46 protein-coding genes and 1 riboswitch (1 of these 47 cut by a window edge) are annotated in these 57,671 nt (G+C 70.4%); of the genes, 18 read left to right on the top strand and 28 right to left on the bottom strand.

Annotation, left to right across the window (positions count from 1 at the left end):
* Positions 1 to 108 precede the first annotated feature (108 nt).
* From AC068D_RS24850 to AC068D_RS24840, 3 genes are all read right to left on the bottom strand, one after another.
* Positions 109 to 1,272 carry a cysteine desulfurase family protein gene (locus tag AC068D_RS24850; protein ID WP_478825245.1) on the bottom strand — a complete coding sequence of 388 codons (1,164 nt, stop codon included), beginning with the start codon at positions 1,270 to 1,272 and terminating at the stop codon, positions 109 to 111.
* Positions 1,273 to 1,427: 155 nt separating this feature from the next.
* On the bottom strand, positions 1,428 to 1,700 hold the full coding sequence (locus AC068D_RS24845) for a DUF4190 domain-containing protein (RefSeq protein WP_478825244.1): 273 nt from the start codon (positions 1,698 to 1,700) through the stop codon (positions 1,428 to 1,430).
* Positions 1,701 to 1,720: 20 nt separating this feature from the next.
* Positions 1,721 to 1,882: a hypothetical protein gene (locus AC068D_RS24840; RefSeq protein WP_478825325.1), complete on the bottom strand. Its 162-nt coding sequence runs from the start codon at positions 1,880 to 1,882 to the stop codon at positions 1,721 to 1,723.
* A 92-nt stretch (positions 1,883 to 1,974) separates the two neighbouring features.
* Between AC068D_RS24840 and AC068D_RS24835 the strand changes: the two genes are divergently transcribed.
* Entirely contained in the window at positions 1,975 to 2,703 is a 729-nt protein-coding gene (locus tag AC068D_RS24835) for a TetR family transcriptional regulator (protein ID WP_478825243.1), read from the top strand.
* Between the two features lie 135 nt (positions 2,704 to 2,838).
* Positions 2,839 to 4,458 carry a serine/threonine-protein kinase gene (locus AC068D_RS24830; RefSeq protein WP_478825242.1) on the top strand — a complete coding sequence of 540 codons (1,620 nt, stop codon included), beginning with the start codon at positions 2,839 to 2,841 and terminating at the stop codon, positions 4,456 to 4,458.
* A 406-nt stretch (positions 4,459 to 4,864) separates the two neighbouring features.
* Here the strand turns inward: AC068D_RS24830 and AC068D_RS24825 are convergent, their stop codons facing one another.
* The 14 genes from AC068D_RS24825 to AC068D_RS24760 all read right to left on the bottom strand — a co-directional run bounded on the left by AC068D_RS24825 (position 4,865) and on the right by AC068D_RS24760 (position 18,671).
* Positions 4,865 to 5,359: a hypothetical protein gene (locus tag AC068D_RS24825; protein WP_478825241.1), complete on the bottom strand. Its 495-nt coding sequence runs from the start codon at positions 5,357 to 5,359 to the stop codon at positions 4,865 to 4,867.
* A gap of 234 nt (positions 5,360 to 5,593) precedes the next feature.
* Positions 5,594 to 5,881, bottom strand: a complete 288-nt coding sequence (locus AC068D_RS24820; protein ID WP_478825240.1) for a hypothetical protein — start codon at positions 5,879 to 5,881, stop codon at positions 5,594 to 5,596.
* A 226-nt stretch (positions 5,882 to 6,107) separates the two neighbouring features.
* The gene (locus AC068D_RS24815) at positions 6,108 to 7,304 is read right to left on the bottom strand and encodes a globin domain-containing protein (RefSeq protein WP_478825239.1); all 1,197 of its coding nucleotides are present in this window, start codon (positions 7,302 to 7,304) and stop codon (positions 6,108 to 6,110) included.
* A 72-nt stretch (positions 7,305 to 7,376) separates the two neighbouring features.
* Complete coding sequence (locus tag AC068D_RS24810; protein WP_478825238.1) at positions 7,377 to 7,820, bottom strand: RrF2 family transcriptional regulator; 444 nt, start codon at positions 7,818 to 7,820, stop codon at positions 7,377 to 7,379.
* A gap of 188 nt (positions 7,821 to 8,008) precedes the next feature.
* Positions 8,009 to 8,863, bottom strand: coding sequence for a thioesterase family protein (locus AC068D_RS24805; protein WP_478825237.1), 855 nt, complete (start codon positions 8,861 to 8,863; stop codon positions 8,009 to 8,011).
* 25 nt (positions 8,864 to 8,888) lie between these two features.
* Positions 8,889 to 9,575 (bottom strand): trimeric intracellular cation channel family protein, encoded by a 687-nt coding sequence (locus AC068D_RS24800; RefSeq protein WP_478825236.1) that lies wholly within the window; start codon positions 9,573 to 9,575, stop codon positions 8,889 to 8,891.
* Positions 9,576 to 9,962: 387 nt separating this feature from the next.
* On the bottom strand, positions 9,963 to 11,276 hold the full coding sequence (locus AC068D_RS24795; RefSeq protein WP_478825235.1) for an ABC transporter ATP-binding protein: 1,314 nt from the start codon (positions 11,274 to 11,276) through the stop codon (positions 9,963 to 9,965).
* The gene (locus AC068D_RS24790) at positions 11,273 to 12,265 is read right to left on the bottom strand and encodes an ABC transporter ATP-binding protein (protein WP_478825234.1); all 993 of its coding nucleotides are present in this window, start codon (positions 12,263 to 12,265) and stop codon (positions 11,273 to 11,275) included. Before AC068D_RS24790 ends, AC068D_RS24795 begins: the two co-directional genes overlap by 4 nt.
* A gap of 4 nt (positions 12,266 to 12,269) precedes the next feature.
* Positions 12,270 to 13,232, bottom strand: coding sequence for an ABC transporter permease (locus AC068D_RS24785; protein ID WP_478825233.1), 963 nt, complete (start codon positions 13,230 to 13,232; stop codon positions 12,270 to 12,272).
* A complete protein-coding gene (locus AC068D_RS24780; protein WP_478825232.1) occupies positions 13,232 to 14,236 on the bottom strand; it encodes an ABC transporter permease in 1,005 nt (334 codons plus the stop codon). Before AC068D_RS24780 ends, AC068D_RS24785 begins: the two co-directional genes overlap by 1 nt.
* Before the next feature lie 104 nt (positions 14,237 to 14,340).
* Positions 14,341 to 16,008, bottom strand: a complete 1,668-nt coding sequence (locus AC068D_RS24775; RefSeq protein ID WP_478825231.1) for an ABC transporter substrate-binding protein — start codon at positions 16,006 to 16,008, stop codon at positions 14,341 to 14,343.
* 210 nt (positions 16,009 to 16,218) lie between these two features.
* A complete protein-coding gene (locus AC068D_RS24770) occupies positions 16,219 to 17,034 on the bottom strand; it encodes an enhanced serine sensitivity protein SseB C-terminal domain-containing protein (RefSeq protein ID WP_478825230.1) in 816 nt (271 codons plus the stop codon).
* 109 nt (positions 17,035 to 17,143) lie between these two features.
* Positions 17,144 to 17,896: an enhanced serine sensitivity protein SseB gene (locus AC068D_RS24765; RefSeq protein ID WP_478825229.1), complete on the bottom strand. Its 753-nt coding sequence runs from the start codon at positions 17,894 to 17,896 to the stop codon at positions 17,144 to 17,146.
* Between the two features lie 88 nt (positions 17,897 to 17,984).
* Complete coding sequence (locus AC068D_RS24760; RefSeq protein WP_478825228.1) at positions 17,985 to 18,671, bottom strand: AAA family ATPase; 687 nt, start codon at positions 18,669 to 18,671, stop codon at positions 17,985 to 17,987.
* Positions 18,672 to 18,800: 129 nt separating this feature from the next.
* A riboswitch (glycine riboswitch) is annotated at positions 18,801 to 18,898 on the top strand.
* 159 nt (positions 18,899 to 19,057) lie between these two features.
* Between AC068D_RS24760 and gcvT the strand changes: the two genes are divergently transcribed.
* The 4 genes from gcvT to AC068D_RS24740 all read left to right on the top strand — a co-directional run bounded on the left by gcvT (position 19,058) and on the right by AC068D_RS24740 (position 23,451).
* Positions 19,058 to 20,173: a glycine cleavage system aminomethyltransferase GcvT gene (gene gcvT, locus AC068D_RS24755; RefSeq protein WP_478825227.1), complete on the top strand. Its 1,116-nt coding sequence runs from the start codon at positions 19,058 to 19,060 to the stop codon at positions 20,171 to 20,173.
* 53 nt (positions 20,174 to 20,226) lie between these two features.
* Positions 20,227 to 20,601 carry a glycine cleavage system protein GcvH gene (gene gcvH, locus AC068D_RS24750; RefSeq protein WP_478825226.1) on the top strand — a complete coding sequence of 125 codons (375 nt, stop codon included), beginning with the start codon at positions 20,227 to 20,229 and terminating at the stop codon, positions 20,599 to 20,601.
* A gap of 31 nt (positions 20,602 to 20,632) precedes the next feature.
* The gene (glyA, locus tag AC068D_RS24745) at positions 20,633 to 21,892 is read left to right on the top strand and encodes a serine hydroxymethyltransferase (protein ID WP_478825225.1); all 1,260 of its coding nucleotides are present in this window, start codon (positions 20,633 to 20,635) and stop codon (positions 21,890 to 21,892) included.
* A gap of 191 nt (positions 21,893 to 22,083) precedes the next feature.
* Positions 22,084 to 23,451, top strand: coding sequence for an L-serine ammonia-lyase (locus AC068D_RS24740; protein WP_478825224.1), 1,368 nt, complete (start codon positions 22,084 to 22,086; stop codon positions 23,449 to 23,451).
* Positions 23,452 to 23,536: 85 nt separating this feature from the next.
* On the opposite strand, the gene AC068D_RS24735 is transcribed toward AC068D_RS24740, so the two are convergent.
* Positions 23,537 to 23,752, bottom strand: coding sequence for an EF-hand domain-containing protein (locus tag AC068D_RS24735; protein WP_478825223.1), 216 nt, complete (start codon positions 23,750 to 23,752; stop codon positions 23,537 to 23,539).
* A gap of 119 nt (positions 23,753 to 23,871) precedes the next feature.
* Between AC068D_RS24735 and AC068D_RS24730 the strand changes: the two genes are divergently transcribed.
* Positions 23,872 to 24,522: a GNAT family N-acetyltransferase gene (locus AC068D_RS24730; RefSeq protein ID WP_478825222.1), complete on the top strand. Its 651-nt coding sequence runs from the start codon at positions 23,872 to 23,874 to the stop codon at positions 24,520 to 24,522.
* 472 nt (positions 24,523 to 24,994) lie between these two features.
* Here AC068D_RS24730 and AC068D_RS24725 read toward each other — a convergent pair whose 3' ends face one another.
* From AC068D_RS24725 to AC068D_RS24710, 4 genes are all read right to left on the bottom strand, one after another.
* Positions 24,995 to 25,498, bottom strand: a complete 504-nt coding sequence (locus tag AC068D_RS24725) for an ATP-binding protein (protein WP_478825221.1) — start codon at positions 25,496 to 25,498, stop codon at positions 24,995 to 24,997.
* 282 nt (positions 25,499 to 25,780) lie between these two features.
* Positions 25,781 to 26,548: an enoyl-CoA hydratase/isomerase family protein gene (locus AC068D_RS24720; RefSeq protein WP_478825220.1), complete on the bottom strand. Its 768-nt coding sequence runs from the start codon at positions 26,546 to 26,548 to the stop codon at positions 25,781 to 25,783.
* Between the two features lie 86 nt (positions 26,549 to 26,634).
* Positions 26,635 to 27,885 carry a L,D-transpeptidase gene (locus tag AC068D_RS24715; RefSeq protein WP_478825219.1) on the bottom strand — a complete coding sequence of 417 codons (1,251 nt, stop codon included), beginning with the start codon at positions 27,883 to 27,885 and terminating at the stop codon, positions 26,635 to 26,637.
* 202 nt (positions 27,886 to 28,087) lie between these two features.
* Positions 28,088 to 29,314, bottom strand: a complete 1,227-nt coding sequence (locus AC068D_RS24710) for a L,D-transpeptidase (protein WP_478825218.1) — start codon at positions 29,312 to 29,314, stop codon at positions 28,088 to 28,090.
* Between the two features lie 239 nt (positions 29,315 to 29,553).
* Here AC068D_RS24710 and glgX point away from each other — a divergent pair, with 239 nt between their 5' ends.
* The 5 genes from glgX (at position 29,554) to AC068D_RS24685 (ending at position 40,270) form a co-directional block, all read left to right on the top strand.
* On the top strand, positions 29,554 to 31,872 hold the full coding sequence (gene glgX, locus AC068D_RS24705) for a glycogen debranching protein GlgX (RefSeq protein ID WP_478825217.1): 2,319 nt from the start codon (positions 29,554 to 29,556) through the stop codon (positions 31,870 to 31,872).
* A gap of 180 nt (positions 31,873 to 32,052) precedes the next feature.
* On the top strand, positions 32,053 to 34,455 hold the full coding sequence (locus tag AC068D_RS24700; RefSeq protein WP_478825216.1) for an ABC transporter transmembrane domain-containing protein: 2,403 nt from the start codon (positions 32,053 to 32,055) through the stop codon (positions 34,453 to 34,455).
* Positions 34,452 to 36,254 carry an ABC transporter ATP-binding protein gene (locus AC068D_RS24695; RefSeq protein ID WP_478825215.1) on the top strand — a complete coding sequence of 601 codons (1,803 nt, stop codon included), beginning with the start codon at positions 34,452 to 34,454 and terminating at the stop codon, positions 36,252 to 36,254. The genes AC068D_RS24700 and AC068D_RS24695 overlap by 4 nt, the downstream gene beginning before the upstream one ends.
* An 810-nt stretch (positions 36,255 to 37,064) precedes the next feature.
* On the top strand, positions 37,065 to 37,781 hold the full coding sequence (locus tag AC068D_RS24690) for a hypothetical protein (protein WP_478825214.1): 717 nt from the start codon (positions 37,065 to 37,067) through the stop codon (positions 37,779 to 37,781).
* Positions 37,782 to 38,239: 458 nt separating this feature from the next.
* Entirely contained in the window at positions 38,240 to 40,270 is a 2,031-nt protein-coding gene (locus AC068D_RS24685; RefSeq protein WP_478825213.1) for a M4 family metallopeptidase, read from the top strand.
* Between the two features lie 147 nt (positions 40,271 to 40,417).
* On the opposite strand, the gene glgP is transcribed toward AC068D_RS24685, so the two are convergent.
* Both glgP and AC068D_RS24675 read right to left on the bottom strand, forming a co-directional pair.
* Positions 40,418 to 43,000 carry an alpha-glucan family phosphorylase gene (glgP, locus tag AC068D_RS24680; protein ID WP_478825212.1) on the bottom strand — a complete coding sequence of 861 codons (2,583 nt, stop codon included), beginning with the start codon at positions 42,998 to 43,000 and terminating at the stop codon, positions 40,418 to 40,420.
* A gap of 234 nt (positions 43,001 to 43,234) precedes the next feature.
* Positions 43,235 to 43,516, bottom strand: a complete 282-nt coding sequence (locus tag AC068D_RS24675; protein ID WP_478825211.1) for a hypothetical protein — start codon at positions 43,514 to 43,516, stop codon at positions 43,235 to 43,237.
* Between the two features lie 167 nt (positions 43,517 to 43,683).
* Here AC068D_RS24675 and AC068D_RS24670 point away from each other — a divergent pair, with 167 nt between their 5' ends.
* The 5 genes from AC068D_RS24670 (at position 43,684) to glgB (ending at position 53,169) form a co-directional block, all read left to right on the top strand.
* The gene (locus AC068D_RS24670) at positions 43,684 to 44,892 is read left to right on the top strand and encodes a S8 family peptidase (protein ID WP_478825210.1); all 1,209 of its coding nucleotides are present in this window, start codon (positions 43,684 to 43,686) and stop codon (positions 44,890 to 44,892) included.
* A gap of 457 nt (positions 44,893 to 45,349) precedes the next feature.
* Positions 45,350 to 47,335 (top strand): alpha-1,4-glucan--maltose-1-phosphate maltosyltransferase, encoded by a 1,986-nt coding sequence (locus AC068D_RS24665; protein ID WP_478825320.1) that lies wholly within the window; start codon positions 45,350 to 45,352, stop codon positions 47,333 to 47,335.
* Complete coding sequence (treS, locus tag AC068D_RS24660; RefSeq protein ID WP_478825209.1) at positions 47,332 to 49,179, top strand: maltose alpha-D-glucosyltransferase; 1,848 nt, start codon at positions 47,332 to 47,334, stop codon at positions 49,177 to 49,179. The genes AC068D_RS24665 and treS overlap by 4 nt, the downstream gene beginning before the upstream one ends.
* A gap of 213 nt (positions 49,180 to 49,392) precedes the next feature.
* Positions 49,393 to 50,772, top strand: coding sequence for a maltokinase N-terminal cap-like domain-containing protein (locus tag AC068D_RS24655; protein WP_478825208.1), 1,380 nt, complete (start codon positions 49,393 to 49,395; stop codon positions 50,770 to 50,772).
* A 183-nt stretch (positions 50,773 to 50,955) separates the two neighbouring features.
* Entirely contained in the window at positions 50,956 to 53,169 is a 2,214-nt protein-coding gene (gene glgB, locus AC068D_RS24650; protein ID WP_478825319.1) for a 1,4-alpha-glucan branching enzyme, read from the top strand.
* Here glgB and AC068D_RS24645 read toward each other — a convergent pair.
* On the bottom strand, positions 53,156 to 55,342 hold the full coding sequence (locus AC068D_RS24645) for a HelD family protein (protein ID WP_478825207.1): 2,187 nt from the start codon (positions 55,340 to 55,342) through the stop codon (positions 53,156 to 53,158). The genes glgB and AC068D_RS24645 overlap by 14 nt on opposite strands.
* A 139-nt stretch (positions 55,343 to 55,481) precedes the next feature.
* Positions 55,482 to 55,895: a DUF4259 domain-containing protein gene (locus tag AC068D_RS24640; RefSeq protein WP_478825206.1), complete on the bottom strand. Its 414-nt coding sequence runs from the start codon at positions 55,893 to 55,895 to the stop codon at positions 55,482 to 55,484.
* Positions 55,896 to 55,971: 76 nt separating this feature from the next.
* Here AC068D_RS24640 and AC068D_RS24635 point away from each other — a divergent pair, with 76 nt between their 5' ends.
* On the top strand, positions 55,972 to 57,018 hold the full coding sequence (locus tag AC068D_RS24635) for a DUF6817 domain-containing protein (protein WP_478825205.1): 1,047 nt from the start codon (positions 55,972 to 55,974) through the stop codon (positions 57,016 to 57,018).
* Here the strand turns inward: AC068D_RS24635 and trxA are convergent.
* Together trxA and AC068D_RS24625 are read right to left on the bottom strand one after the other, a co-directional pair.
* Complete coding sequence (trxA, locus tag AC068D_RS24630) at positions 56,999 to 57,352, bottom strand: thioredoxin (protein ID WP_478825204.1); 354 nt, start codon at positions 57,350 to 57,352, stop codon at positions 56,999 to 57,001. The genes AC068D_RS24635 and trxA overlap by 20 nt on opposite strands.
* Positions 57,353 to 57,355: 3 nt before the next feature.
* Positions 57,356 to 57,671, bottom strand: partial view of a MerR family transcriptional regulator gene (locus tag AC068D_RS24625; RefSeq protein ID WP_478825203.1) — the 3' portion only. The gene runs 77 nt beyond the window's last position; the window shows 316 of its 393 coding nt (coding positions 78–393); its start codon lies off the right edge, out of view; its stop codon occupies positions 57,356 to 57,358.

Here is a 57,671-nt window from a genome sequence, read left to right as displayed (position 1 = left end):
GACGTACCCGGGCGACTCCGACAACGCAGCTTGGCGGCACCTCCCAGCGCTAGCCCGTGGAGCACCGCAGCCGTCGTCGCGGGCCCGAGAAGACCGCCCGGACAGGCCCTAGCTGAGTCCCGCCGTGCGGGCCCGCTCGACCACCGGGCCGATGGCCTTGGCGACGGCCTCCACGTCCTCCTCGGTCGAGGTGTGGCCGAGGCTGAAGCGCAGTGTGCCGCGGGCCAGATCCGGGTCGGTACCGGTGGCGAGCAGGACATGGCTGGGCTGGGCGATGCCCGCGGTGCACGCGGAGCCGGTGGAGCATTCGATGCCCTGGGCGTCGAGGAGCAGCAGCAGGGAGTCGCCCTCGCAGCCGGGGAAGGTGAAGTGGGCGTTGGCCGGGAGCCGGTTCTCCGGATCACCGCCGAGGATCGCGTCGGGAACGGCCGACCGTACCGCCTCGATCAGCTTGTCGCGCAGGGCGCCGACCTCACGGGCGAAGCCGTGGCGCCGCTCGGCGGCGAGCCGCCCGGCCACGGCGAACGCGGCGACCGAGGGAACGTCGAGGGTGCCGGAGCGCACATGGCGTTCCTGGCCGCCGCCGTGCAGGACAGGCACCGGGGTGTGCTCCCGGCCGAGGAGCAGCGCGCCGATTCCGTACGGGCCGCCGATCTTGTGGCCGCTGACGGTCATCGCGGCCAGTTCGGAGGCGCCGAAGTCAAGATCGAGCTGTCCGAAGGCCTGAACGGCATCGGAATGCACGGGAACCCCGAACTCCGCTGCGGTTTCGACGAGTTCACGGATCGGCATGACGGTGCCGATCTCGTTGTTGGCCCACATGACGGTGGCGAGCGCCACGTCGTCGGGGTCGCGCTCGATCGCCTCGCGCAGCGTCCCGGGATGCACACGCCCGTGCCGGTCGACCGGTAGGTACTCGACGTTCGCGCCCTCGTGCTCGCCCAGCCAGTGCACGGCGTCGAGGACGGCGTGGTGCTCCACGGGAGTGGTCAGCACGCGGGTCCGGCGGGGCTCGGCGTCCCGTCTGGACCAGTAGAGGCCCTTCACGGCGAGGTTGTCGGCCTCGGTGCCGCCGGAGGTGAGCACGACCTCACTGGGCCGCGCCCCGAGCGCCTCGGCGAGGATCTCCCGGGCCTCCTCGACGGTACGGCGGGCCCGGCGGCCCGCGGCGTGCAACGACGAGGCATTGCCGGTGACGGCGAGCTGGGCGGTCATCGCCTCGATCGCTTCCGGCAGCATCGGAGTGGTCGCGGCGTGGTCGAGGTAAGCCATGGTGACCACGATTCTACGAGCGCCGGGTGCCCCGGTTGCGCCGCCGGGTGACCGTTCGGGCCTCCGTGGGCGTACACCCGCACCCCGAGGGGCGGACCGCGCGCTTCCGCCGACCGGTCGACGGCGGGGGAAGCGCGCGGTGGTCACGCAGGACGTCAGCCGCCCAGGGTCCAGGTGAACGTGCCGTTGACGGTGACGAGCACGGCGAGGACGACGAGGTCGGCCACGCCGAGGGCCAGACCCAGCAGGGCTCGGCCACGCCGGGCCGTGCCGCGCCAGAGGGCCAGGGTGGCCAGCACGACGGCGCTCGGGCCGAGGACGACATTCATGACGAGCAGCCCGAGCAGTCCGGACACGAACGAGGCGACGGCCATGCCGTCGGCGTCACGCGTACCGGTGAACCTGCGGGCGGGGGAGGTGAGTTCCATGGTCCGACACTCCTCGGGGGTCAGCGGGGCCTGCGGTGCGCGAGCCGCTCGCGCATCACGAACACGAGCAGCCAGGCACCGATGAGCGAGGCGGCGACGGCGGACACGGGGAGGGGGATCTGAGCCACGGCGCCCAGAAGGACTCCCAGAAGCAGGAGTGCGGCGACGAGGGCGATCATCATCAGCCTTTCTGCGATCGGAATTGAGTACGACTGTTCACTGACTACCCAGTCTAGTCTTCCCAGAACCGGAGAACGGTTGTTTACTGAATGGCATGAGTCACACCGTCGGCATCCGCCAGGCCCAGAAGCTGAAAACCCGTCAGGCGCTCCTGGACGCAGCCCTGCGACTGCTGGAGGACCAGAGCCTGAGCAGCCTCGGACTGCGCGAGGTGACCCGGGCCGTTGGGATTGCTCCGGCCGCCTTCTACCGGCACTTCTCCGATCTCGCGGAGCTCGGCGTCGCGCTGGTCGAGGAGGCGCTGGGCAGTCTGCACGGGCTCATCGGCGAGATCCTCGCGGAGACGGGCGATGCCGAGGTGCGGATCGAGCGCAGCGTGGACCTCATCGCTCGTCATGTCCGTGAGCAGCCCGCCCATTTCCGCTTCATTGCCCGCGAGCGGCACGGCGGTGTGGGTCCGGTCCGTTCGGCCATCGCGGCTCAACTGAACCTCTTCACCCGGGAAGTGGCTGCCGCACTCGCCGGGGAGCGGGCGTCCGAGGGCTGGAGCACGACCGACCTGCAGATGCTGGCGGGCATGTACGTCGACCACATGGTGATCACCTCGTCCGCCTTCCTCGAGGCCCGCGAGGCCCTGGACTCCGGTGGCACCGGGGGTCCGGACGAGGCGGAGGTCGCCCGCTCAGCCCGTGACCGGATGCGCCTGGTCTCGCTGGGCCGCCTCCACTGGCTGCAGGACCGCGGGCAGGCGGACGGCGCGACGACGTCCCGCCACGGGCCCCAGGGCCCCGGCCGGGACACGCCGGGCGCCGAACGGTGCTAGGGGGTTCCGGTCCCGCCGGATCCGGTGGGACGCCATGGACCCGGAAGCTTGCACCCCGGCTCCGACCAGCGGTCACGCGGCAACGTCTAGGCTGCTGCCGATGATCAGCTCATCGGAGCGGGGGGACGAAAACCGATGACCAGCGCGACCGAGGTGTTCCAGCCACTGCAGACGGACGATCCGCCCCTGGTGGCTGGTTACCGCCTCGCCGCCCGACTGGGCGAGGGCGGCATGGGCCGGGTCTACCTGTCGCACACGCAGGGCGGCCGGCCGGTGGCGATCAAGGTGGTACGCCCGGAGCTGGCCGGCGATCCGGCCTTCCGGCAGCGGTTCCGCCGGGAGATAGCGGCGGCCCGGCGGGTCCGGGGCGCGTACACCGCCGAGCTGATCGACGCCGACGCGGACGGCGTACCGCCCTGGCTGGCCACGCTGTACGTGCCCGGGCCCTCCCTGGCAGAGGCCGTCGCCCGGCGCGGACCGCTGCCGGTGCCGGCGGTGCTGTGGCTGATGGCGGGGGTGGCCGAGGCGCTGCAGGCCGTCCATGGTGCGGGAATCGTGCACCGGGACCTGAAGCCGTCGAACGTGCTCCTGGCCGCCGACGGGCCGCGTGTGATCGACTTCGGTATCTCGCTGGCCTCCGGCGTCACCTCGCACACAGCCACGGGCGCCGCCGTCGGCACGCCCCAGTACATGGCTCCCGAGCAGGCGACCGCGGGTGAAGTCACAGCGGCGACCGATGTCTTCGCGCTCGGCCAGACAGCGGCGTTCGCGGCACTGGGCGAGCCGCTGTACGGAGACGGCCCCTCGGTCAGCGTGCTGTACCGGATCGTGCACTCGGAACCCGACCTGTCCCTTCTGCCCGCGCAGCTCCGTCCGCTGATCGCCCGGTGCCTGGCCGCCGATCCGGAGGAGCGGGCCACGCCGGCGGAAGTCGTCGAGTGGTGCCGGAAGCGGCTGGGCCGGGACGCCGACGCAGGCGCGGGGCCGGCCGTCTGGCGGGAGGTCACGGGGCCGGAGGTGATCGTTCCGTCTCCGGTCCCCGACCCCACCCCGGTGCACACGCTGCCGTTGCCCGTGCGGCCGGGGCCGGCGGGACCTGACGAGCGGCGCGTCCGCCGGCGACGGGCCGCGCTGATCACGGCCGCCGCGGTGACCGCGGCCGCGCTGCTGCTGACGGGCTTGACGTGGACGGTCATGGACGCAGCGGCCCGGCTCCGCCAAGGGGACTCGGCCGCATCCTCGGCACCCGGCCCGGCAGCGTCCGCACGGTCGTCAACGTCCTCGTCGGCCCCCGCGGCGACCTCAGGGGCTGGGGGCCGGGCACCCGGGCGGTCGAGCCCCTCCTCGACCACGCCCGAGCCGCCGCGAGCCGTGGCGCATCCCCTCCAGTGGCTGGACGAGAAGAACTCACTGGGCATCAAGGACCCGGTCGCGCGCAAGGACCGCAAGGGGGACATCCGCTTCACCTGCAGCAGGACCAGCTGCGCCCTGGAGAGCGACACCAGTGTGATCGGCATGCTGTACACCAAGCCGGGCGCCTCCCTCGATTCATGCCGTATCGCCCTCAACGGCGCCGACAGTCACCGCCTCCCGCTGGCCGCGGCGGCGGCCGGCAGCGAGATCTGCATCAAGCACCCCTCCGGAGACATCGCGCTGCTCGTGATCCAGGTGAAGTCGACCGCGCTGCCGGACAGCGGGGTCAGCTTCGTGACCGCGGACATGACGGTCTGGCGGGCGGACCGCGGTGCGCGGTGAAAGCGGGGGTTCCGGTCCGGACCCGGGCGACCGCTCGATCACCTCACGGTGATCCCGCCACCCGCCGCCGGCCACCCCGCTTCGGCGTCCGGTCCGAGAGCAGCGGCCCCACCGGCGCCCGCGGCGCGTCGGTGAACGGCACACCCGGACCAGCGGCCTCCCGATCCGGACGGAACTGCCCACGGGCTGTCCCGCAGTCCCCGGCGGGCACGCGACGACAGCCACGGCCCTCCCCCGGCTACCGCTGGGAGGCACCCCCCACGCCCCGTTGCCCTGAGTGCCCGAACACGCCCGGTACGAGAACACCCCTCCGCCTTGCGATACTTCCCCTCGGCCCCGGCGGGCCCGGGGAGACCCCACGTATCCGACGCCGCGTGCTGATCCACCGGGGATTGCGGGACAGCCCTCAGTCGGCGTCGGCCGGCCGGCCCTCACCGACCATGAACCGCCACACCAGGCCGTGCCCGAGGACGATCAACAGGATCAGCAGAACCGCCTCGGCCTGGAGGGGGCTGAGCCCGATGACATCGGCCAGCTCGGGCGCCGCACCCATCACCGCGATCAGGGCGTAGACGACGGCAGCCGCCGCCTGCACCTTGGTCACGGCCGCGGAGTTGTTGTCCCCGCGGCTGCGCCCGAGCAGACGCAGGGTCGACACGCAGCCGACCACGGCGAGGACGACGAAGCTCGCCCGCCAGACCCCCGGTGTCCCGGCACCGCCCACCTGCGCGAACAGACCCATCAGTGCAGGCAAAAGGAAGGAGAGGTAGATCCCGCCCACGATCCGGCGCAGCGGGGGCCGGCTCGTCCAGTCCTCGTGTCCCTGCACCACGTTCCACCAGAGACCCACCAGCGTGAAGCAGCTGGCCGCGAAGAGTGCGTAGAACGTACTGACATCCATCAGGTCTCCTGCGTCGAGATCCGCACACCGGGAGCCCCGGGATCGGCACACCGCGTCCAGGAGCCGCCTCGCACCGGTGGAGCGGTCGGCGACACGGACCCGGTGGCGTGAGCGAGCGTGCCAGCCGGTGTCTGCGCCCCGGTGGACCGACACTCCTCACGCACCCGAACCGGTACCGGTCCGCACCTGGCCGGATGCGCCGGGCTCCATCGCGTCGTCGGGCCGAGGTGCCGGTCACGGCTTGAGGTGGCTGAATCCCACTTCGAAGCATTCGACGGAGACCAGTTGCCGGCCTTCTTTCCGAGCGGTTTCCACCCGGATCCGGTCGGCCTCCTCCTCGCTGTCCCTCATGGTCTCCTCGTCCTCCCACAAGGTCAGCAGAAGGGCCTTCCCGGACGCCCGGTCGACGAGGTGGTACACCCCCAGAAAGCCGTTCGCCCAGCGGACCCGCTTGACGACCCCTTCCGAATTCGCGGACAGGTCGCTCTCGGACGGCACCGGTGAGCCCTCATAGGTGCTCACTCTCGCGAACATCACAGCACCCCTTCCTCCACGACCGCCGGCCGGGCAGCAGCCGGTCTGTGACCAGCCTCCCCCGGTGGACTTCAGGGCGCACGCCGCACGGGCGCGGGCCCCGGCACGGGTGTTGCCGGGCCCGCGCCGGGCAGATGGTACGCCCGCCGGGCCCGGCCGGGACGACGACACGGCGGCCCGGAAGGCACCTCTTGAACAGCACGGGACCTGCGGCTCAGTCCTTCCCGAGCCAGAGGTCGGGGCCGAAGACCTCGTAGTGGACGTCCGCGGCCGGCACCCCGAGCCGCAGCAGATCACCACGCACCGCACGGAGGTGGGGCAGCGGGCCGCACAGGTACGCGATCAGCCCCTGCGGCAGTTCCAGCGCTCCGAGGTCCGTGCGGCCGTGCCGAGCACCGGGAACGGCTGGGTCGGGCGTCTCGTACCAGAGATGGCACTCGGCGTTGGGCAACGCCTCCACGAGCCGGGCGAGTTCCTCGCGATGAGCGTGGTCGTCGGGAGAACGGTCGGCGTGCACCACGATCACCCGCCGAACGGATCCCGTGGAGGCCAGGGCGTCCAGCATGGAAAGCATCGGTGTACTGCCGATGCCGGCGGAGACGAGCAGCAGCGGGTCGTTCCCGTCCGGCAGGGTCAGTCCTCCGGATGGGGCGGACACCATGAGGCGGTCACCGGCACGCAGATGCCTGTGCAGCCAGGAGGAGACCTCGCCGTCCGGGCCGGGTCCGCCACCGGCGGCCTTCACGCTGATCCGCCAATCGGCACGCCCCGGGCCCTGCGAGAGGCTGTACTGGCGGATCTGCCGCGCCCCGTCGGGAAGCCCGACCTGAACGCTGACGTACTGTCCCGGCAGGAAGCGGCCGTTCGGGCTCCCGTCGGCGTTCAGGAGCGTGAAGGAGACGACGTCGGCCGTCTCCCGGCACCGTCCGGTCACCCGCATCGGGCGCCAGACCATGCCTTCGGCGACACCGGCCTCCTCGTAGAGCCGCGCCTCCAGCGCGATCAGGGCGTTGGCCATCAGCCAGTACACCTCGTCCCAGGCGGCGGCCACTTCGGGCGTGACCGCGTCGCCGAGCACTTCGGCGATCGCGTCGAAGAGATGCCGATGGACGATCTTGTACTGCTCGGAGGTGATGCCGAGCGAGGCGTGCTTGTGGGCGATCCGGGCGAGCAGGACGTCCGGCCGGGTGCCGGGCCGGTCCACCAGCATGGCCGCGAAGCCCGCTATGGACCCGGCGAGCGCCTGCTGCTGTGATCCGTCGGCCTGGTTGCCTCGGTTGAACAGATCCCTCAGCAGTTCCGGACGGGCCGTGAACAGCCGTGAGTAGAAGCGGTCGGTGATCTCGCCGATCGCCGCACCGATGGCGGGCAGCGTGGCACGGACGACGGGAAGGGACTGCTCGGAGAGCACACCAGCCTCCAAAGTGGTAAGTGATCTTCATATTTTGACGCACGCGTCGTCGACGGCCCGGAATCCGGAACCTCAGACGGTGCCCCGCCCGGTGAGCGTCACCAGCACCGGCCCCGTGGGCGAGGCCACGACATCGGCGACGGTCAGCGCATCGAGAGAGCTGTAGAACGCCTGCTGGGCGGCGCGCAGAGCACTACGGAGACGACAGGCCCCGCGCAGGGGGCACGGAGGGTCACCCTCGCAGGCGACCACTTCCTCCTCCCCCTCCAGCTCACGCAGCAGCCAGCCGACCGAAGCCGCACGGCCGAACTCCGTCAGCTCGAGGCCGCCACCCCGGCCGCGCCTGGCCTCCAGCACACCGAGATGCTGCAGCCGCGCCACGGCCTTGGCCATGTGGGCGTAGGGGACGTCCATCGCCTCGGCCACCTGACGCGTGGTCAGGGACTCCCCGTCCCGGACAACAGCCAGCCGCATGACCGCGCGTAGCGCCAGATCGCTGAACTTCGTCAACCGCACACACTGACGCTATCAAATTCACATCTTGGATACCTATTAGGCGCCGCGGTGAGACACACCACAGGCGGACATCCCACCGCGCACAGCGGGTCGTGCAGAACGGGCTCCCCCGATGCCGTCGTCGACGATTCCGGGAGAGCCCGTGCGGGGACTCCGTGCGGGCGGGCACGACAGGTCGCGCCCGGCCGCTACTGCGGCAGCTTCGCCAACTGGCGGGACTGGGCGACCAGACGGTCCGCGCTGTCCCAGATCTCCGCGTCCTCCTCCAGGAAGCCGCCCGCGAGGTTGCGGGTGGTGATGGCGACCCGCAGCGGCCCGGGAGCCGGGCGGCAGCGGATGTGGGTGGTGAGCTCGACGGTCGGGGTCCAGCCCTTGATCCCCAGCTCGAACGAGGTCGGCGGCAGCGCGTCCACGGTGAGCAGCAAGGACAGCGGATCCGCATCGCGCCCGTCGGCGAGCCCGAACCAGCCGCGCATCTCCCCCTTGCCGGAGGGCGCGCCGACGGCCCAGCCCACCGTGGCGGGGTCGAGCTTGATGCGCAGCCGCTCGGTGATCGCGGAGGAGCCCGGGATGGCGGGGGTCGGCCCGTCGGCCGGTCCGAGGCAGTGCTCGTACGGCGGGATGGCCGGCGGCTTGGCAGTCGTACGGACGTCGTCGGGCAGCCCGTCCAGGTCGCCGTAGGTGGCCAGGACGCGGATGCGCTCGATCTCGGTGCCGTCCTCCGCGTACTGGATCAGGGACGCCTGACCGGTGGAGAGGGTGCGTCCGCTACGGAGCGTCTCCGTGCGGATCACCGCGGGTCCCGGCTCGGACGGACTGAGGTAGTGCGCCGAGACCGTGAACGGGTCCGGGTGCGGCAGCGCGTCGGAGAGCGCACGCCCGAGCATCGCCAGCAGATAGCCGCCGTTGACCGCGCGGATGATCGTCCAGCCCGCGGAGAGCTCCGCGTCGTACAGACCCGGAACATTCGGGTCTCGCAGGGTCACAGCGGTGTCGCGGTCGAACTCGCTGTTCCCGATGGTTGCCTGTGCCACCTGTGCCATGACCGAACCGTACATCAGGAAACTACTAAGCGGTAGCTTTCCTCACGCTTTCGTCGGCCGGCTCGGTGGCGGAGGACCGGCGGTTCCATGCGCGCGGGGCCCGCCAGTGGAAGCGCATGGCGAGCAGCCGCAGGACGAACGCGGTCGCCACGGCGAATCCGCTGGTGGTGGCGTTCAGCGCATCGAATCGGATGCAGAGCACCACCATCGTGGCGCCGACGATCGCGGGCACGGCGTACAGGTCCCGGTCCCAGCGCAGCAACGAGGGCACCTCGTTGGCGAGAACGTCGCGAAGAACACCGCCGCCGACGGCGGTGGCCAGGCCGAGCACCGCGGACGAGGTCAGACCGAGGCCGTATTCGTACGCCTTCGTCGTACCGGTGACGCAGAAGAGGCCGAGCCCCGCGGCGTCGAAGACGTTGACCGAGCCCTGGATGCGCTCGACCTCCGGGTGGAGGAAGAAGACGAACGTGGCCGCGACGAGCGGCATCAGAAAATACCCGAGATCCGTGAACGCGGCGGGCGGCACCGCCCCGATCACCAGATCACGGAAGAGTCCGCCACCCAGCGCGGTGACCTCGGCGAGGACGGCGATACCGAAGACGTCGAAGTTCTTGCGTACGGCGAGGAGGGCACCGGAGATCGCGAACACGAAGATCCCGGCGAGGTCGAGGGCATGCTGAACGGAGGGGGTGAACAGTTCGTGGAACACCGCCCAATTGTGCCGCGCCGGTGGCCTGGGTCCTGGCCAGGCCCCGGGCCGTGGCCGCGCCCTTTGGTGCCGGGGACGTTCTCGACTCCGCGGCGCGCCGGCCGGGGTGCAGGTGGTCATCACCGGACCGGGCTGGGGCCCGCGGGTGGTGGGGCGGGCCCGGGCGGCATCGGCCCCGACCCCGGCCATCCGTCCGACGTTCCGGATGCGTACCCCTGCGCGGCCGGACGGCCGTCCCACGGTGTGCGGCAATCCCGGCCCGTCCGGCGCTCCGGGACGGACATCCGGGTGGCACCCCGCGGCAGGGCGCCACACCGACCGGGTGGTGCAACCCCACCGTGACCCGGATGCCGGGTGCGGGGCGCAGCGCCCCGCACCCGGTCGGGGCTACTGACGGACCGGTGCCTCCGACGCCTCGTCGGAGTCGTCGGGCGCCTCGTCCGAGCCGGGCGCGGCAGGAGTCTCCGCGGCCTGCTCGGAATCCTTCTCCACTGCCTCGTCGGCAGCGTCGTCGGCCCTCTCACCACTGGTGTCCGGGGCATCGGGTGCGGCCTCCGGCACCCTGTCGGACACAGACGCCGATTCCGGCGCCCCGCCCGCACGCGGAGCCGGCACCGGCGTGGTGTCGGTGTCCGGGAGCACCTCCGGGTCCACGTCCTCCACGCCTTCGCGCACCGCCGGGACGACCTCTCCCGACGTGCGCGCGATCTCGCCCGCCGCGATCTCGGCCGCGAAGTGGCAGGCCACCTTGTGGCCGGACCCGAGATCCTTCAGCTCCGGGCGCTCCGTCGCACACAGCGTGTCCTGCTTCCAGGGACAACGCGTGTGGAAACGGCAGCCCGCGGGCGGATTGGCCGGCGACGGCAGATCGCCGAGCAGCAGAATGCGCTCGCGGCTGTCCTCGACCTCCGGGTCCGGCACGGGCACCGCGGACATCAGGGCCTTGGTGTAAGGGTGCTTGGGCTCGGCGTAGAGCGCGTCGCTCGGGGCCTCCTCCACCAGGGACCCGAGGTACATGACCCCGATGACATCCGAGATGTGCCGCACGACCGCGAGGTCATGGGCGATGACGAGATACGTCAGGCCCATCGACTCCTGGAGCTCCTCCAGCAGATTGATGACCTGCGCCTGGATGGACACGTCCAGCGCGGAGACCGGCTCGTCACAGATGATCACGTCCGGTTCGAGCACCAGTGCCCGCGCGATCCCGATGCGCTGGCGCTGGCCGCCGGAGAACTCGTGCGGGTAGCGGGACAGGGCGTTCGACGGCAGCCCCACCTTCGCCAGAATCTCCTTGATCTTCTCCCGGCGCTCGTCCTGGTTGGCGCCGATGCCGTGCGCCGCCATGCCCTCGGACAGGATCGACTCGATGTTCTGCCGAGGGTTGAGGCTGCCCAGCGGGTCCTGGAAGACCATCTGGAGCCGCCGCCGGAAGCTGCGCAGCTCCTTCTCGGGGAGCTTCGCCAGATCCGTCCCGTCGAGGACGACCTCGCCGTCCGTGATGTCGACGAGCCGCAGCACCGCTCGCCCGAGCGTGGTCTTGCCACATCCGGACTCGCCCACCAGACCGTACGTCTGGCCCGCCTCGACCGACAGCGAAATCCCGTCGACGGCGTAGACATGCCCGACCGTACGGTCGAAGAGGATGCCCTTCTTGACGGGGAAGTGGACCTTCACTCCGTCGAGTTCGAGCAGGCTCATGCCGGGACCTCCGTTGTGGGCAGGACCGGGTTGACGCAGCGGGCCTCGTGTCCGGCCTCGCGTGGTTCGGTCAGTTCGGGCGTGCCGGTCAGGCAGCCCATCTCGTAGCGGTCGCAGCGCGGAGCGAAGGCGCAGCCCTCGGCCCAGGCGATCTGGTCGTTGATGGACCCGCGGATGGGGTTGAGGGATTCACCGCGCGGGGCGTCGAGCCTCGGGATGGAGCCGAGCAGCCCGTGCGTGTACGGATGCGTCGGATGGGCGAACAGCTCGCGCCTGCCGGAGGATTCGACGACCTTGCCCGCGTACAGCACGTTGACCTGGTCGCACAGCCCGGCGACGACACCCAGGTCATGGGTGATCATCAGCAGCGCGGTGCCCTCCTGGTCCACCAGCTCCTTGAGCAGTTCCAGGATCTGCGCCTGGATGGTGACGTCCAGTGCGGTGGTCGGCTCGTCGGCGATGAGCAGCCGCGGCGCGCAGGCGACCGCCATGGCGATGAGGGCGCGCTGGCGCATCCCACCGGAGAGCTGGTGCGGGTACTCCTTGAGCCGCCTGGTCGGGTCGGGGATGCCGACCCGGTCCAGCAGATGCGCGGCTTCCTTGCGGGCCGCCTCGCCCTTCATGCCGCGGTGGCGCTGCAGGATCTCGGTGACCTGTATGCCGATCGGGATCACCGGGTTCAGCGAGGACAGCGGGTCCTGGAAGATCATCGCGAGCTTGCTGCCGCGCAGATCGCGGATCTTCGCGGGACTCATCGTCAGCAGATCGGCGCCGTCGAAGTCCGCGCGCCCGCCGAGGGCGACGCCCTTGCGCGGCAGCAGGCCCATCAGCGCGAGCGAGGTGACGGACTTGCCGCAACCCGATTCGCCCACCAGGCCGACGACCTGGCCCTGGTCGACGGAGAAGGAGACCCCGTTGACGGCCCTGACGTCCTTGCGGCCGCGTCCGCCGAAGGTGACGGTGAGTTCGTCCACATTGAGCAGTGGCATGACATCAACCTCGCAGCTTCGGGTCGAGGGCTTCGCGCATGGCCTCGCCGAGAAGGGTGAAGCCGAGAGCGGTGATGATGATGGCGACCGCCGGATACATGGACATCATCGGCTCGTTGTCGAAGAAGCGCTGGGCCTGGGAGAGCATCACGCCCCACTCGGGGACCGCCGGATCGGGGTTGCCGAGTCCGAGGTAGGACAGTGCGGCGGCCTCGATGATGGCGGTGGCCAGGCTGAGCGTCGCCTGGACGATCACCGGGCCCAACGAGTTGGGCATGATCTGGGTGAGCACGATGCGCCGCTTGCGGATGCCGAGGGAGCGCGCAGCCAGTACGTAGTCCTTGCCGCCCTGCGCGAGCATCGAACCGCGCAGGAGCCTGGCGAAGATGGGAATCTGCACCACACCGACGGCGATCATCACCGTGGTCAGCGACTGCCCCATCACCGCGGCGACGGAGACCGCGAGGAGCAGCGAGGGCAGCGCCAGCATGATGTCGGTGACACGCATGATGGCGTCGTCGATGCGCTGTCCCGCGCGCCCGCCGAGGGTGGCCGCCGCGCCCGACAGGGCGCCGACGAAGGCGCCGAGGACCAGGCCGATGAGCATGGAGACCACACCGACCAGCAGGGTCTGCCGTGCTCCCACGAGCATGCGGGAGAACATGTCGCGGCCCAGGTGGTCCAGACCGAACCAGTTCTCGGCCCGCGCCCCGACGAACTTGCCCTGGTTCTGGAAGACCTCACCACGCCAGGTCTGCTCGGTCGGGCCGTACGGGGCGACCCATGGGCCCACGATCGCGATCACGACGAACGCGGCGATGACGATCGCGCCGATGATCGCCATCTTGCTGGCACGCAGCCGACGGAACGCTTCCCGCCACAGACTGGCGCCGCTCGAGCTCTCGGTCTTGGCAGTGAGCTCCGCGAGCCGGTCGATCTTCGATGTCTTGGTAGTTGCCAGGCTCATCAGTGCACCCGCACCCTCGGATCAATGACGCTGTACGCGAGGTCGACCAGCAGGTTGATCAGGACGTACACGGTCGCGATGAACATGATGAAGCCGACGAGCACCGGGTAGTCACGGGCGTCGATCGCCTTGCGGATGAAGTCGCCGATGCCACCGAAGGAGAAGACCGACTCGGTGAGCACTGCACCCGACAGCAGGCTGCCGGTGAGCAGACCGATCGTGGTGACCACGGGCAGCAACGCGTTGCGCAGGATGTGGCGGCCGCGGACGACCCTGCGCTCCAGGCCCTTGGACTCGGCGGTGCGGATGTAGTCCTCGCCGAGCACCTCCAGCACGCTGGCCCGGGTCATGCGCACGATGACGGCGAGCGGGATGGAGGAGAGGGCGAGCGCGGGCAGCACCAGGTGCGTGAGCGCGTCCCAGGAGGCGTCGAACTCGCCGGTGAGGACGCCGTCGAGGACGGCGAATCCGGTCACACTGGTGGCGTCGAGGCCGGTGTCCATGCGGCCGAAGCTGGGGAAGACGCCCAGCTCGACGGCGAAGATGCCCTTGAGGATGAGGGCGAGGAAAAAGACCGGGATGCAGATTCCGATGAGCGATCCGGAGACCGAGGCCACGTCGATCCAGCCGCCCCGCTTGCGCGCTGCGAGGTAGCCGAGCGGGATGCCGACCGCGACGGCGATCACCATCGCGGCGATGCTGAGTTCGACCGTCGCGGGAAAACGCAGGACGAACTCGTCCCACACCGGCTGCCCGGTCTGGGTCGAAGTGCCGAGGTCGAGTTCGAAGATCCGCTTGAGGAAGCGGCCGTACTGGACGTAGAGCGGCTGGTCGAGCCCGAGCGCCCGGTTGATGCGTGCCACTTCGGCTTCGGTCGCCCGCTCCCCCAGGATCGCCGAGGCGGGTCCGCCGGGCAGCCGGTTCAGCCATACGAAGAGCAGAACCGACAGGCCGAGCAGGGTGGGTATCAGCTGTAGCAGTCGTCGTACGACGAGTCGCAACACCCCGCATGCCCCTTTCTTGCGTGTGTTGTACGAGTGGTACGGAAATGGGATGCGGGTCCGCCCGGCCAACGGCGTTCCGTGGCCGGGCGGACCCATGCGGTGTGCTACTTGAAGGAGACCTCGGCGAAGTTCTCCTGCGTCAGCGGGGAGACCTTCGGCGGGTTGACGTCCTTGCCGAACGCGATGGCGGGCGGCGACGAGGACAGCGGGACACCCGGCAGGTAGTCCATGATGGCCTCGTTGGCCTTCTTGTAGAGATCCGTACGCTTCGTCGGGTCGGCCTCGACGGAACCGGCCTTCACCGCGGCGAAGACCTTGTCGTCCTTGAAGCCCCACTGCTTGTCGTACCCGGCGAACCAGGTGCCGATGAAGTTGTAGCCGTCGTTGAAGTCACCGGTCCAGCCCAGCATGTGCAGGGCGCAGGAGCCGGCCTCGGTGGCGTCCAGGTAGTCCGGGGCCCACTTCATGGGCTTCGGGGTGACCTTGATGCCGGCCTTCTCCAGGTCGGCCTTCATCAGCTCGAAGATGTCCTGCGGGGCAGGCATGTACGGGCGGGTGACCTCGGTCGGGTAGCAGAACTCGACGGAGAGGTTGCTCGCCTTCGCGGACGCCAGCAGCGACTTGGCCTTGGCCGTGTCGAAGGGGTACTTCTTCACGTTCTCGGAGAAGCCGGCGACCGTGTCGGGCATGAACTGCGTCGCGACCTTGCCGCCCTCGGGCAGCTGGGTCTTGACGAGGTTCTCGCGGTCGATGGCGTGCGCGATGGCCTGGCGGACCTCGGGCTTCTTCAGCGCCGGGTTCTTCTCCTGGGACATACCGAGGTAGAAGAGGTTGAAGACGTCACGGGTCGGCACCTTGAAGCCGGCGCTCTCCAGCGTCTTGATGTCGGCGGGCGCGACCAGGTCGTAACCGTCGATGTCACCGGCCTGCAGCGCCTGGCGACGGCCGTCCTCGGTGTCGAGCGTACGGAAGACCAGGTTCTTCACCTTGGCCTTCTCGCCCCAGTAGTCGTCGAAGCGCTCCAGGCTGACTTCCTTGTTGCCCTTGTTCCACTTCGTGATCTTGTACGGGCCGGTGCCGGCGACCGTGCCGGCCTCCTGGCTGTACTTGGGGTACGTGATCGCGTCGCCCTTGGCGCTCGCGTCCTGCTTCTTGTACTCCTCCAGCGCCTTCGGCGAGTGGATCGCGAGGGCCTGGAGCGAGAATCCGCCGGGCAGGTTGGCCGAGGTCTCGTTGACCTCGATGACCGCGGTGTTCTCGTCCTTCGCGGTGCAGGACTTGTAGTTCGCCTTGGGCGTCTCCTTGTCCTCGTTCTTCGCGAAGCCGCCCATGATGGTCTGCCAGTAGTAGGAGACCGCGCTCGACTGGTACGTACCGGTCCAGTTGAACCAGTGGTCGTAATTGGCGCAGACCGCCTTGGCGTTGAACGCCTCGCCGTCGTGGAACTTGACGCCCTTGCGCAGGTTGAACGTCCAGACCTTGCCGGACGGGTCGCTCGACCACTTCTCGGCGAGACCGCCTACGAGCTTGCTGCCACCGGACTCGTGCTCGAGCAGGGCCTCGAAGGCCTGACGGGTGACGCGGAACGTCTCACCGTCGCTCGCGAGCGCCGGGTCCAGAGAACCCGGGTCACCGGGAGCGCCGAAAACAAAGGTGTCCTCTCCACCCTTGCCCTCGTCCTTGCCCCGCTCACTCGAGCAGCCGGTGGCGATGAGGCCGACCGCAAGGACCGCCGTTACCGCCCGAGCAGCTCGGGACTTGAATATTCGCATGGGTCCACCCCTGGGTCGCCATGTGTGGTCTTGACCGGCCGAACACTACTCACGAGCGTCAGACCAGTGAACAGTCCGCATAGCGGTGATACCGACCTGAGACCCGGACACTTGCCAAAACGGCAGAAGGCGGGACATCGCAGCGCTTGGATTAACTTCCTGGACACAAAGCGCTGTTGAGGGCAGAGGTCGGAGCCGGGCCCGGGACGGTCAGCGGTGCTGTGCGGTGGGGGTGCCCCCGGCGAAGCCGGGAGGCGGGTATCCGTACCCCGGCTGCTGCGGCGGGGCGGCATGGGCCTCGCGGTCGTAGAAGGGGCGGGCATGGGCCCGCAGCCACATCGCCACCGGGTCGTACTCGTCGGACATGGCGACGGTGGAGACGGGGAGTCCGTCGGGGACGGCGGCGATCGACTGCTGCATCATCGCGCGGACCGTGTCGACGGACTGCTGTCCCGTGTCGTACAGATCGAGACCGATGGCGAGGTAGGGGGCGCCGAGCGCGGGCTGCACCCAGGCTCTGCGCAGCGAGCGGACGGCGGGGGTGCGATGGGCGTTCTGCGTGAGCAGGGCGTAGAACTGGGGGATCTCGATGGCGGGCTCGGCCAGCCGCAGGGGTCCGGCGGGCATCCGGTCGAGTCCGGTGGCGATCCGGCGCAGATCGGGCCAGGGGATACCGACGCCGCCGCCCGGGGCGTGCGGATTGAGCCAGATGCCGTAGCGGTCGGGGAAGAGGGCACGGGCGATGTCGGTGCCGGTGACGACTTCATGCGCCCTGTTCCAGCCGGAGGCGGCGAGCTCCTGTGCCGAGGTGACACATGGGGCGTAGCTGAGGCCGTCCACCTCCATGTTTCCGTACTGGGCGTCCGGGGAGCCGGACCTGCCGTGCCAGAGCAGCATCCACACCTGACCGGCCGACGGGTCGGCGAGTGCGTGCAGCAGCGCCTCGTAGGCGTCGTAGCGCCCGGGCGTCACCTGGCGCAGCATGTGGTCGACCTGCCCGGTCGCCGCGGTGCCTGACGCACTCACTCTGGGTCCCGCCCCTCTTCGATCCGCCATGTGTGTGCCGCCGCACCGGGCAAGTGCGGCGCACGTCATCAAACCAGCTTATGCGGCTGCCCTGACACCGCCTTGACGACTATGTGTGCGACGGCGGGTGCTGCCGGGTGTAGAAGGGCCGGACGCGGTTGAGCATCCAGTCGCCCACCGGGTCCTGGGCCAGGTCCAGGAGGACCAGGTTGACCGGCCACTTCACGGCGACCCGGCCGAGCGCGCGGCCGAGGGCGTCCATCGGGGCGGTGCGGTGATGGCCCTCCCAGGCGGAGAGCTGGACGCCGACGAACAGCGTCGGCGCGTCGCCCTCGATGCTCGCCAGGACACGGCGGGCGGTCTGCACCACACCGGTTCCCTCGAACTCGCCGGCGGCGGCGGCCAGGAAGTCGATCGGTTCGTCCTGCCAGTCCGGCTCGAACAGCCGCACCCGGCCCCCGCTCGCCGTTCCGTCCAGCGGCGTCCTGCCGACCCGGCACAGCTCGGCGACCGCGGGCGGCGGCAGCGGCACTCCGATCGCGCCGCCGGGGTTCACCGCGATCCCGAGCTGCGGCGGCAGTCCGCGCGCGAACTCGATCGCGGGCGCCACGGTGCAGGACATCCGGTCGCCGACGCACTGCAGAAACTGCTGCTGGGAGCTGTAGACCGGGACGTACGGCGCCCCGTCGATCTCGAGGGTCGGCAGATCCAGGCTCGGGCTGTCCGGTCCGCCGCCATTGGGCAGCGGCACCCAGACGGGGCTCCGTCCGAGCACCTCGACGATCCGGCCTCCGGCGCCCGGACTGCCGACGGACGCGGCCAGCACCTCTTCGAGCTCGTTGGCGGGCCATGTCGTATCCACTGCGCGTCCCCTGCTTCCCCGTCCGGCCCCTGCCGGGCCCGATGTCCTGCGTCAAGCAGGGTAACGGCTGGGGATGCGCCGGGGCGGCTCAGTCCATGGCGGCGAAACCGATGCGCTTCAGCGCGGTCGCCGCGTCGCGGTCCAGCAGCGTCGCCGAGGCACAGCCCCGCGGGAGGCGGCCCTTCTCCGCGTCCCGCACAAGACGGGAGACCGCGTGGCGATGGCGGCTGAAGGCGTACGGGGAGACGCCGCGGCCTCGCTCACGCTGGCCCTCGCGGGCGACGGCGGGGGTGACGTCGAGCAGGAGCAGATGGAGCGAGGTGCCGCGGCGGCGGGCCTCACGGGCCAGCCAGCGGCGGACCCAGGACTGGGTGCCGCAGTCGTGCACGATCACACCCCCGCCGGCACGGAGCGAGCGCCACAGCCCGGCGTAGTGGGCCATCCGGACCAGCGGGCGGTACACGGCGTAGGGAAGCAGTCCGGGCATCCTTGCGTCCCAGCGGTCCCGGGTGTCCTGGGAGTCGATCCCGCCGTCCTTCGCGGCCCGCCTGATCAGGGTGGACTTCCCGCTTCCGGGCAGGCCGGAGATCACGACCACGTCCCCCCGGGCGAATTCCAGGCTCCGCGGGCCGCGGCCCGCACGGTCGCGCAGATCACGCACCACGGGCGGGGATGCGGGCGCCGATGCGCCCAGCAGCCGGCGCGCGGACAGGCCGGCCCGGGCGCGCACTCCCGCCGTCGTCGTCATATAGGCACCTGGCCGCTGCAACGTCATCGCTCTCCCCCTTGTCGGGTCCACCGGGACCCTGCCCAAGAAGCTTAAAGAAAAGGTAATGACCAACAAGTGATTTGCCGATCGTGGCGCCCGTGCAATGATGTCCGCGCCAACTGCATACCGGCCGCTTGAATCCGCGCGGGAGAGTCCTGGCCACTTTGTGGGCCGGGCGCCGAAGGAGCAAGTCCCTCCCTTGAATCTCTCAGGCCCCGTACCGCGAGGATGAGGCAGATCTGAAAAGCGGGCCGCAGCTCATGCGGCTCCACCCAAGGTGCAAGTCATGCCCATTGCGTACGCAGCGTACGTATGGCCGTGATGAACCTCTCAGGTTTCGATGACAGATGGGGAGGATCGTCCTCGCCAGTCATGCCCTGGGAGTCCTATCCATGAGCACCACCCCCCGTCTTACCGCCCTCGATGCCCTGCATCGCTCACTGGGCGCGACCATGACCGACTTCGCGGGCTGGGACATGCCGCTGCGGTACGCGAGTGAGCGTGAAGAGCACAACGCCGTACGTACCAAGGCCGGGCTCTTCGACCTCTCCCACATGGGCGAGATCACCGTGACCGGCCCCGAGGCCGCCGCCGCGCTGGACTTCTCGCTGGTCGGCAACATCGGCGGTGTCTCCGTCGGCCGCGCCCGCTACACGATGATCTGCCAGGAGGACGGCGGAATCCTCGACGACCTGATCGTCTACCGCCTCGGCGAGACGGAGTACATGGTCGTCGCCAACGCCTCGAACGCACAGACCGTCTACGACGAGCTGAGCAGCCGTGCGGAGGAGTTCGACGCCGAGGTACGCGACGACCGCGACGCCTACGCGCTGATCGCCGTCCAGGGCCCCGAGGCCCCCGGCATCCTGAAGTCGCTCACCGACGCCGATCTGGACGGGCTCAAGTACTACGCGGGCCTGCCCGGCACCGTCGCCGGCGTCCCGGCGCTGATCGCCCGTACCGGTTACACCGGCGAGGACGGCTTCGAGCTCTTCGTGGAGCCGCAGCACGCCGAGAAGCTGTGGCGGGCTCTGACCGAGGCGGGCGAGCCGGTCGGTCTCGTCCCCTGCGGTCTGTCCTGCCGTGACACGCTGCGCCTGGAGGCGGGCATGCCGCTGTACGGGCATGAGCTGACCACCTCGCTCACACCCTTCGACGCGGGTCTGGGCCGGGTCGTGAAGTTCGAGAAGGAGGGTGACTTCGTCGGCCGTGCGGCCCTCGGGACGGCGGCCGAGCGCGCCGCCACGAACCCCCCGCGCAAGCTGGTCGGTCTCGTCGCCGAGGGCCGCCGTGTGCCCCGAGCCGGAATGTCCGTGGTCGCGGGCGGTCAGGTGATCGGCGAGATCACGTCGGGCGCCCCGTCGCCGACCCTGGGCAAGCCGATCGCCATGGCCTATGTGGACGCCGCTCACGCCGCGCCCGGCAGTGCGGGCGTCGGTGTCGACATCCGCGGTACTCATGAGCCGTACGAGGTCGTTGCGCTTCCCTTCTACAAGCGCCAGAAGTAGCCCCTCACCAGCCCCGTAAGCAGCAGTCCACCGCGTACAGGAGAATTCAGCACATGAGCAACCCCCAGCAACTGCGCTACAGCAAGGAGCACGAGTGGCTGTCGGCCGCCGAGGACGGCGTGTCGACGGTCGGCATCACGGAGCACGCGGCGAACGCCCTCGGCGACGTCGTGTACGTCCAGCTCCCCGAGATCGGTGACACGGTGAGCGCGGGCGAGACCTGTGGCGAACTGGAGTCCACCAAGTCGGTCAGCGACCTGTACTCCCCGGTCTCCGGCGAGGTCACCGCGGTCAACGACGACGTCGTCAACGACCCGTCGCTGGTGAACAGCGCCCCGTTCGAGGGCGGCTGGCTGTTCAAGGTGCGCGTCACGGAGGAGCCGGCCGACCTGCTCTCCGCCGACGAGTACACCGAATTCGCCGGCTGACCGAAGACCACTGGCCACAAGGGATCGCGTGATGTCGCTTCTGAACACTCCCCTCCATGAGCTCGACCCGGACGTCGCCGCCGCCGTCGACGCCGAGCTCCACCGTCAGCAGTCCACCCTCGAGATGATCGCCTCGGAGAACTTCGCTCCGGTCGCGGTCATGGAGGCCCAGGGCTCGGTCCTCACCAACAAGTACGCCGAGGGCTACCCGGGCCGCCGCTACTACGGCGGCTGCGAGCACGTCGATGTCGTCGAGCAGATCGCCATCGACCGCATCAAGGCGCTGTTCGGCGCCGAGCACGCCAATGTCCAGCCGCACTCGGGCGCCCAGGCCAACGCGGCCGCGATGTTCGCGCTGCTGAAGCCGGGCGACACGATCATGGGTCTGAACCTCGCGCACGGCGGGCACCTGACCCACGGCATGAAGATCAACTTCTCCGGCAAGCTCTACAACGTGGTCGCCTACCACGTGGACGACGCCACCGGCCAGGTCGACATGGCCGAGGTCGAACGGCTCGCCAAGGAGTCCAAGCCGAAGCTGATCGTGGCCGGCTGGTCCGCGTACCCGCGCCAGCTGGACTTCGCTGCCTTCCGCCGGATCGCGGACGAGGTCGGCGCGTACCTGATGGTCGACATGGCCCACTTCGCGGGCCTCGTCGCCGCGGGTCTGCACCCGAACCCGGTGCCGCACGCCCATGTCGTGACCACGACCACCCACAAGACGCTGGGCGGCCCGCGCGGCGGTGTGATCCTCTCGACCGCCGAGCTCGCCAAGAAGATCAACTCCGCGGTCTTCCCCGGTCAGCAGGGCGGTCCGCTGGAGCATGTGATCGCGGCCAAGGCCGTCTCGTTCAAGGTCGCGGCCTCCGAGGACTTCAAGGAGCGCCAGCAGCGCACCCTGGAGGGCGCGAAGATCCTCGCCGAGCGCCTGGTCCAGGACGACGTCAAGCAGGTCGGCGTCTCGGTCCTGTCCGGCGGCACGGACGTGCACCTGGTCCTGGTCGACCTTCGCCACTCCGAGCTGGACGGCCAGCAGGCCGAGGACCGTCTCCACGAGGTCGGCATCACGGTCAACCGCAATGCGGTCCCCAACGACCCCCGCCCGCCGATGGTCACCTCGGGTCTGCGGATCGGCACGCCGGCGCTCGCCACCCGCGGTTTCACGACCGAGGACTTCCGCGAGGTCGCCGACGTCATCGCCGAGGTCCTCAAGCCCTCCTACGACGCCGAGGCGCTCAAGGCAAGGGTGACGGCGCTCGCCGCGAAGCATCCGCTTTACCCTGGTCTGTAACAGCCGGAGCAAAACAAACGGGGCACCGCGCACACTGGACTGTGAGTGCGGTGCCCCGCACCATGCACCCGCGGAACCGCGTGGCGCCCCCACCCACCCCCGTCACCGACCCCGCACGAGACGCCTCGCGTCTCTGTCTTCTGCACCACCCCGGCAGACGACGACGTCTACCAACCCCAAGGAGTTCCCCCGTGGCCATCTCGGTCTTCGACCTGTTCTCGATCGGCATAGGCCCGTCCAGCTCCCACACGGTCGGCCCGATGCGCGCGGCCGCCCTGTTCGCCCGTCGTCTGAAGAACGAGGGCCTGCTGGCCCACACCACCGCGGTCCGCGCCGAGCTGTACGGCTCGCTGGGCGCCACCGGCCACGGCCACGGCACCCCGAAGGCCGTCCTGCTGGGCCTGGAAGGGAACTCTCCGCGCACGGTCGACGTCGAGACCGCCGACGACCAGGTCGAGCGGATCAAGAGCAGCAAGCGGATCAGCATCCTCGGTGTGCACGAGATCGGCTTCGACTTCGACGAGGACCTGGTCCTGCACCGCCGCAAGGCGCTCCCGTACCACGCGAACGGCATGACCCTGTGGGCCTACGACGCCGAGGGCACGACGCTGCTGGAGAAGACGTACTACTCGGTCGGCGGCGGCTTCGTCGTGGACGAGGACGCGGTCGGCCAGGACCGGATCAAGCTCGACGACACCGTGCTGAAGTACCCCTTCCGCACCGGCGACGAGCTGCTGCGGCTCTCCCGCGAGACCGGCCTGTCGATCTCCGCGCTGATGCTGGAGAACGAGAAGGCATGGCGGACCGAGGAGGAGATCCGCGAGGGACTGCTGGAGATCTGGCGCGTCATGCAGTCCTGTGTCTCCCGCGGCATGTCCCGTGAGGGCATCCTCCCCGGCGGCCTGAAGGTCCGCAGGCGCGCCGCCACGACGGCCCGCAAGCTGCGCTCCGAGGGCGACCCCCATGCGCTCGCGATGGAGTGGATCACGCTCTACGCCATGGCCGTGAACGAGGAGAACGCGGCGGGTGGTCGCGTCGTCACCGCTCCGACGAACGGCGCGGCGGGCATCATCCCGGCGGTCCTGCACTACTACATGAACTTCGTGCCGGGCGCCGACGAGGACGGCGTGGTCCGCTTCCTCCTCGCCGCGGGAGCGGTCGGCATGCTTTTCAAGGAGAACGCGTCGATCTCCGGCGCCGAGGTCGGCTGCCAGGGCGAGGTCGGCTCGGCCTGCTCCATGGCGGCGGGCGCGCTCGCCGAGGTGCTGGGCGGCTCCCCGGAGCAGGTGGAGAACGCGGCCGAGATCGGCATGGAACACAACCTGGGCCTGACCTGCGACCCGGTCGGCGGCCTCGTCCAGATCCCGTGCATCGAGCGCAACGGCATGGCAGCGGTGAAGGCCGTCACGGCGGCGCGGATGGCGATGCGCGGGGACGGCAGCCACAAGGTCTCCCTGGACAAGGTCATCAAGACCATGAAGGAGACCGGCGCCGATATGTCGGTGAAGTACAAGGAGACCGCGCGCGGCGGTCTCGCGGTGAACATCATCGAGTGCTGAGCACGGAGGACCCGGGCTTCCCTGCTCGGTGCGTACGGCACGGCCCCCGGCGGACGCCGGGGGCCGTGCCGTACGCGCCGGGACGTCAGTCCTTGTCGAGCGATGCCCAGAACTCGTCGAAGGTCAGCAGACCGTCGCCGTTGCCGTCCTTCGCCCTGATGACGGCCTCGGCGACCGGCTCGGTCACATGGAAGTCGCCCAGCTGCGCCATGACGCTCTTGTACTCGGCGGCCGAGATCAGCCCGTCGCCGTTCAGGTCGTACCGGTCGAAGGCCTTGCGCGCCGCCTCGATGTCCGCCACTGTCCACCCCTTCTTGGTGCATTACTGACGGGGGCCAGATTATCGGCGGAAGCCGGGCCTCATGTTCCGGGGGCGGCCACCGCCTTCCCCGGAACGGGCCCCGGGGCGATCATGGACACATGAACGATGCGGACGATGAACTGGTACGGATCATGTCGGCAGCGGCGAGGGGACATTTCCCGCCGCCGGACGGCTCGACCACGGTGGTCCGCCAGCCGAATCCACGGGACGCGGGCGTCCTGGCCTTCACCGCTCACTCGGTGGTGTTCACCGACGAGGACCCGGAGTGGATCCGGGTGGCCCTGGCGAGCACGGGCAGCGACCCGCTGGCCGCGAGCATGAACCCCGGCTTCCTGAGCGCGCTCATGGCCAGGACCGGCCGTTCCATGAACACGATCGACCTGCTGACGGTCGCACCGTCGCGGCCGGGTCCGCCGGAACTCGCGCTGCGCGAGATAGAGGACCCCGACCATCCGCGGGTGGCACGCGCCCTCAAGTTCCGTGACGACGTCCGGGTCTGGGCAGCGGACGGCGGGGTGCTGGTCCTGGGCCGCGGAGTCGCGGGACGCTGGGAGGCCGCCATCGAGGTGGACCTGTCGGCGCGCGGTGCCGGTCTCGGGGCACGGCTTGCGGACGCTGCCCGCCATCTGGTCCCGGACGGCGGCTACGTCTGGGCGCAGCAGTCGCCGGGAAACGCCCGCAGTGTGCGGACCTTCCAGCAGGCCGGTTTCCGCCCCGTCGGCTCAGAGGCACTGCTGGTGGCGAGATGAGGGACGGACGCGCGAGATCGAAAGTCTTTGAGGGGGCTCGAGAGGGCTCGGGAGAGGCTCGGGAGAGGCTCGGGAGGGGCAGAAAGGGGATGAAAGTAACGATTGACCAACTCCATGGCCGGCGCAGCCCACAACCCCGACCTGTCGCCACACCGCCATCGGATCAAGGAATCACCCACTGCAACCCATATCTATTCACCGTTTTCCAGGCGGGTGGCTGATTTCACCTTGGATTCACTTCATCGTTGCACCCCTATGCGGCTTTTTTCCCGATAGGAACTTTTGGCGACCGGCCGCCGGTCTGTCATAGTCGGTGCCACGACCCCCATTGACCCGGGCCAGGTCGTCCAGAGCGGTCGTGGACCCACCCCTCCAGTCCACGACCGCGCGCAGTAAGCCCCCAGTGCCGCGCTGCGGCAGACGGGGGCTTTTGTGCGCCGGGGCGGGCTCGGCGGCCGACCACCGCCGGCCGTCAGCGGTCGGAGATCCGCATCTCGAACCAGGTCGTCTTGCCGCGCGGCAACAGATCGACCCCCCAGCGGTCGGAGAGCTTGTCGACCAGGAACAGACCACGGCCGCTGGTGTCCAGCTCATGCACGGGCATCAGACAGGGCAGGCCGCGCGAGGGATCCCGGACCTCGACCCTGATCCAGCCACGACGCCGCAGCAGCCGCAGCCCGAAGACACGTGCGCCGGTATGGCGCACCGCATTGCCGACGAGCTCGGAGACGAGCAGGATCGCGTGCTCGGCGATCTGCGGGGAGAGGGCCCACTGACGCAGGACCACACACTGCGTCAGCCTGCGGGCCGTGGCGGCCGACTCGGGACGGGACGGCAGCCGGACCTCCTCCTCCGTCGGATTCCCGAACAACTCGAGCGCCTTGAGCGCCTGTTCGTCCTCGACGGCCGGCATCCACCGTGCAGTGGCCGCACTGCCCCGCTGCCGCGGTTGATCCGAACCCTCCAGCCCCGCCATGCCCCCATGATGGCCACCCGGAGGGCCCTTCGTGGCCCTTCCCGAGGAATCGATGCCCCGGAATGAGCGGTTCCGGGGCATCGGTTCGGCATATGACCGTGGCAGAACGAGGCCTCTGACAGCCCATCTGGCCTGCGATGACGCACCGCACTCAACTGATCGCGAAGCGCTGAGGGCAAGGTTTCCTTAGGGATCTCTTAAGGTTCCTTTAAGCCGTCTGCCGAGTTGACGCGCATGCCCGGTATGTACAACTGGGCTCACATCAGGGGGAATTCACGAACCTCAGAGGAACTTCGCCTTGCCCGGACCCTCCTCGACGAAGCTGCGCATCCCCCGCTCGCGGTCCTCGGTCGCGAACAGGCCCGCGAACCAGTTGCGTTCGATCGCCAGGCCCGTGTCGATGTCCGTCTCCAGACCCGCGTCGACGGACTCCTTGGCCGCGCGCAGCGCCAGCGCAGGTCCCTGGGCGAGCTTCGCCGCCCACGCGTGAGCCTGCTCGTACACCTCGGCAGCCGGTACGACCCGGTCGACCAGACCGATGGCCAACGCCTCGTCCGCCTTCACATGACGGCCCGTGAAGATGAGGTCCTTGGCCTTGGACGGACCGACCAGCCGGGCGAGCCGCTGGGTACCGCCCGCGCCCGGGATCAGGCCCAGCAGGATCTCCGGCTGGCCGAGCCTGGCGTTGTCGGCGGCAATCCGGTAATCCGCGCAGAGCGCAAGCTCGCAGCCGCCACCGAGGGCGTAGCCGGTGACGGCCGCGACGACGGGCTTGGGGATGCGGGCGACGGCGGTGAACGAGTCCTGCAGGGCCCTGGACCGCTTCACCATGGCGGCGTGGTCCATCACCTGCATCTCCTTGATGTCCGCGCCGGCCGCGAACACCTTCTCGCCGCCGTACAGGATCACGGCCCGGACGTCGTCGCGGTCGGTCGCCTCTGCGGCGAGCTCGAGCAGCCGGTCCTGTGTGGCGATGTCCAGGGCGTTCATCGGCGGGCGGTCCAGACGGATGGTGCCGACGCCTTCGGAGACTTCGAGATTGACTGTCATACGGGGAGGTTAGCCCCCGTTAACGGATGCGGGCCCGGTGCCGTCCGTCACAGCACCGGGCCCGTACGCCTGTGGGCGGGGGCGTCCTACTTCGTCCACTCCGCCCAGGACATGTTCCAGCCGTTCAGCCCGTTGGACGGGGCGATCTGCTTGTCCTTGGAGTTCTTCACGACCACCACGTCGCCGATGATCGAGTTGTCGTACATCCAGGCCGCCGGGGCCTTCTCGTCCCAGCCCCCGCGCACATCCCTCAGTCCGACGCAGCCGTGGCTGACGTTCGCCGAGCCGAAGGTCCCGGACGAGGCCCAGTAGTTGCCGTGCATGAAGGTGCCCGAGCTGGACAGGCGCATCGCGTGCGGCACGTCCTTGATGTCGTACTCGCCGCCGAAGCCGACGGTGGCACCGTTCATCCGGGTCACCTTGTACTTCTCGCTGATGACCATCTGACCGTTGTACGTCGTCGTCGACGGCGCGCCCGCGGTGATCGGGATGTTCTTGATGACCTTGCCGTCCCGCACGACCTCCATGGTGTGCTCGGCGGCGTCGACGGTGGAGACCTGGCTGCGGCCGATGGTGAACTTCACGGTCTTGGACTGCTTGCCGTACACCCCGGGCCGGCCTTCGACGCCGTCCAGGTTGAGCTTGACCGTCACCTTCGTCCCCGCGGCCCAGTACTTCTCCGGCCGGAAGTCGAGGCGGTCGTTTCCGAACCAGTGGCCCTCGACCGGGACCGACGGCTCCGCGGTCACCTTGATGGCCTTCTCGACGGCCTCGGGGTTGGTGATGCCACGGGTGAAATTGACGGAGACCGGCATGCCGACGCCGACGGTGGCTCCGTCCTCGGGCGTGTAGTGGCCGACGAAGGTGTTCTTGGGGACCAGGGTGGTGAAGGTGGTGTCCTTCGCGGACTCACGCCCCTCGGAGTCCTTGGCGACCGCGTGCACCTTGTACTTGGTCGCCGCGGCGAGATGCGCCAGCGGTTCCCAGGCGGCACCGTCCGCGGTCACCTTGCCCTCGATCGCGTTGCCCTTGTCGTCCTTGACGGTGACCGCGGTGAGCTTCCCCTTGTCGGCGGTGACCTTGAGGGCGCCGCTGGTGGCCACGGAGGCCGCGCCGTTCTTCGGCGCGATGGTCACGACCGCCTGCGAGGCGGTCGTGCCGACCTTCTCGTCGCCCTTCCGGCCCTTGCCCCCGTCGTCCTTGTCGGAGTCCCCGCCCCCGCATGCCGTCACCAGCAGCAGCAGTGCCCCCAGGACCACAGCGAGCACACCCGTGCTTCCGCGTCCGCGCCCGCTGCGCTCCCCGGCCGATGCCCCCGATATCGGCTGCCCGTTCACGATTGGCCCTCTCCCCTCGCACGGCCTGGCCCCGCCACGGCCCGTGGGGCCCGGTCATATGCCGGGCCACTACCCCCATGCGCTCCTGCGCGCTTCTGGCGATAGATAATCACACCGCGAGCCGTGGCAACTCCCCACGGATGTCACCGTTCAGTCCCAACATGTCCAGGACTGTGGCGGGCCATGCAGAACGGAGGAGTGGTCACCCCACGGCGGAGCCCGCCAGCCACTCGTTCCAGCTCATGTTCCAGCCGCTCAGACCGTTCCAGGGATCGACCATCCGGTCATGCGAATTGACGACCTCCACGACGTCGCCGATCAGCGTCCTGTCGAAGAACCAGCCGGCCGGTGAGTCCTGGCTGCCGCCCTTCTCGTCGCGCAGTCCGACACAGCCGTGGCTGACGTTCTCGGAGCCGAAGACGGAGGGATCCGCCCAGTAGTTCCCGTGCAGGAAAGTGCCCGAGGTGGTGAGGCGCATCGCATGCGGTACGTCCTTGATGTCGTATTCGCTCTTGCCCTTCCGGTTCCTGAAGCCGACCGTGGCGCCGTTCATACGGGTGACGTCGAACATCTCGCTGACCACCATCCGGCCGTTGTAGGTGGTCGTCTTCCGCGCCCCCGCCGTGATCGGCAGGGTCGCCAGCAGCCGGCCGTCGCGGTGCACCTCCATGGTCCGCTGCCCCACGTCGACCGTGGAGATCTGGGAGCGGCCCACGGTGAAGCCAGTGGTCTTCTGCTGGATGCCGAACGCCCCCGGGGCGCCTTCCACATCACGCAGCCGCAGATCGACCCGCACCTTGGTGCCCGGTTTCCAGTACTCGCGCGGCCGGAAGTCGAGCCGTTGTCCGTCGAACCAGTGGCCCACCACCTTCACCGGCGGGTCGGCGGTGATGCGGATGGCCCGCTCCACGGCCGCCCTGGACTCGATCCGCCGGTTGAAGACGAACGAGACGATCATTCCGGTGCCGACGGTGGAGCGGTTCTCCGGATTGAAGTAGGTGATGAAGCGGTGCTCGGGAACCAGGGTCGTGAAGGTGGTGTGCCGGGCCGAGCGGCGGCCGTGGGCGTCGAGGGCCACCGCGTCGACGCGGTACTTGGCCGCCAGGGCCAGCCGGGTGCCCGCATCGGGCCGCCAGTGAAGCCCGTCCTGCGAGACCGAGCCGGGAATCTCGACCGGCTGGGCGTCCTCGACCCGGGTGACCCTGACCCGCTCCAGCCGCCCGCCCGGGAGCTTCACCTCCAGCCTGCCGTCCGCCGGGACTCCCTTCGCCCCGTCCCCGGGGGTGATGCTGATGGTGTCCGCTGCCGACCGCGGCTTGTCGCCGATGTCGAGGTCACCGCCGGTGCAGCCGGTCAGCCCGGCCAGCAGTCCCGTCCATACGAGGGCGGCGGCCAGTGTGGCCCTCGTCCGCCTCACCGCGTTGCTCACAGAGTCCACCTCGTGGGGTCGCAGAGACACAGGTCGTCCCGCCCAACGACCGCCCCCCTCGTAGGGGTACGTGAGCGCGGCATGTTGGGAGTAGCACAGCGCGGGCAGAACAGGTGGGAGGACCACGCGCGGGCCCTGTCCGGCCGATCGGGCCCGATCGGCGGGACAGGTCCGGGAGCCACGGCCGGGACGCCGTGCGCAGCACCCGTGTGGACCGACGAGCCGCGGGAGGCCGACACGTGTCGAGCGCAGCCGAGCAGGAGGCAGTGCGGGAAGGGGGGCTGTCGTCCCCTGATGCGGTGCGGCGCCCCGCGCTCAACGGGCGGCACAGGGAGCACCTGGAACCGGACCCCCGAGGTCCGGTTCCCGACGTCTGGCCGGGTGCGCCGACGCCGCTCGGCGCGCGCTACCGGACCGGGCCCGACGGGGTGGCGGGCACGAACTTCGCGCTCTGGGCCGGCGGGGCGGAGGCCGTCGAACTGTGTCTGTTCGACGAGGCGGGCCATGAGACCCGGATCCCGCTGGGCGAACTCACCCATGAGATCTGGCACGGCTTCGTTCCCGGCGTCCGGCCGGGACAGCGGTACGGCTTCCGGGTGCACGGCCGCTGGGACCCCTGGACCGGCGCCCGCTGGAATCCGGCGAAACTGCTCCTCGATCCGTACGCACGTGCTGTGGACGGCGAATTCGGGGGCCGGGGCGCCGTCCCCGGGATCGAGTACGGCCAGCTGCCGCCCGAGGTGTACGGGCATGTCCGCGACTGGCCGCAGCAGTACGTCGCCGACACCGTGCGCGACGACCGGGACTCGGCGCCCCACGTACCCAAAGGTGTGGTGGTCCACGACGACGCACCCGACGACGAGTGGGCGGACGACCGCCGCCCGAAAACGCCGTGGGCGGACTCGGTCATCTACGAGCTGCACGTGCGCGGCTTCACCGCGCTCCACCCCGACATCCCCGAGGAGTTGCGCGGTACCTATGCGGGCCTCGCGCACCCGGCCGCGATCGGCCATCTCGTACGCCTCGGCGTGACCGCGGTCGAGCTGCTGCCGGTGCACCAGTTCGCGCACGAGGACCATCTGCTGCGGCGGGGGCTCAAGAACTACTGGGGCTACAACTCGATCGGCTACTTCGCCCCGCACGCGGCGTACAGCGCATCGGGGACCGCCGGGCAGCAGGTCGGCGAGTTCAAGCGGATGGTACGGGCGCTGCACGCAGCGGGCATCGAGGTCATCCTCGACGTCGTCTACAACCACACGGCGGAGTCCGGTGAGCTGGGTCCGACGCTCAGCCTCAAGGGCATCGACAACCGTGGTTACTACCGCCTGCAGCCGGACGCCCGCCGCTATGCCGACTACACCGGCTGCGGAAACACCCTGCACGTGGTCCAGCCCCAGGTGCTGCGGCTGATCACCGATTCGCTGCGCTACTGGGTCACCGAGATGGGGGTCGACGGGTTCCGCTTCGATCTCGCGGCCGCGCTCGCCCGGTCGATGCACGACGTCGACATGCTCTCCCCCTTTCTCGCGGTCATCGCCCAGGACCCGGTGCTGCGCCGGGTGAAACTGATCGCCGAACCCTGGGACGTGGGCAGCGGCGGTTACCAGGTGGGCGCCTTCCCGCCGCTGTGGACCGAGTGGAACGACCGCTACCGGGACGCCGTACGGGACTTCTGGCGCGGCGCGCTGCCCGATGTACGGGATCTGGGCTACCGGCTCTCCGGCTCCAGCGACCTCTACGCCTGGGGCGGCCGGCGGCCGTACGCCTCGGTCAATTTCCTCACCGCCCACGACGGTTTCACCCTGCGGGACCTGGTCTCGTACGAGCGCAAGCACAACGAGGCGAACGGCGAGGGCAACCGGGACGGCACGAACGACAACCGGGCCTGGAACTGCGGAACGGAGGGCGAGACGGACGACCCGCGGACCAACGCACTGCGGCGTCGGCAGATCCGCAACCTGCTCACCACGCTGCTGCTGTCCACCGGGGTTCCCATGCTGGTCGCGGGCGACGAGATGGGACGTACACAGGGCGGCAACAACAACGCCTACTGCCAGGACAACGAGGTGAGCTGGGTCGACTGGTCGCTGCGCGACGAGCCCGGACCCGGTGGACTGCTGGCTCTGACCACACGCCTGCTGGCGCTGCGCGGCAGGCATCCGGTGCTGCGGCGGCGGGCGTTCTTCTCCGGGCGGCCGCAGACCGCGGACGGACTGCGGGACCTGGCGTGGTTCACACCGCATGGCACCGAGATGACCGAACAGGACTGGTACGCACCGGCGTCCACGGTCGCGTTCTACCTCTCCGGCAGGGACATCCCGGGCCGGGACGTGCGGGGTGCCCCGGTCGTCGACGACAGCTTCCTCGCAGTCCTGCACTCGGGTCACCGCCCGGCGGAGTTCCGGCTCCCGGGGCCGCCCTGGGCGCGGACGTACGAGCTGGTCGTCGACACCTCGCTGGAGGAGCAGTCGGTCGCGCCGGGAACCGTCCACCGGGGCGGCGAAAAGCTGACGGTGCCGGCACGTTCGGTGCTGCTGCTGCGGGTCGCGGAGAGCTGACGGCCTCCCGGGGTGGCACGCGCCGTGGGCATCGTGGCGCGGGCCCGTGCCGGGCCCCGGCCGGGACCCCTGTGCGATACGCATGGGACGGCCGCGGGCCGCCGAAGGCCACCCCGTCCGCTTCGGGGCCGCCGGAAAACAGGTGGGCCGTGTCAGTGGTGAACCGTAGGCTCGCTACTGATGTCCACAACAGTTGCAGTCGCCGAGGATGACCGGTCCGCCGTCCGTTCGCTGTTGCGGCTGTGGCCGTACGTACGCCCGGTACGGGCCCGTCTGATCACCGCGGCTTTCGTCGCGGTGATCGCGTCCTGTCTGAGTCTCGTGTTCCCGCTCGTCCTCAAGTGGATGGTGGACGGGCCGGTTGCGGAGGGCGATGCCCGCGGGGTGTGGCTGGGTGCGCTGTATCTGCTGCTGCTCGGGATTGCCGAGGCGGTCCTCTTCGGCTTCCGGCGATGGCTGGTGGCGCGCCCGCTGGCAGGAGTCGAAGCGGCGATGCGGGCGGATCTGTTCCGGCATCTGCAGCGGGTGCCGGTGGCCTTCCACGACCGTTGGGCGTCGGGACAGTTGCTGTCGCGCGGCACGACGGACCTGATGCTGCTGCGGATGTTCCTGGCGTTCCCGCTGACGTTCCTGCTCGTCAACGCGGTGACGATCGTCGTCGGCGCGGGGATCCTGCTGGCGCAGCAGTGGACGCTGGGGCTGATCCTGCTGGCGCCGGTCGCCCCGCTGGTGTGGTTGATCGCGAGATTCGAGTCGCGCTACTCGACGGTCGCGCGAACGGCACAGGACCGGGTCGGCGACCTCACCACGGTCGTCGAGGAGAGTGTGCTCGGTATCCGCATCATCAAGGGCTTCGGCCGCCATCGCAGCCAGGCGAGGGCCTTCCGCGCGCTGGCGAAGCGGCTGCGTGGCACCGAGCTGGTCAAGGCCCGGCTGCTGGCCGGCATCTTCGCCGTGATCATGATCGTCCCCGAACTGGCGATCGGCGTGGCACTGGTACTCGGCACCGTCCAGGTGGCGGACGGCGACCTCTCCGCGGGCACCTTGGTGGCCTTCCTCTCCACGGCGCTTGCGCTGCGCTGGCCGGTGGAGGCGATGGGTTTTCTGCTGGCGCTGAGCCAGGAGGCCGCGACGGCCACGGACCGCTTCTTCGAGGTCATGGACACGGCAGAGGAATCCGGGCAGGAGCACGATGGCTCCTCCCCGGCCCTCCACGGGGACGCGGGGGCGGCCGGCACACATGCGGCCGGCGCCACGGCCGACAGCGGCGACGGCGGCGGGTCCGCGGCCGCTCCCACGAACGAGAGGCTCTCGGCGTCCCGTTCGTCGGACGACGGCGCTGCCCGTACCCCCGCGGAGAGCCGGATCCCTGCGACGGGGGCCCGGCCGGACGGCACGGGCGCGTCACATGCGGGCGGGCACCGCCACGTCGAGAACGGCATGCCCGCGCCTGGCCGGAAGCGGGGGCCGGCAGAGGATGCGGCTGTCGGGTCACCCGTCGGCGACGCCTCGAGGGCGGCCGGTGCCGGGACGGCCGAAGACCCGGGCGACCACGACCGGGTGGGCGGCGCGGCGGCACCGGCCGCGACACGTACGGAGGGCGCCGCGACCGTCGGCGCCGACGGGGTGATCGCGTGCTCCGCAGCGCCGGGCGCGGGCCGGGAACGGGATGCGCGTACGCCTGCGGACGGTCCCGCCGGGGCGCCCGCCCGGCCGGAGCGGGGGCAGCCCGGCGGTGGTCCGTCCCCGGCCGCCGGCGGGAACGGGTCGCCCGGCACCCGGTCACCGGGCGACCACGACTCCCACCGGACCGCAGCGGCCGTCGCGGGCGGTCGGGACGGACTCGTCATCGAGGACGTCGAGTTCCGCTACCCGGACGCGAGTCCCGGTTCCGCACCGGTGCTGCGGCGGATCGATCTCCACATCAGACCGGGCGAGACCATGGCACTCGTCGGCGGGACCGGATCCGGGAAGACGACGCTGACCGCGCTGGTGCCGCGTCTGTACGACGTGACCAGGGGACGGATCATGCTCGACGGACGGGACATCGCCGCGCTGCCGCGCGAAGAACTGCGGCAGTTGGTGTCCATGGCCTTCGAGGAACCCACCCTGTTCTCGGCGAGCGTCGGCGAGAACGTCCGCATGGGAGCCGAGCACGCCGACGACGACGCGGTGCTGCGGGCGCTGGACGTGGCACAGGCCGGCTTTGTGCAGAGGCTCCCCGAGGGCGTGCACACCCAGGTCGGCGAGCAGGGGCTCAGCCTCTCCGGTGGTCAGCGGCAGCGGCTCGCGCTCGCCCGCGCGGTCGTCGGGCGGCCGAGGTTCCTGGTCCTCGACGACCCGCTGTCGGCGCTCGACGTGCACACCGAGGCGCTGGTCGAGGCCGCGCTCCGCCGGGTCCTGGAGGACACCACCGCCCTCGTCGTGGCCCATCGGCCGTCCACCGTGCTGCTCGCCGACCGGGTGGCCCTGCTGTCCGGCGGAAGCATCACCGCCGTCGGGACCCATCACGAACTGCTGCGGGACAACGCCGAGTACGCCTGGCTGATGTCCGGCGGCCATGCCGAGGAGGCTGCCCGATGACGGCTTCGAACGATTCGTTCGACCGGGATGCCCTGCCCGCGCCGGACGGTGCGACCGGCTCCCTGCTGCGGTCCCTGCTGGCACCCCGCCGCGCCCGTGTCGTCATCGCCGCACTCCTGCTGCTCGTGCAGCAGGCCGCCGCCCAGGCCGGGCCGCTGCTCGTCGCGTACGCCATCGACCGGGGCGTACCGGCACTGCGCGCCGGCGACCACGGGCCGCTCGTGGCCGTCGGCGTCGCATACGCCGTGTCCGCGAGCGCGTCCGGTGCGTTCCAGTACGCCTTCATCCGCGCCGCCGCCCGGGTCAATCAGGACGTCCTGCTGGATCTGCGCGGACGCATCTTCCGCCATGCGCAGGCACTCGGCGTCGACTTCCACGAGCGGTACACATCAGGCCGGCTCATCTCCCGCTCCACCACCGACGTCGAGTCGCTGCGCGAACTCCTGAGCGAGGGCCTGCAGGAGCTCCTCGCGGTGGTCCTGGCCTTCGTCTACATCTCGGCGATGCTGCTCTGGCTGGACGCCGGCATCGGTGGTCTCGCGGTGCTCAGCTTCGTCCCCCTGTATGTGCTCGTGCGGCTCTACCAACGCCGTGCCGCCGTTGTGTTCGCGGAGCGGTCCACTGCGATCGCAGCCGTCATCGTGAAGTTCGCGGAGACGATGAACGGCATCCGTCCGGTGCGTGCCTTCCGCCGTGAGCGCGCCAATGACGACCGCTTCCGTACCCTCAACGACCGTCATGCCCGCAGCAACGGCGATTCGTTGCTGGAGATGGCGCGGTACGTCATCGGCTCACGGCTGGTCGCCAACACCGCCGTGGCCGGGATCGTGCTGTGGGGCGCCCATCGAGTGGCCGAGGGGACGCTCGCACTCGGTGTGCTGGCTGCCGCCGTGCTCTATCTGCGGCGGCTCTACGACCCGATCGACCGGCTCGGCATGTTCCTGAACTCCTACCAGTCGGCGGCGGCCTCGTTGGAGAAGATCGCGGGGCTGCTGGCCCAGACGCCGTCCGTGCCGGAGCCCGTACGTCCCGTCGGGCTCCCCCGACGGGACGGGGCAGAGCCGGGGCGGGCCGTGGTCTTCGAGGACGTCAGGTTCGCCTACCGGACCGGCGGCGAGGTGCTCCCCCGTTTCGGCCTGACGATCCCGGCGGGCCAGACCGTGGCGGTCGTCGGCTCCACCGGTGCCGGGAAGTCCACGCTCGCGAAGCTGCTGGCCCGTTTCTACGACCCCACCGGGGGCCGTGTCCTCTTCGACGGCGTCGATCTGCGTGACCTCGCCGTTCCCGAACTGCGGCGGGGCGTGGTGATGGTGACGCAGGAGGCGTTCCTGTTCTCCGGAACGGTCGCGGAGAACATCGCGATCGGGCGGCCGGACGCGGACCGCGAGGAGATCGAGCGCGCCGCGAAGGCGATCGGCGCGCACGACTTCATCAGCGCCCTGCCGGACGGCTACGACACGGACGTACGCAAGCGGGGCGGCCGGATCTCGGCAGGACAGCGGCAACTCGTCGCCTTCGCAAGGGCGTTGCTGGCCGATCCGGCGGTACTGATCCTCGACGAGGCGACGAGCTCGCTCGACATCCCGGGCGAGCGGGCGGTGCAGCGGGCGATGGACACGGTGCTGCGCGGCCGTACGGCTGTGGTGATCGCCCACCGGCTGTCGACCGTGGAGATCGCCGACCGGGTGCTGGTGATGGAGGGCGGCCGGATCGTGGAGGACGGCCGTCCGGACGAACTCATCGGCGGTGCAGGCCGGTTCGCCGATCTGCACCGGGCGTGGCAGGACAGCCTGGTCTGATGTCCCCCCGCTCCGCGGGCTCCGTCAGCCCCGGCCCGGGACGGGTGGCAGCGGCCGGGCGGGCGGGGCCGGGAGCGGGCGGTCGGACGTCAGCGGCGCCGCGGTGGCGCTGTGGCGCGGTGGCACGGCCACCGAGCCGGCCGAGCAGGGCGCGGCCGGGGCCGCTGACGGTGGGGCCGGTCGGTGACGGCGCCCAGGACCGGCCCGGACAGCGGACCCTGCCCCCGCCGCGCCCGCAGGCCCTCGATGGGACACCTCGGCCTCGCCGGTGACCCGGAGCTGCGGGAGGCCGTCACCGCGGGCGGGGCCCGCGGGTCACCCCCGCCACCGTCACCGACGGCGACCGGCTCGTGCATCTCTCCTGTCAGGCCGCCCGGGACGCCGACGGGCGGCGTCCCGTGCGACTACGAGGCCCCCTTCGGGCGTCGCCGCCCGGACATCGCTGTGGCCGATTTCCGCCCGGGCATCATCGCCCGGCTACGGGGTTCCATGGGTGCGGCCGGCTCCGTACCGACGACGGCGGCGAGGCCGTTCCTCGGCGGCCTCACGGACGGGGCACGCAGGCTCGTGTGTCCCGTGACGAACGGACACCGGAAACCACCACGCGAACGTCGTGCGTCACGGCCCGGCCCCCGGCTCGGCGCGGCTCCACGCCCCCCTGCTCGGGGCACGGCTGTGGACCTCGACGAACGGCCGAGGTCCCCCCGGCGGCGCGGGACCGGCGCCGTGCGGGTGGCCGTCCTGCGGTCTGCGCGCCCCACCGGCCCTTGTGCACGGAACCCGCGCGGGGCGGTGTGGTGGAGTAGGGCCATGACGACTGACGCAATAGTGGTGCCGGAGCTGTACGTCGGATATCCCGGTGTGGCCTTCGGCGGCTATGTGGCCGGGGTGCTCGCGGAGCGGACGGGGGCGAAGACGGTACGGGTGGACTTCCGGGGGCCGGTGCCGGTCGGGGCACCGGTGACGCTCGCCGAAACGGCCGGCGGAGGCGCCGAGTTGAGGGTCGGCGACCGGGCACTGGCGACGGCGTCCCCCGCCGCCACGGCTCCCGAGGCGCCGGGAGCGCCTTCCTGGGACGAGGCGGTGGCAGCGGCGGAGGCGTTCCGGGCGGCTCCGCCGCCGGGGCTGGTCGACTGCTTCGGCTGCGGGCTGGACCGTACGCCCGACCGGGGTCTGCGCCAGCACTGCACGCCGGTGCCGGGCCGTGAGGTCGTCGCCTCCGCCTGGGTGCCGTCCGAAGCGCTCGCCGAGCCGTCCGGGCTGCTGCCGCCCCGGCTCGTGTGGGGCGCGCTCGACTGCCCGGGGAACTGGGCGGGACGCATGCTGGGGGCGCAACGGCCGGGCGCGGTCACGGCGGCGCTGACGGGAACCCTGCTCCGCCCGGTCGTGACGGGCGAGCCGCACATCTCCTTCGCCTGGCTCCTGTCGGAGTCGGGCCGCAAGCACACCATGGGCGTGGCCCTGGCCAGGGCGGACGGCGAGCTGTGCGCGGTGGCCGAGGCGCTGTGGCTGGACCCCAGGGACTGAGGTCCCGGATCCCGCGCGCGCCTCGGCGCCGCCGAGTACCCGGTGCCGCGCGCGGCCCGGGCCGGGGTGCCCGGGGCCGCGCGCGGCCAAACAACAAACCCCGCCGGACGCGGCAGAACGAGCCACCTTCATGGCGGATGGTGGCGGTGGCGCGTACCCTCTGGTCCCCACCCCTCCCGGCCGGGGCGACTTCGTGCGCAATCCCGGCGCTCTCTTCGCGTTCGGGCTGGCCCGGCCGCCCGGTGACGAGCCGGCAATGATCGGCGAAACGTCCGCTTAACGAACATGACGTTTCAGGGAACGGACGGTTTCCGGCCAATCTCTTGACGCGCTCCTGACAGACGCCACTTACTCCTGCCACGCTTCCCACGATCCGCGCACCACATGCTCCGTTGCTCTGCAGCTCTGCCCGGACGGCCCACCCAGCCGCCGGTACCCCCCTCGCAGAAGGAGTTCGCGTGAGACCCACGCCCAGACGTCGCCGCGCCACCGCGACCGGTGCTCTGCTCGCTGCCGCGGCCATGGTCGCCGTCGGAGTTCAGTCGGGTTCCGCCACCGCCGCGGGCACCCCGACCGCCGCCGCCCCGAAGAACCAGGCCGCTTCGGCCGCCGATCCCGGCGCCCTGCCCGCGCAGCTCACCCCCGCCCAGCGGGCCGAGCTGCTGCGCGAGGCCAACGCCACCACGGCGGCCACCGCGAAGGAACTGGGCCTCACCGCCCAGGAGAAGCTCCTCGTCCGCGACGTCACCCAGGACCGCGACGGCACGACCCACACGCGGTACGAGCGCACGTACGCCGGGCTCCCCGTCCTCGGCGGTGACCTCGTGGTCGCCGAGACGAAGGCCGGGAGGACCGAGTCGGTCACCAAGGCCTCTGCATCCGTGCTCAAGAACGTCGACACGAGTGCCGACGTCGCCCCGGCCGCCGCCGAGAAGCAGGCGGTCGCCGCGGCCCGCGCCGAGGGCTCGAAGAAGACCGTCGCCGACCGCGCCCCACGCAAGGTCGTCTGGATGGCCCAGGGCAAGCCGACCCTTGCGTACGAGACCGTCGTCGGCGGGCTGCAGCACGACGGAACCCCGAACGAGCTGCACGTCGTCACCGACGCGGCCACCGGCAAGAAGCTCTACGAGTGGCAGGCCGTCCACACCGGTACCGGCAACACCATGTACAGCGGACAGGTGACCCTCGGCACCGCGCCGTCGTACACCCTGACCGACACCAACCGCGGCAGCCACAAGACGTACAACCTCAACCGCGGTACGTCCGGCACCGGCACGCTCTTCTCCGGCCCCGACGACACCTGGGGCGACGGCACCCCGCAGAACGCCGAGACGGCCGGCGCCGACGCCCACTACGGCGCCGCGCTCACCTGGGACTACTACAAGAACGTGCAGGGCCGCTCCGGCATCAAGGGCGACGGCGTCGGCGCGTCCTCCCGGGTCCACTACGGCAACAACTACGTCAACGCGTTCTGGCAGGACAGCTGCTTCTGCATGACCTACGGCGACGGCTCCGCCAACGTCAAGCCGCTGACGTCGATCGACGTGGCCGCGCACGAGATGACGCACGGCGTCACCTCCGCCACCGCGAAGCTCGTCTACAGCGGTGAGTCCGGCGGCCTCAACGAGGCGACGTCCGACATCTTCGCCGCGGCCGTCGAGTTCTACGGCAACAACGCCCAGGACGTCGGCGACTACCTGGTCGGCGAGAAGATCGACATCAACGGCAACGGCACCCCCCTGCGGTACATGGACAAGCCGAGCAAGGACACGCGGTCCAAGGACGCCTGGTACTCGGGCATCGGCGGCATCGACGTGCACTACTCCTCGGGTCCGGCGAACCACTGGTACTACCTGCTGTCCGAGGGCAGCGGCGCCAAGACCATCAACGGCGTCAACTACGACTCGCCGACCTCCGACGGTCTGCCGGTCACCGGCATCGGCCGTGACAAGGCGTCCCTGATCTGGTTCAAGGCGCTCACGACGAAGTTCAACTCGACGACCAACTACGCAGCCGCCCGCACCGGCACCATCGCGGTCGCTACGGAGCTGTACGGAGCGAGCAGCCCCGAGGTCAAGTCCGTCACCGACGCCTGGGCCGGCATCAACGTCGGCGCCCGTCCCGGCGGCCCGGACCCCGGCGGCAAGACCTTCGAGAACACGGCCGACGTGAACATCCCGGACCTCGGCACCGCCACGTCCTCGGTCACCGTCTCGGGCATCACGGGCAACGCCCCGTCCGCACTCAAGGTCGGCGTCGACATCGTCCACACCTGGCGCGGTGACCTGGTCATCGATCTGGTGGCCCCGGACGGCACGGCGTACCGCATGAAGAACTCCAGCGGAAGCGACTCCGCGGACAACGTGGTCGAGACGTACACGGTGAACGCGTCGAGCGAGGTCGCCAACGGCACCTGGAAGCTGAAGGTCCAGGACGTCGCCCGCTACGACACCGGGTACATCAACAGCTTCAAGCTGACGTTCCCGTAGTCACAGCCTGATCCGGAGGCCGCCCGGGGAGAACTCCCGTTCTCCCCGGGCGGTTTCGTGTGCTGTGAGGACCGGCTGCACCCACGGCCGATGCACCGACGGACCGCACCGGTCGGGGACTGCTGCCGTTGTCGGCGCCTCGCAACGTCAGCGCATCAGCACCCCGGCCCCCTCCCCCGTCGCCTCGGTCGGCAGCGCCACGAGGCCCAGATCGGCGCCGGAGGGCAGATGCCGGTGCGCGGGCAGCACACGGACCGTGTAGCCGAAGGGGCCGGTCCGGTCCAGCGCGAGCGGGCCCTCGTAGACCCGGCGCCCCGACCCGTCCGGTCCCGCGGCAGTGGGTTTCAGGGGGAAGACCTGCGCGTCGCCGATCGCGTCGTCGGAGTCGACCCTGCCCGCCACGGCCTGCACCTCCACATCGTCCGGCTGGAGTTCACCCAGCGCGACGCAGACCCGCAGGGCGAGGGTGGAGCCGAGCTCCGCGCTGGCGAGAGCCGTGTCCGCCTCGACATGGTCGACGGCGACGCCCGGCCAGGCGGTGCGCACCCGGTGCTTCCAGGCCGCCAGTTCCCGGGCCGCGTCCGTGTCCAGGGCGAGCGTGCGATGGGCGAGGGACGCCGGTGCGTACAGCCGGTCCACGTACTCACGGACCATCCGGTCCGCCGGCAGCTTCGGGCCGAGCGAGGTGAGGGTGCGGCGGACCATCTCGGTCCAGCGGCCGGGGATTCCGTCCTGACCACGGTCGTAGAAGAGCGGCGCGATGCGCTCCTCGATCAGGCCGTAGAGGGCGGCGGCCTCCAGGTCGTCACGTCGGTCGTCGTCATGGGCCGCGGAGCCGTCGGCGGTGGGCACCGCCCAGCCGAAGTCGGGCTCGTACCACTCGTCCCACCAACCGTCCAGCACCGAGAGATTGAGGCAGCCGTTGAGCGCCGCCTTCATCCCGCTGGTGCCGCATGCCTCCAGCGGCCTCAGCGGGTTGTTGAGCCAGACGTCGCAGCCCGGGTAGAGCGTGCGCGCCATCGCCATCCCGTAGTCGGGCAGGAAGACGATGCGATGGCGCACCCGCGGGTCGTCCGCGAACCGCACCAGTTCCTGGATCAGCCGCTTCCCGCCGTCGTCGGCCGGATGTGCCTTGCCCGCGACCACGATCTGCACCGGCCGGGTCGGATGGAGCAGCAGCTCCGTCAGCCGGTCGCGGTCGCGCAGCATCAGGGTGAGCCGCTTGTACGCAGGGACGCGGCGGGCGAAGCCGATCGTGAGGACGCCCGGGTCGAGTACCCCCTCGATCCAGCCCAGCTCCGCCGTGTCGGCACCGCGCTGCCGCCATGACGCGTACAGCCTCCGGCGTACCTCGCACACCAGTTGTTCGCGCAGTTCCCGCCGCACCTCCCAGATCACGGAGTCGCCGCACTCCATGACCGCGTCCCCGTTTCCGAGGCGGGACACCTCGGGGGCCACCCAGGTCGGGGCGTGCACCCCGTTGGTGATCGAGGTGATCGGCACCTCGGGCGGGTCGAAGCCCGGCCACAGACCCGCGAACATCTCGCGACTGACCGTGCCGTGGAGCGTCGAGACGCCGTTGGCGCGCTGGGCCAGCCGCAGGCCCATCACCGCCATGTTGAAGACATTGGGCTCGCCGCCCGGATAGCTCTCCATACCGAGCCCCAGGACCTGCCCGGCGTCCACTCCGGGCAGTTCGCCGTCGTCACCGAAGTGGCGGGCGACGAGTTCGCGGTCGAAGCGGTCGATGCCGGCCGGGACGGGGGTGTGCGTGGTGAACACGGTCCCGGCCCTGACCGCTTCCACAGCGGAGTCGAAGTCGAGTCCGTACGGCATGAGTTCATGGATGCGCTCCAGGCCGAGGAACCCGGCATGGCCCTCGTTCGTGTGGAACACCTCCGGCTCGGGGTGGCCGGTCAGCCTGCAGTAGGTGCGGACCGCGCGCACCCCACCGATGCCGAGCAGCATCTCCTGCAGCAGCCGGTGCTCGCTGCCGCCGCCGTAGAGCCGGTCGGTGACATCGCGTTCGCCCGGTGCGTTCTCCTCCACGTCCGAGTCGAGGAGCAGCAGCGGTACACGGCCGACCTGCGCCTGCCAGATGCGGGCGCGCAGCGAGCGGCCGCCGGGCAGGTCCAGCGCGACCTGCGCCGGACCGCCGTCTGCCTCACGGAGAAGGGTCAGGGGCAGCTCGTCGGGGTCGAGCACGGGGTAGTGCTCCTGCTGCCAGCCTTCGCGCGACAGGGACTGCCGGAAGTAGCCGTGGCGGTAGAGGAGCCCCACGCCGATCAGGGGGACGCCGAGGTCGCTCGCGGCCTTGAGGTGGTCACCGGCGAGTATGCCGAGGCCGCCCGAGTACTGCGGCAGGGCGCCGGTGATGCCGAACTCGGGCGAGAAGTAGGCGACGGCAGCGGGCAGCGGCTCGCCGTCGGTCTCCTGGTTCTGATACCAGCGGCGGCCGCGCAGATAGTCGCCGAGATCGCGTTCGGCGTCGGCCAGCCGGCGCAGGAATTCCCGGTCCCCGGCGAGCACGGCGAGCCGGCGGCCGGACACGGCGCCGAGCAGCCGTACCGGATCGCCGCCGGCCGAACGCCATTCTCCGGGGTCGACTGCCCGGAAGAGTTCCCGGGTTCCCGGATGCCAGGACCAGCGCAGATTGCGGGCCAGCTCGTTGAGCGGGCCGAGCGGTTCGGGGAGGACGGGGCGGACGGTGAATCGACGAATGGCCTTCACAGGTCCCACCTTCGCAGCGGAGGTACGCATCCGGGGCACACAACGCTGTGCGCCTGGAGGGGATGTTGCCTTCACCCCGACCGTAGTGGGGTCACACCCTCCTCATCCACGGCGCGAGGAGGGCGCATCGACAGGCAAGGCCTTCGCCTCCCCCGCGCGGTGGAACGCCGTCGGGCGTCTGCCGCACCGCCGGCGATGCCGGCCCCGGCGCCGCACGGCCGCCCCCGGGGTGCCTCACGAGCGTGCGGAGCGGCCGGCGGGGACGCGCCCGCGTTCACCCGCACGGCGCACCAGCGTCTCGTTCGCGCGGGTCAGGTCGAGTACGGTGCGCAGCAGCGCGACGGGCGCACCGCCGCTGCCGACGTCGTACATCCGGACCGCCTCGCCGTAGGCCTTGCGGGCGATGCCGAAGTGACGGGCCCGGAACGTCTTGAGGGTGCGCAGCACCCCGGCGAGCGAGACGGCGGATGCGGCCAGTTCCGGCGGCAACGGGTCCGACGGGGTCCGGCCGATCACGGTGGCAGGCCTGGTGACAGGTATGACCGATTCCGCCCCCTCGTGCGACCTTGTGGCGTCTCAGGGCGCACGAGAGGCTGCCGTGTGGCGCGCCCGTGCCCGACGGGGTCCCGGCTCCTTCCCGACTCCGCCGGGTGCGTGCCCGGTTGAGAAGGGAGACGCAGCGCATGAGACCGGAGCGAGCACACGCCGGGCGGGCGGCGGCACTGACCGCCCTCACCGTGGCGGCCGTTCTCTCGGCCGTGGCACTGCCCGCCGCCCGCGCCGCGCCCCCGGAGGGCCGCATCGTGGGCGCCGGAGCACCCGGCACCGTGGGCGACAGCTACATCGTCACGCTCAGACCGGGGCCAGGTGGTACCGGAGCCCGGCCCCGTGCAGCCGAGGACCTCGCGCGCAAGTACGGGGCGAGTGTCCGCCACACCTACGGCTCCGCGCTGAACGGCTGTGCAGTCCGCGCCGACGCCGCGTCGGCGAGACGCCTCGCGGCCGATCCCGGGGTCGCCTCGGTCGTCCAGGACACGGCAGTGCGCCTGGAGCACAGGCAGTCGCCGCCGCCCTGGGGCCTGGACCGGCTCGACCAGCGGGAACTGCCGCTCGACGGCTCGTACACCGGGCCGAGAAGTGCGGGCCGCGGCACCACCGTGTACGTCATCGACACCGGGGTCCGCGCCTCGCACCACGACTTCGGCGGACGCGCCCGCAGCGGCTGGGACTTCATCGACGGCGATGCGACCGCGCAGGACGACAACGGTCACGGCACCCATGTCGCCGCGATCGCAGCCGGTGCCTCGTACGGCGTGGCGAAGGGGGCGGACGTCGTCGGCGTGCGGGTGCTGGACGACGCAGGTACGGGCACCACCTCGCAGGTGATCGCCGGGATCGACTGGGTGACGAAGCACGCACGCAGGCCCGCTGTGGCGAATCTGAGCATGGGCGGTTATGCCAACCCCCAACTCGACGCCGCGGTCCGCAACTCGATCGCCTCGGGGGTCACGTACACCATCGCCGCCGGCAACGACGGGCTGCCTGCCGGGCTGTTCTCCCCCGCTCGGGTGGGGGAGGCGGTCACGGTCGGCGCGACCGACGGCCGGGACAGACGCGCGGGGTTCTCCAACTGGGGTGCGGGCCTCGATCTGTTCGCCCCCGGTGTGGCCGTCACGTCCGCGTCACACACCGGTGACACGGCGACACGGACCCTTTCCGGTACGTCGATGGCATCCCCTCATGCGGCGGGCGCTGCCGCGCTGTACCTCGCCGGGCACACGCGTGCGGCACCCGCCGATGTCGCCCGCGCCCTGACGCAAGCAGCGGCCAGGGGCCGTGTCACCCGCCCGGGTCCGGGCTCCCCGAACCGGCTGCTGCAGGTGACCGGCTGACCCACCCTGCCGCAGCCGCCGAGAGCCGGCCCCGCCCCAGCCGGCGGGGCCGGTTCCTTTTCCCGGTGTGCTTCGTCTGCCGGTCCCCGGGTACCCGTGGACGCGCGAAGCCTTGTCCGCACCCCTGCCTCCTGGCAACAGCGCCGTCCCCGGGGGGTCACCACGGACCCCGGAAATCAGGCCAGGGGGCGTGCGGGGCTTGTCCGCACCGCTACCTCCTAGTAGTTAACCAACCACCGGATTGCCCCCCGGCGGTGCGTGGGAAGGCTCCTCCGGTACCCACCGGCGCGCACGCACACACACGCAGCCATCCGAGTGAACGCGGACAGGAGCGGCCATGCCCGCAGCCCGCCAGTCGTCGACGGAGCAGTTACAAAGAACTCCCGCACCCCGTGACGCGGACCCGCCCGCTCGACCCGCCATGCCCGCTCAGCCCCCAGGTGATGCCGTGAACCAGCTGATTGGCCGCATTCCCGTTCTCGACGTACGCCCGCTCGTCGACCGTGGCAGAAGGCCCGCCAAGGCGGTGGCCGGCGAGACGTTCCAGGTCTCCGCCACCGTCTTCCGCGAAGGCCATGACGCAGTCTCGGCCAATGTCGTGCTCCGCGACCCGGGCGGGCGGCCCGGCCCCTGGACGCCGATGCGTGAGCTCGCGCCGGGCACCGACCGCTGGGGTGCCGATGTCACCCCGGACACCGAGGGCCGGTGGACCTACGCCGTCGAGGCGTGGAGCGATCCGCTGGCCACCTGGCGCCACCACGCCGGGATCAAGATCCCGGCCGGTATCGACACGGAGACGGTGCTCGCGGAGGGCGCCGAGCTGTACGAACGCGCCGCCGCGGGCGTACCGAAGGAGGACGGCCGGGAGGCGGTGCTCGCCGCCGCGGACGCACTCCGCGATGTGACCCGGGCGGCCGGCGACCGGCTGGCCGCCGCCCTCGCCCCGGAGACGGCCGCCGCGCTCGCGCGCCATCCGCTGCGCGAGCTGGTCACCGCGTCGGACCCGCTGCCGCTCCAGGTCGAGCGCACACGTGCGCTGTTCGGGTCCTGGTACGAGTTCTTCCCGCGCTCCGAGGGCGCCAGGGTCAGGGGCGGCAAGCTCGTCTCCGGCACCTTCAGGACCGCGGCACAGCGACTTCCCGCCATTGCCGCGATGGGCTTCGACGTGGTGTACCTGCCGCCGATCCACCCCATCGGCACCACCTTCCGCAAGGGCCCCAACAACAACCTCGACGCCGGCCGCGACGACGTCGGCGTCCCCTGGGCGATCGGCTCCCCGGAGGGCGGCCATGACGCGGTCCACCCGGATCTCGGCACGCTCGAGGACTTCGACGCCTTCGTGCGCTGCGCCCGCGATCTGCGGATGGAGGTCGCCCTCGACTTCGCGCTCCAGTGCTCTCCCGACCACCCCTGGGTGGAGAAGCACCCGGAGTGGTTCCACCACCGCCCGGACGGCTCCATCGCCTACGCCGAGAACCCGCCGAAGAAGTACCAGGACATCTACCCGATCGCCTTCGACAAGGACATGAAGGGCCTGGTCAGGGAGACAGTGCGGGTTCTGCGGCACTGGATGGCCCATGGTGTGCGGATCTTCCGCGTGGACAATCCGCACACCAAGCCCGTCGTCTTCTGGGAGGCGGTGATCGGCGAGATCAACCGCACCGACCCCGATGTGGTCTTCCTGGCCGAGGCGTTCACCCGCCCGGCGATGATGCACACGCTCGCAGCGATCGGTTTCCAGCAGTCGTACACCTACTTCACCTGGCGTACCACCAAGCACGAGCTCACGGAGTACCTGACGGAGCTGTCCGGCGACGCCGCCGCGTACATGCGCCCCAATTTCTTCGTGAACACCCCCGACATCCTGCACGCGTATCTCCAGGACGGCGGCCGGCCGGCCTTCGAGGCACGGGCGGTGCTCGCCGCGACGCTGGCCCCTACGTGGGGCGTCTACGCCGGCTACGAGCTGTGCGAGAACACGCCGCTGAAGCCGGGCAGCGAGGAGTACCTGGACTCGGAGAAGTACCAACTGCGGCCCCGTGACTGGGAGTCGGCCGAGCGTGAGGGGCTCACCATCGCGCCGCTGATCAGTGCGCTCAACCGGATCAGGCGCCGGCATCCGGCGCTGCAGCAGCTGCGGAACATCCGCTTCCATCATGCGGACAACGAGGCCGTCATCGCGTACAGCAAGCGATCGGGTTCGAACATCGTTCTGGTGGTCGTCAATCTCGACCCCCACCACACCCAGGAGGCGACGGTCTCGTTTGACATGCCGGAGCTCGGCCTCGACTGGCACGAGACCGTACCGGTGCGCGACGAGCTCACCGGCGAGACCTATCACTGGGGCAGGGCCGCCTATGTGCGCCTCGAGCCGGGCGTCATGCCTGCGCACATCGTGGTCCTGCGACCGTCCCCGCCGATCGGAGGGTCACCCACATCATGATCGTCAACGAGCCCGTCCACGACCTCTTCGAGGACACTCCGGCGAAGGACCGGGACCCCGACTGGTTCAAACGCGCCGTGTTCTACGAAGTGCTCGTGCGGTCCTTCCAGGACAGCAACGGCGACGGCGTCGGCGACCTGAAGGGAATCACCGCCAAGCTGGACTATCTGCAATGGCTGGGCGTCGACTGTCTGTGGCTGCCACCGTTCTTCAAGTCCCCTCTCCGTGACGGTGGTTACGACGTCGCCGACTACACCTCCGTGCTTCCCGAGTTCGGCGACCTCGCCGACTTCGTGGAATTCGTCGACGCCGCGCACCAGCGCGGCATGCGGGTCATCATCGACTTCGTCATGAATCACACCAGCGACCAGCACCCGTGGTTCCAGGAGTCCCGCAAGGACCCGACCGGGCCCTACGGCGACTACTACGTCTGGGCCGACGACGACAAGCAGTTCCAGGACGCGCGGATCATCTTCGTCGACACGGAGACCTCCAACTGGACCTTCGACCCGGTGCGCAAGCAGTACTACTGGCACCGCTTCTTCTCCCACCAGCCGGACCTCAACTACGAGAACCCGGTGGTGCAGGACGAGATCCTGGCGGCCCTGCGCTTCTGGCTCGACCTCGGGATCGACGGATTCCGCCTCGACGCCGTGCCGTACCTCTACCAGGAGGAGGGCACCAACTGCGAGAACCTGCCCGCCACCCACAACTTCCTCAAGCGGGTGCGCAAGGAGATCGACGCCCAGTACCCGGACACGGTGCTGCTGGCCGAGGCGAACCAGTGGCCCGAGGACGTCGTCGACTACTTCGGCGACTTCCCGTCGGGGGGCGACGAGTGCCACATGGCGTTCCACTTCCCCGTGATGCCACGGATCTTCATGGCGGTACGACGCGAGTCCCGCTACCCGGTCTCCGAGATCCTGGCCAAGACTCCGGAGATCCCGCAGAACTGCCAGTGGGGCATCTTCCTTCGCAACCACGACGAGCTCACGCTCGAAATGGTCACCGACGAAGAGCGCGACTACATGTACGCGGAGTACGCGAAGGATCCGCGGATGCGCGCCAACATCGGCATCCGGCGCCGACTCGCGCCGCTGCTCGACAACGACCGCAACCAGATCGAGCTGTTCACGGCCCTGCTGCTGTCACTGCCGGGCTCGCCGATCCTGTACTACGGCGACGAAATCGGGATGGGCGACAACATCTGGCTGGGCGACCGGGATGCGGTGCGGACGCCGATGCAGTGGACCCCGGACCGGAATGCCGGCTTCTCCTCGTGCGATCCCGGCCGACTCTATCTGCCGACCATCATGGACCCGGTCTACGGCTACCAGGTCACCAACGTCGAGGCGGCGATGGCGTCACCGTCGTCGCTGCTGCACTGGACCCGGCGGATGATCGAGATCCGTAAGCAGAATCCCGCCTTCGGGCTCGGCTCCTACACCGAACTCCCGTCGTCGAACCCGGCGGTGCTGGCCTTCCTGCGGGAGGCCCCCTCGACGCAGGAGGGCGGGGACGATCTCGTCCTCTGCGTGAACAACTTCTCGCGGTTCGCCCAGCCGACGGAGCTCGATCTGCGGCGGTACAACGGCCGTCACCCGGTGGAGCTGATCGGCGGCGTGCGTTTCCCGGCGATTGGCGAGTGGCCGTATCTGCTGACTCTGGCGGGTCATGGCTTCTACTGGTTCCGGCTGCGCAAGGACTCGGTGAAGGACTCCGCGGTGAACGGTGCCGCCGTGAAGGACGCCACCGCGCAAGGAACCGGTACGGCGGCCGCCGGCAGGGGTCCGGCCGGGGCGGAAAAGGCGAAGAAGGGGGCGGCCACGCCGAAGCAGGCGTGACTCCGGCACATGCCATGTCGTGTGCGGGGCGGTTGCATCGCCCCGCACGGGGCACGCTCCCCCTCATATCGAGTCCGTACGGACCATCCTCGCCCGACACTCCTTGTGCCTACGGCGGGGGGACCCCCACGCACAGCCCGGACAGCCTATATTTACCGCAATCCGGGACACTCTTCGCATCCTGTGGTGTGCCCGGGGAAAGGACGCGATGCCATGTCGGAGGCTGCATCCACCCGGACCCCGGTGGCTCTGCTTCCCTCGCTCACGCCGCTGCTGCACCAATGGCTGCCTCGGCAGCGCTGGTTCGCGGGCAAGGGACGCCCCGTCGCCGGCTTCTCCCTGGTCTCGGCGGCCGAGCTGCTGCCGGTCGACTCGGTGAGCCCCGGTCTGCTGCATCTGCTCATCCGCGTCCAGCAGCCCGGACCTGCGGGCGGACGAACGAACGGCCGGGAGCGCGCCGACTGCTATCAGCTGCTGATCGGCGTACGAACCACACTGCCGCCCCATCTGGCTCCCGCGCTGATCGGCCGCGTACAGCGTGGCCCGCTGGCCGGCCGGACCGTCTACGAGGGCCTGCACGACCCCCGGCTGGCCGCGCTGCTCCTGGAGCGCCTGCGCACCCCCGGCCTCTTCGGCACACTCCGCTTCGACGGAACGGTGCCGGTGGCGGGCGGACTGCCCGCCAGGTTTCTGGACGCCGAGCAGTCCAACTCCTCTCTGGTGTACGGGGATTCATACATCCTCAAGATCTTCCGACGGGTGTACCCGGGCACCAACCCCGATCTGGAGCTGCCGCTCGCTCTCGCCCGGGCGGGCTGCGCCCGGGTGCCCGCACCCGTCGCCTGGTACGAGACGGCCACCGGTGAGCCCGCGACGCTGGGCGTGCTCCAGCCCTATCTGCGCGGTTCGCAGGACGGCTGGCAGCTGGCACTGAAGGCGCTCGCTGCGGACAGCGACTTCACGGACGAGGCCCGGGCACTGGGGCGGGCCACGGCCGAGGTGCACACCGCTCTGGCCGGTGCGCTGCCGACCATGACGCTGAGCCGGGCGCAGACCGAGCACCTGGCGACCGCCATGAACGAGCGGCTGGACGCCGCCGTGCGGGCCGTGCCCGCCCTGCTGCCGTACGTGCGAGGCCTGCGCGCCGCGTTCGACGGGATCGCGGAAGCGGGACCCGACGGCGACGGGCACGCCCAGCGCATCCACGGCGATCTGCATCTGGGCCAGACCCTGCGCACCCCCGACGGCGGCTGGTCGGTCATCGACTTCGAGGGTGAGCCCGCGCGCCCGCTGGCCGAGCGCCGCAGGATGCAGCCGCCCGTCCGGGACATCGCCGGGATACTGCGCTCCTTCGACTACGCGGCCCGTTCGCACCGCCCCTGGAACCCTGACTGGGCCGCGCGCTGCCGGGCGGCGTACTGCGAGGGCTACGCCGAGGAGTGCGGCACCGACCCACGGGCCGAGCCCGAGCTGCTGCGCGCCTACGAAACGGACAAGGCCGTGTACGAGGTCGTGTACGAGGCCCGGCACCGGCCGGACTGGCTGCCGGTGCCGATGGCGGCCATCCAACGGCTTGCCGGGCCGGGAGCCTGACGCCCCCACCGAACGCCCTTCCCCCAACGCGCCAAGGAGGCCGCCCCCGTGACCCCCCGCAAGTCCGCCGCCCAGCCGCCCGGTGAACAGCCGGTTCCCGCCCGCACTCCCGCCAGGGCACCAGTAACCCCTTCGGCCGCCACCGGCGCAGGGAGTACACCGGCCGGCGCCTCCGCCAGGAGGATCTCGGCCGCCAGCCATGGCGTACGCCCGGCGAAGCCGCTCGACGACACCGACCGGGAGCGGCTGCTCGGCGGCACGCACCACGATCCGCACGCACTGCTCGGTGCGCACTCGGTACGCGGCGGGGTGGTGATCCGGGTGCTGCGCCCCTGCGCGGAGTCGGTCACGGTGCTGGCCAAAGGTCTGCGCGCGGAGCTGCACAGGGAGAGTGGCGGGTTCTTCTCCGGGGTGCTGCCCCTGCGGCAGGTGCCGGAGTACTCCCTGCTGGTCGCGTACGAGGACGCCACGGTCGAGTTCGCGGATCCCTACCGTTTCCTTCCCGCACTCGGCGAGCTCGATCTGCATCTGATCGGCGAGGGCAGGCACGAGGAACTGTGGCACGCCCTGGGCGCCCGCCCCATGACCCACCAGGGCGTGACGGGCACACGCTTCACGGTGTGGGCGCCCAACGCCCGCGGAGTGCGGGTCGTCGGTGACTTCAACTACTGGGACGGCACGGCCTACCCGCTGCGTTCACTCGGCTCGTCCGGGGTGTGGGAGCTGTTCGTACCGGGGGTCGGCGAAGGGGCACTGTACAAATTCGAGATCGCCCGGCCGGACGGCTCGCACACGATGCGCGCCGACCCCATGGCCCGCCGCACCGAGGTACCGCCCGCCAATGCCTCGGTGGTCACCGAGTCCCACCATGTGTGGCGCGACCAGGAGTGGATGGCGCGTCGCGGTGACCGTCCGGTGCACGAGGCCCCGTTCTCCGTCTACGAGGTGCATCTCCCCTCCTGGCGGCCCGGGCTGACATATCGCCGGCTTGCAGAGCAACTTCCCTCGTACGTCCGGGACCTGGGATTCACCCATGTGGAACTGATGCCGGTCGCCGAGCATCCCTTCGGCGGCTCGTGGGGCTACCAGGTCACCGGGTTCTACGCCCCGACGGCCCGGATGGGCTCCCCGGACGACTTCCGGTACCTGATCGACGCTCTGCACAGGGCCGGTATCGGCGTCATCGTCGACTGGGTCCCCGCCCACTTCCCCAAGGACGACTGGGCACTGGCGGAGTTCGACGGCCGGCCGCTGTACGAGCACTCCGACCCGGCACGCGCCGCGCACCCCGACTGGGGCACGCTCGAGTTCGACTACGGCCGGAAGGAAGTGCGCAACTTCCTCGTCGCTAATGCCGTCTACTGGTGCGAGGAGTTCCACATCGACGGGCTGCGGGTGGACGCCGTCGCCTCGATGCTCTACCTCGACTACTCGCGCGAGCACGGCGAGTGGAGCCCGAACGAGCACGGCGGCCGGGAGAATCTGGACGCGGTCGCCTTTCTGCAGGAGATGAACGCCACCGTCTACCGGCGCTGTCCGGGAGTCGTCACGATCGCCGAGGAGTCCACGGCCTGGGACGGCGTCACCCGCGCCACCCATCATGTCGGCCCCGCCGGCTTCGGCGGCCTCGGCTTCGGACTGAAGTGGAACATGGGCTGGATGCACGACTCGCTCGGCTATGTCGAGCACGAGCCGGTGCACCGCAAGTACCACCACAACGAGATGACCTTCTCCATGGTGTACGCGTACAGCGAGAACTACGTCCTGCCGATCTCGCACGACGAGGTCGTGCACGGCAAGCGGGCGTTGGTGTCGAAGATGCCCGGCGACTGGTGGCAGCAGCGTGCCGACCACCGGGCGTATCTGGGCTTCATGTGGGCGCATCCCGGCAAGCAGCTGCTGTTCATGGGCCAGGAGTTCGCCCAGGGTGCCGAGTGGTCCGAGGGACACGGACCGGACTGGTGGCTGCTGGACCCGTCGTACGACGCCGAACCGGATCACCGCGGCGTCCGCGACCTCGTACGCGAACTGAACACGGTGTACGCGGCGACGCCCGCGCTGTGGCAGCGGGACACCGTCCCCGAGGGCTTCGCCTGGGTCGACGGCGGGGCCGCCGAGGACAATGTCTTCGCCTTTCTCCGGTTCGCCGCGCAGGGAGCACCGCTGCTCGCGGTGTCCCACTTCTCTCCGGTGGTCCGGCACGAATACCGCCTGGGCGTGCCCTCGGACGTCCCCGCCTGGACCGAAGTGCTGAACACGGACGCCACGCGCTACGGCGGCAGCGGTGTGCTGAACGGGGACCCGCTGAAGCCGGAGTCCGTGGCCTCCCACGGTCACCGGAGCAGCGTCCAGCTCACTCTGCCGCCGCTGGCCACGGTCTGGCTCAGGCCGGTGTGACCACCCCGAGCCGCTGGGTGGCCCTGGTCAGCGCCACATAGAGGTCGTTGGCGGCCATCCGGTCCGGGTCGACGACCAGGACCGTGTCGAACTCCAGGCCCTTGGCCTGACGGGGATCGAGGACGACGACGGGTTGGGAGAGGTCCAGCGGCCCTTCACCCGCGAGCTCGGCGACGATCCCGGGCGGGGCGATCACGGCGAGCCTGCCGTCGTGCGGTGCCTCGGCCAGAGCGAGCCGGGGCACCTCGGCGAGTGCCATGGTGCGTTCCCAGGGCTGGGCGCCGGTGGACCGGATGGAGCGCGGAGGCTCGAAACCGGGGTCGGTGGTGCGGCGGCGTCCTGCCGCGTATTCCATGATCTCGGCGGGCGTGCGGTAGTTGACGCCGAGCCGCGCGTGCTCCCAGCGGTCGCCGACGTAGGGGTCGAGGATCTCCTTCCAGGAACCGCATCCGGCCGCGTCGGCGGTCTGCGCGGGATCCCCCACCAGCGTCATGGAGCGGTTCGGGCTGCGCCGCATCAGCAGCCGCCAGGCCATCGCCGACAGCTCCTGCGCCTCGTCGACGATGATGTGGCCGAACGCCCAGGTCCGGTCGGCGGCGGCCCGCTCGGCGGCGCTGCGGTGGTCGGCCTCCTCCTGACGCTCGGCCATGCGCTCGGCGTCGATGATGTCGTGCGCGGCGAGGACCTCGGACGCCTCCTCGTCGATGTCCTGCTTGTCCTCGAACTCATAGGTGCGGGAGGCGTAGGAGACGTCGAGCACGCCCTGCGCATAGGCGATCTGCCGGGCGCGCTCGGCCTCGGCCGCGGCGCGGACGGCGGAGTCGTCCTCGCCGAGGAGTTCGGCGACCTCGTCGAGGAGGGGCACGTCCGCGGGTGTCCAGGGGCCCTGGGTGCGCCGGATCAACTCGGCTTCCCCCTCGCCCAGATGGGTCGGCTCGGCGAGATAGTCCGCGAGGAACGCCTGTGGGGTGAGCGGGGGCCAGAGCGAGGCGATGGCGGCGTGCACATCGGCGCTCGCGGCGATGCCCTTGCCCAGCTGGGCGATGTCGTCGGGCCCGAGGAAGTTCGGACCTCCGTAGGGGTCCGCGCCGATGCGGTCGGCGAGCTGGGTGGTGAGCTCGTCGATGATGCGGAAGACGAAGTAGGGGCGGGCGAGGTTGTGGGGCAGCCCGGTCTCCCAGGCCTTGTGCCGGGCCTCGACGGCCATGTCCCAGTCGAGGATCAGATCCCCGTCGTCGTGCCGGACGATGATCGGGTCGCCCTTCTCGGGCACCTGCTGCCGGTCGCGCACGGCCTCGGCCAGTACCCGGGCCATGTCCGCCCTGCCCTTGACCGCGGCCGCCCCGGCGGTGTCGGTGCCGGTGGCGTGCACACCGGGGAACAACTCGCCGACGGTCGCCAGGAGGACACCGGTCTCACCGAGCGAGGGCAGCACTTCGCCGATGTACCCGAGGAACGCCGGGTTGGGGCCGACGATGAGCACGGCCCGCTTGGCCAGCTGCTCCCGGTGCGCGTACAGCAGATACGCCGCCCTGTGCAGCGCGACGGCCGTCTTCCCGGTTCCCGGCCCGCCCTCCACCACGAGCACGCCCTGGTGCGGGGCGCGAATGATGTGGTCCTGCTCGGCCTGGATCGTGGAGACGATGTCCGCCATCCGTCCCGTGCGGGCACTGTTGAGGGCGGCGAGCAGCACCTCGTCGGCGTCGTGCGACTCGTATCCGGTGCGGGTGGTGTCGCTGAGGTCCATGATCTCGTCATGGAGTGCGGTCACGACACGGCCCTGGGTGGTGATGTGCCTGCGCCGCCGCAGGCCCATGGGCTCGTAACCGGTCGCGAGATAGAACGGCCTTGCCACCGGCGCCCGCCAGTCGATGAGCAGCGGGGTGCGCTCGGCGTCGTCGCGCCGGATTCCGGTGCGGCCGATGTGGTGCGTGATTCCGTCACGCCGGTCGATCCGCCCGAAACACAGCCCGGTGTCCGCGGCATTCAGCGCGGCGAGTGTCGCGGACTGCTCGACGACGGCGACATCCCGCTCGACACGCGCCTGGCGTCCGGTCCCGTTCTGTCCGACGGCGGCGGTCATGGCTGCTTCCGCCTCCGCCCTGAGCTGGTCCAGCCGCTCATGGACGAGGGAGACGAATTGCTGTTCCTGCCGCAATTCCTCGGTTGACAATTCAGCTCCTGACGCGATACAGTGCGTTTATTGAAGTCTCTCGCGTATTCGGTATGCCCGCACGCGGAACCAACAAATATACGCGAAGAATTACCCCGGCCGTCAATTCGACCGGGGTTTTTTGTCTGTCGCGGAGCGCTTACCGCGGGGGCGTCCCGTCGAGTACGGCGCGCATCCGTGCGAGGACCGCCCGCCACTCCTCGGCGTCGCCGGCATCCGTCCAGAGGTCCGCGAGTTCGGACGCGGGTGCGAGAATCCGGTCGACGGCCCTGAGTGCCAGCGCGGGGCAGTCCGCCGGCAGCAGGGACACGGGCTCCTCCGGACCGTACACGGGATCGACCGGCTCACCGCCGGGCAGCCCCGCCGCCACGAGCGCAGCGGCGGCCAGTGCCTCGTCCGCATCGGGCGCCTCGACGTACTCCGGCTCCTCCACCACCCGGAGCAGAGCGGCCCGGATGTGTCCGGCCCTGGCCTCCGGCGCAAGCTCGTCGAGGTCGCCGGCGAAGTCGGCCGCCGCGTCGTTGTCGAAAGGACCCGTGCCCCATGTGCCCATGACGTTTCCCCACCTTGTCGATCACCACTGGCTGGGGCATCGTGACAGGCGACACTGACAAGCAGGGGGAACAGCCATGGCGGGGGCATCCGTTGAGCCGGCGGTGGAGCAGGCCATGGCACTGCTGCGGGCGTGCGGCGCGGAGGGGATCGAGCATCCCGGCGGAACCCTGATCGCCCATCTGCGCCGGGTACGGGAGAGACTGGCCGCATGGGGAGCCCGTCCGGAACTGCAGCTCGCCGGACTGTGCCATGCGTTCTACGGCACGGACGGTTTCGGCACGTCGCTGCTCCCGCTCGAGCGTCGCGGTGAGCTGGCCGCCGCCATCGGGGACGACGCGGAGGATCTCGTGCACTTCTATGCGAGCTGCGACCGCGACGCTTCGTACGGCACGCTCGCCTCGAACGACCCTGTGTTCCGCGACCGGTTCACGGGCGAGACGTACCCTCCGTCGCCACAACAGCGGCGGGACTTCGCCGAGCTGACCGCCGCCAACGAACTCGACCTCGCCGTGGTGAACGACGAGTTCCGGGTCCAGTGGGGCGGACAACTCCTCATGCTGTTCGCCCGGTTCGCACCACTGCTGAGCGAGACGGCTCGCAAGGATCTGCGGGCCGGACTCGACCCGGGCGGCGAGGCGCGCAGGGCGTTCCTCGGGACACTGGAACGGGGCGAGGCGCGAGGCGGGGTGGTGTCCGGCACCGAGAGCTTCGGCGTGTTCGTGGAGCTGGGCGGCGGGAACGACGGGTTCATCAACTGTGCAGAACTGACGTGGTCCTCCTCGGGCTTCGCCCACACGTCCGAACTCGTGAGCGTCGGCCAGGAGATCACTGCCACGGTCCTCGACGTCGACTGGACGCGTGTGCAGGCCCAGCTCTCGCTCAAGGACCTGCAGCCCGACCCTCTGCGTGCATTCACCCGCACGCAGCTCGGCCGAACCGTGCCCGGGGTCGTCACACGGCTCTGGCCGATGGGGGCCTTCGTCCGCGTCGACGACGATGTCGTCGGCCTCGTCCCCAGCAGTGCACTCGGCGGTCGCGAGCCGCAGGTCGGCGACGAGGTGAGCGTCGAGGTGACCGGTGTGAACGTCGACCGCCGCCGGATCACCCTCGCGCTGCGCTGACCGGGATCACCTCCGCCAGCTCCTGCAGCAGCTTCCGCTTCGGCCGCGCCCCGACCACCGACATCACCGGTTCACCGCCCCGGAACACCATCAGTGTCGGCATGGACAGCACTCCGTACCGGACCGTCACCTCCGGGTTCGTGTCCACGTCGAGCTGCACGACCTTGACCCGGTCCGCCGCCTCGACGGCCACCGAGCTCAGCACCGGCGCCAGTTGGCGGCACGGGCCACACCAGTCGGCCGTGAACTCGACCAGGACGGGGAGTTCCGCGTCCAGCACCTCGGCGGTGAAGTCCGCGTCCGTCACTTCCTCGACGCCCTCTGCCCGTATCATCCGTCAGCCTCCTCTTTCACACTGGGGATCCGGCCCGCCAGGCAGCTCTGCCTCGGCCCGGAGAAGTTGTGCACCGACCTGCGCACGCACCGCCAGGAGCCGGTCGATGAGCGCGTCCAGCTCCGCGACTTTGCGCCGGTAGACGGCGAGCGAAGCGGGGCATGCGTCCCCGGACGGGTGCCCGGCGCGCAGACACTCCACGAAGGGTCTGGTCTCCTCGAGCTCGAACCCGAAGTCCTGGAGGGTCCTGATCTGCTGGAGCAGCCGCAGGTCCTCCTCGTCGTAGCTGCGGTAGCCGTTCACCGCACGTCGGGCGGGA

This window comes from Streptomyces sp. NPDC043861, from assembly GCF_056435905.1.
This window is presented reverse-complemented; position numbering and strand designations above follow the sequence as displayed.

Coding starts and splice junctions, on each gene's coding strand:
- AC068D_RS24850 (WP_478825245.1), bottom strand. CDS start 1,272: ATGGCTTACCTCGACCACGCCGCGACCACTCCGATGCTGCCGGAAGCG.
- AC068D_RS24845 (WP_478825244.1), bottom strand. CDS start 1,700: ATGGAACTCACCTCCCCCGCCCGCAGGTTCACCGGTACGCGTGACGCC.
- AC068D_RS24840 (WP_478825325.1), bottom strand. CDS start 1,882: ATGATGATCGCCCTCGTCGCCGCACTCCTGCTTCTGGGAGTCCTTCTG.
- AC068D_RS24835 (WP_478825243.1), top strand. CDS start 1,975: ATGAGTCACACCGTCGGCATCCGCCAGGCCCAGAAGCTGAAAACCCGT.
- AC068D_RS24830 (WP_478825242.1), top strand. CDS start 2,839: ATGACCAGCGCGACCGAGGTGTTCCAGCCACTGCAGACGGACGATCCG.
- AC068D_RS24825 (WP_478825241.1), bottom strand. CDS start 5,359: ATGGATGTCAGTACGTTCTACGCACTCTTCGCGGCCAGCTGCTTCACG.
- AC068D_RS24805 (WP_478825237.1), bottom strand. CDS start 8,863: ATGGCACAGGTGGCACAGGCAACCATCGGGAACAGCGAGTTCGACCGC.
- AC068D_RS24795 (WP_478825235.1), bottom strand. CDS start 11,276: ATGAGCCTGCTCGAACTCGACGGAGTGAAGGTCCACTTCCCCGTCAAG.
- AC068D_RS24790 (WP_478825234.1), bottom strand. CDS start 12,265: ATGCCACTGCTCAATGTGGACGAACTCACCGTCACCTTCGGCGGACGC.
- AC068D_RS24785 (WP_478825233.1), bottom strand. CDS start 13,232: ATGAGCCTGGCAACTACCAAGACATCGAAGATCGACCGGCTCGCGGAG.
- AC068D_RS24775 (WP_478825231.1), bottom strand. CDS start 16,008: ATGCGAATATTCAAGTCCCGAGCTGCTCGGGCGGTAACGGCGGTCCTT.
- AC068D_RS24760 (WP_478825228.1), bottom strand. CDS start 18,671: ATGACGTTGCAGCGGCCAGGTGCCTATATGACGACGACGGCGGGAGTG.
- gcvT (WP_478825227.1), top strand. CDS start 19,058: ATGAGCACCACCCCCCGTCTTACCGCCCTCGATGCCCTGCATCGCTCA.
- gcvH (WP_478825226.1), top strand. CDS start 20,227: ATGAGCAACCCCCAGCAACTGCGCTACAGCAAGGAGCACGAGTGGCTG.
- glyA (WP_478825225.1), top strand. CDS start 20,633: ATGTCGCTTCTGAACACTCCCCTCCATGAGCTCGACCCGGACGTCGCC.
- AC068D_RS24730 (WP_478825222.1), top strand. CDS start 23,872: ATGAACGATGCGGACGATGAACTGGTACGGATCATGTCGGCAGCGGCG.
- AC068D_RS24725 (WP_478825221.1), bottom strand. CDS start 25,498: ATGGCGGGGCTGGAGGGTTCGGATCAACCGCGGCAGCGGGGCAGTGCG.
- AC068D_RS24720 (WP_478825220.1), bottom strand. CDS start 26,548: ATGACAGTCAATCTCGAAGTCTCCGAAGGCGTCGGCACCATCCGTCTG.
- AC068D_RS24700 (WP_478825216.1), top strand. CDS start 32,053: ATGTCCACAACAGTTGCAGTCGCCGAGGATGACCGGTCCGCCGTCCGT.
- AC068D_RS24695 (WP_478825215.1), top strand. CDS start 34,452: ATGACGGCTTCGAACGATTCGTTCGACCGGGATGCCCTGCCCGCGCCG.
- AC068D_RS24690 (WP_478825214.1), top strand. CDS start 37,065: ATGACGACTGACGCAATAGTGGTGCCGGAGCTGTACGTCGGATATCCC.
- AC068D_RS24670 (WP_478825210.1), top strand. CDS start 43,684: ATGAGACCGGAGCGAGCACACGCCGGGCGGGCGGCGGCACTGACCGCC.
- treS (WP_478825209.1), top strand. CDS start 47,332: ATGATCGTCAACGAGCCCGTCCACGACCTCTTCGAGGACACTCCGGCG.
- AC068D_RS24655 (WP_478825208.1), top strand. CDS start 49,393: ATGTCGGAGGCTGCATCCACCCGGACCCCGGTGGCTCTGCTTCCCTCG.
- AC068D_RS24640 (WP_478825206.1), bottom strand. CDS start 55,895: ATGGGCACATGGGGCACGGGTCCTTTCGACAACGACGCGGCGGCCGAC.
- AC068D_RS24635 (WP_478825205.1), top strand. CDS start 55,972: ATGGCGGGGGCATCCGTTGAGCCGGCGGTGGAGCAGGCCATGGCACTG.
- trxA (WP_478825204.1), bottom strand. CDS start 57,352: ATGATACGGGCAGAGGGCGTCGAGGAAGTGACGGACGCGGACTTCACC.